The 45,652-nt window shown below is 69.4% G+C and carries 35 protein-coding genes and 1 pseudogene (1 of these 36 running past the window's edge); 17 read left to right on the forward strand and 19 right to left on the reverse strand.

Annotated elements, in window-relative coordinates; translation table 11 throughout:
- Both ACGF3I_RS26975 and ACGF3I_RS26980 read right to left on the reverse strand, forming a co-directional pair.
- On the reverse strand, positions 1–1,077 hold the 5' portion of the coding sequence (locus tag ACGF3I_RS26975) for an MFS transporter (RefSeq protein ID WP_393136319.1). Its footprint begins 120 nt before the window's first position; only the first 1,077 of its 1,197 coding nucleotides appear in the window; its start codon is at positions 1,075–1,077; the stop codon falls past the left edge of the window.
- Positions 1,074–2,561, reverse strand: coding sequence for an FAD/NAD(P)-binding protein (locus ACGF3I_RS26980; protein ID WP_393136321.1), 1,488 nt, complete (start codon positions 2,559–2,561; stop codon positions 1,074–1,076). The genes ACGF3I_RS26975 and ACGF3I_RS26980 overlap by 4 nt, the downstream gene beginning before the upstream one ends.
- Before the next feature lie 561 nt (positions 2,562–3,122).
- Between ACGF3I_RS26980 and ACGF3I_RS26985 the strand changes: the two genes are divergently transcribed.
- Complete coding sequence (locus tag ACGF3I_RS26985) at positions 3,123–4,328, forward strand: cytochrome P450 (RefSeq protein WP_393136323.1); 1,206 nt, start codon at positions 3,123–3,125, stop codon at positions 4,326–4,328.
- 340 nt (positions 4,329–4,668) lie between these two features.
- Here the strand turns inward: ACGF3I_RS26985 and ACGF3I_RS26990 are convergent, their stop codons facing one another.
- Complete coding sequence (locus tag ACGF3I_RS26990) at positions 4,669–5,535, reverse strand: hypothetical protein (protein WP_393136325.1); 867 nt, start codon at positions 5,533–5,535, stop codon at positions 4,669–4,671.
- Positions 5,536–7,173: 1,638 nt separating this feature from the next.
- Here ACGF3I_RS26990 and ACGF3I_RS26995 point away from each other — a divergent pair.
- A complete protein-coding gene (locus ACGF3I_RS26995) occupies positions 7,174–7,956 on the forward strand; it encodes a phosphotransferase enzyme family protein (RefSeq protein WP_393136327.1) in 783 nt (260 codons plus the stop codon).
- A 609-nt stretch (positions 7,957–8,565) separates the two neighbouring features.
- On the opposite strand, the pseudogene ACGF3I_RS27000 reads toward ACGF3I_RS26995, so the two are convergent.
- Positions 8,566–9,184 (reverse strand): annotated as a pseudogene (locus ACGF3I_RS27000) (dihydrofolate reductase family protein).
- A gap of 315 nt (positions 9,185–9,499) precedes the next feature.
- Here ACGF3I_RS27000 and ACGF3I_RS27005 point away from each other — a divergent pair.
- A complete protein-coding gene (locus ACGF3I_RS27005) occupies positions 9,500–9,811 on the forward strand; it encodes a hypothetical protein (RefSeq protein WP_393136329.1) in 312 nt (103 codons plus the stop codon).
- 799 nt (positions 9,812–10,610) lie between these two features.
- Here ACGF3I_RS27005 and ACGF3I_RS27010 read toward each other — a convergent pair.
- Positions 10,611–11,120, reverse strand: coding sequence for a hypothetical protein (locus ACGF3I_RS27010; RefSeq protein WP_393136386.1), 510 nt, complete (start codon positions 11,118–11,120; stop codon positions 10,611–10,613).
- Between the two features lie 331 nt (positions 11,121–11,451).
- Here ACGF3I_RS27010 and ACGF3I_RS27015 point away from each other — a divergent pair, with 331 nt between their 5' ends.
- Positions 11,452–12,570: a hypothetical protein gene (locus tag ACGF3I_RS27015; RefSeq protein ID WP_393136331.1), complete on the forward strand. Its 1,119-nt coding sequence runs from the start codon at positions 11,452–11,454 to the stop codon at positions 12,568–12,570.
- A 212-nt stretch (positions 12,571–12,782) separates the two neighbouring features.
- Positions 12,783–13,250 (forward strand): HIT family protein, encoded by a 468-nt coding sequence (locus ACGF3I_RS27020; protein WP_393136333.1) that lies wholly within the window; start codon positions 12,783–12,785, stop codon positions 13,248–13,250.
- A 582-nt stretch (positions 13,251–13,832) separates the two neighbouring features.
- On the opposite strand, the gene ACGF3I_RS27025 is transcribed toward ACGF3I_RS27020, so the two are convergent.
- Positions 13,833–15,074 carry a beta-ketoacyl-[acyl-carrier-protein] synthase family protein gene (locus tag ACGF3I_RS27025; protein WP_393136335.1) on the reverse strand — a complete coding sequence of 414 codons (1,242 nt, stop codon included), beginning with the start codon at positions 15,072–15,074 and terminating at the stop codon, positions 13,833–13,835.
- 63 nt (positions 15,075–15,137) lie between these two features.
- Between ACGF3I_RS27025 and ACGF3I_RS27030 the strand changes: the two genes are divergently transcribed.
- Positions 15,138–15,776 (forward strand): TetR/AcrR family transcriptional regulator C-terminal domain-containing protein, encoded by a 639-nt coding sequence (locus ACGF3I_RS27030; RefSeq protein WP_393136337.1) that lies wholly within the window; start codon positions 15,138–15,140, stop codon positions 15,774–15,776.
- Positions 15,777–16,244: 468 nt separating this feature from the next.
- On the opposite strand, the gene ACGF3I_RS27035 is transcribed toward ACGF3I_RS27030, so the two are convergent.
- Entirely contained in the window at positions 16,245–17,294 is a 1,050-nt protein-coding gene (locus tag ACGF3I_RS27035) for an epoxide hydrolase family protein (protein ID WP_393136339.1), read from the reverse strand.
- Between the two features lie 19 nt (positions 17,295–17,313).
- Between ACGF3I_RS27035 and ACGF3I_RS27040 the strand changes: the two genes are divergently transcribed.
- Positions 17,314–17,874: a TetR/AcrR family transcriptional regulator gene (locus ACGF3I_RS27040; protein WP_393136341.1), complete on the forward strand. Its 561-nt coding sequence runs from the start codon at positions 17,314–17,316 to the stop codon at positions 17,872–17,874.
- A 499-nt stretch (positions 17,875–18,373) separates the two neighbouring features.
- Here ACGF3I_RS27040 and ACGF3I_RS27045 read toward each other — a convergent pair whose 3' ends face one another.
- The 3 genes from ACGF3I_RS27045 to ACGF3I_RS27055 form a co-directional block, all read right to left on the reverse strand.
- Positions 18,374–19,141 (reverse strand): trypsin-like serine peptidase, encoded by a 768-nt coding sequence (locus ACGF3I_RS27045; protein WP_393136343.1) that lies wholly within the window; start codon positions 19,139–19,141, stop codon positions 18,374–18,376.
- Between the two features lie 397 nt (positions 19,142–19,538).
- Positions 19,539–20,276 (reverse strand): restriction endonuclease, encoded by a 738-nt coding sequence (locus tag ACGF3I_RS27050; protein WP_393136388.1) that lies wholly within the window; start codon positions 20,274–20,276, stop codon positions 19,539–19,541.
- A 1,245-nt stretch (positions 20,277–21,521) separates the two neighbouring features.
- Positions 21,522–22,535: a DUF5937 family protein gene (locus tag ACGF3I_RS27055; protein ID WP_393136345.1), complete on the reverse strand. Its 1,014-nt coding sequence runs from the start codon at positions 22,533–22,535 to the stop codon at positions 21,522–21,524.
- Between the two features lie 193 nt (positions 22,536–22,728).
- Here ACGF3I_RS27055 and ACGF3I_RS27060 point away from each other — a divergent pair, with 193 nt between their 5' ends.
- Entirely contained in the window at positions 22,729–23,934 is a 1,206-nt protein-coding gene (locus ACGF3I_RS27060; RefSeq protein WP_393136347.1) for an MFS transporter, read from the forward strand.
- Between the two features lie 75 nt (positions 23,935–24,009).
- On the opposite strand, the gene ACGF3I_RS27065 is transcribed toward ACGF3I_RS27060, so the two are convergent.
- The 3 genes from ACGF3I_RS27065 to ACGF3I_RS27075 form a co-directional block, all read right to left on the reverse strand.
- Positions 24,010–24,657 (reverse strand): class I SAM-dependent methyltransferase, encoded by a 648-nt coding sequence (locus tag ACGF3I_RS27065; protein ID WP_393136349.1) that lies wholly within the window; start codon positions 24,655–24,657, stop codon positions 24,010–24,012.
- A gap of 38 nt (positions 24,658–24,695) precedes the next feature.
- A complete protein-coding gene (locus ACGF3I_RS27070; protein ID WP_393136351.1) occupies positions 24,696–25,850 on the reverse strand; it encodes a cytochrome P450 in 1,155 nt (384 codons plus the stop codon).
- A gap of 332 nt (positions 25,851–26,182) precedes the next feature.
- Positions 26,183–27,172, reverse strand: coding sequence for an aspartyl/asparaginyl beta-hydroxylase domain-containing protein (locus tag ACGF3I_RS27075; RefSeq protein ID WP_393136353.1), 990 nt, complete (start codon positions 27,170–27,172; stop codon positions 26,183–26,185).
- Between the two features lie 958 nt (positions 27,173–28,130).
- On the opposite strand from ACGF3I_RS27075, the gene ACGF3I_RS27080 reads away from it, so the two are divergent.
- The 4 genes from ACGF3I_RS27080 to ACGF3I_RS27095 all read left to right on the forward strand — a co-directional run bounded on the left by ACGF3I_RS27080 (position 28,131) and on the right by ACGF3I_RS27095 (position 32,588).
- On the forward strand, positions 28,131–29,174 hold the full coding sequence (locus tag ACGF3I_RS27080; protein WP_393136355.1) for an endonuclease/exonuclease/phosphatase family protein: 1,044 nt from the start codon (positions 28,131–28,133) through the stop codon (positions 29,172–29,174).
- A 99-nt stretch (positions 29,175–29,273) separates the two neighbouring features.
- Entirely contained in the window at positions 29,274–30,032 is a 759-nt protein-coding gene (gene cseB, locus ACGF3I_RS27085; RefSeq protein ID WP_393136357.1) for a two-component system response regulator CseB, read from the forward strand.
- A gap of 4 nt (positions 30,033–30,036) precedes the next feature.
- Complete coding sequence (locus ACGF3I_RS27090; protein WP_393136359.1) at positions 30,037–31,296, forward strand: sensor histidine kinase; 1,260 nt, start codon at positions 30,037–30,039, stop codon at positions 31,294–31,296.
- Between the two features lie 725 nt (positions 31,297–32,021).
- Entirely contained in the window at positions 32,022–32,588 is a 567-nt protein-coding gene (locus ACGF3I_RS27095; protein WP_393136361.1) for a VOC family protein, read from the forward strand.
- 200 nt (positions 32,589–32,788) lie between these two features.
- Here the strand turns inward: ACGF3I_RS27095 and ACGF3I_RS27100 are convergent, their stop codons facing one another.
- On the reverse strand, positions 32,789–33,967 hold the full coding sequence (locus tag ACGF3I_RS27100; protein ID WP_393136363.1) for a PP2C family protein-serine/threonine phosphatase: 1,179 nt from the start codon (positions 33,965–33,967) through the stop codon (positions 32,789–32,791).
- A gap of 420 nt (positions 33,968–34,387) precedes the next feature.
- On the opposite strand from ACGF3I_RS27100, the gene ACGF3I_RS27105 reads away from it, so the two are divergent.
- The 3 genes from ACGF3I_RS27105 to ACGF3I_RS27115 all read left to right on the forward strand — a co-directional run bounded on the left by ACGF3I_RS27105 (position 34,388) and on the right by ACGF3I_RS27115 (position 36,461).
- Positions 34,388–34,762 carry a hypothetical protein gene (locus ACGF3I_RS27105; RefSeq protein WP_393136365.1) on the forward strand — a complete coding sequence of 125 codons (375 nt, stop codon included), beginning with the start codon at positions 34,388–34,390 and terminating at the stop codon, positions 34,760–34,762.
- 289 nt (positions 34,763–35,051) lie between these two features.
- Positions 35,052–35,630, forward strand: a complete 579-nt coding sequence (locus ACGF3I_RS27110) for a dihydrofolate reductase family protein (RefSeq protein WP_393136367.1) — start codon at positions 35,052–35,054, stop codon at positions 35,628–35,630.
- Between the two features lie 264 nt (positions 35,631–35,894).
- Positions 35,895–36,461 carry a MarR family winged helix-turn-helix transcriptional regulator gene (locus tag ACGF3I_RS27115; RefSeq protein WP_393136369.1) on the forward strand — a complete coding sequence of 189 codons (567 nt, stop codon included), beginning with the start codon at positions 35,895–35,897 and terminating at the stop codon, positions 36,459–36,461.
- 64 nt (positions 36,462–36,525) lie between these two features.
- On the opposite strand, the gene ACGF3I_RS27120 is transcribed toward ACGF3I_RS27115, so the two are convergent.
- The 3 genes from ACGF3I_RS27120 to ACGF3I_RS27130 all read right to left on the reverse strand — a co-directional run bounded on the left by ACGF3I_RS27120 (position 36,526) and on the right by ACGF3I_RS27130 (position 39,947).
- Positions 36,526–37,725 (reverse strand): PP2C family protein-serine/threonine phosphatase, encoded by a 1,200-nt coding sequence (locus ACGF3I_RS27120; protein ID WP_393136371.1) that lies wholly within the window; start codon positions 37,723–37,725, stop codon positions 36,526–36,528.
- Positions 37,726–37,934: 209 nt separating this feature from the next.
- Complete coding sequence (locus tag ACGF3I_RS27125) at positions 37,935–38,789, reverse strand: STAS domain-containing protein (protein WP_393136373.1); 855 nt, start codon at positions 38,787–38,789, stop codon at positions 37,935–37,937.
- 609 nt (positions 38,790–39,398) lie between these two features.
- Positions 39,399–39,947, reverse strand: coding sequence for a MarR family winged helix-turn-helix transcriptional regulator (locus ACGF3I_RS27130; protein ID WP_393136375.1), 549 nt, complete (start codon positions 39,945–39,947; stop codon positions 39,399–39,401).
- 61 nt (positions 39,948–40,008) lie between these two features.
- Here ACGF3I_RS27130 and ACGF3I_RS27135 point away from each other — a divergent pair, with 61 nt between their 5' ends.
- Positions 40,009–41,184, forward strand: coding sequence for a PP2C family protein-serine/threonine phosphatase (locus ACGF3I_RS27135; protein WP_393136377.1), 1,176 nt, complete (start codon positions 40,009–40,011; stop codon positions 41,182–41,184).
- A gap of 107 nt (positions 41,185–41,291) precedes the next feature.
- Here ACGF3I_RS27135 and ACGF3I_RS27140 read toward each other — a convergent pair whose 3' ends face one another.
- Positions 41,292–42,302 (reverse strand): aldo/keto reductase, encoded by a 1,011-nt coding sequence (locus ACGF3I_RS27140; protein WP_393136379.1) that lies wholly within the window; start codon positions 42,300–42,302, stop codon positions 41,292–41,294.
- 209 nt (positions 42,303–42,511) lie between these two features.
- Positions 42,512–44,920: an ATP-binding protein gene (locus ACGF3I_RS27145; RefSeq protein WP_393136381.1), complete on the reverse strand. Its 2,409-nt coding sequence runs from the start codon at positions 44,918–44,920 to the stop codon at positions 42,512–42,514.
- 281 nt (positions 44,921–45,201) lie between these two features.
- On the opposite strand from ACGF3I_RS27145, the gene ACGF3I_RS27150 reads away from it, so the two are divergent.
- Complete coding sequence (locus tag ACGF3I_RS27150) at positions 45,202–45,555, forward strand: hypothetical protein (protein ID WP_393136383.1); 354 nt, start codon at positions 45,202–45,204, stop codon at positions 45,553–45,555.
- Positions 45,556–45,652 lie beyond the last annotated feature (97 nt).

Here is a 45,652-nt window from a genome sequence, read left to right on the forward strand (position 1 = left end):
GGTGGCCCAGCCGGCGAACGCGCCGGCGAGCATCTGGAGGAAGAAGAAGAGCCCGGAGGCATTGCCCCCGCGCCCCCGAAGGGCGCCGAGCTGGGCCGCGGGAACGGTCAGCCCCACACCCGCGAGGACGACCGCGGCCGGCCCTGCCACCGCCCAGATTGAGGTGGGCGCGAGGGCGGCGCCCGCCAGGAGGAGCACCCCGCCCGACAGGACGACGAGCGAGGCGCTCCGCAACAGCGCGGCGGTGCCCGCACGCTCGATGAGCCGGCGTGCCGTGAGGCTGCCCGCGACATAGCCGAAGGCCACCAGCGCGACGAGCGCGCCATAGGCGCCGGGAGACAGACCCAGGGCGGCGCCCTCGAGGACGGGGGCGGACCCGGCGAGGAAGGCGCAGTAGGCCATCCACGCCACACTGATCGCGGTCACGCAGAGCCGGAAAGAGGGCTCACGCAGCGCACGACGGTAGTCGGCGAGGGCTTCCCGAACGCTCAACTCGGCTACCTGGTAGGCCTGTTGGCTGTCCGGGACAGTACGCACGAACAGGAGCGCCGCGCCCGCGCCGAGCAGGGCGACCATGACGAGCGCCGCCCGCCATCCCCCGTACTGCGTCAGCCAGCCGCCGAACAGCGGGGCCGCGCAGGGGGTCAGCGCGGTGACCGACGCGAGGAGGGAGAACAGGGGGACGTGGCGGCGCTCCGGCAGGTCGCGGACCACGATCAGTCGGGTGAGCAGCGTCGCGGAGCAGCCGCCGAGCCCTTGGGGGAAGCGCAGGGCCGCGAGTGTGTCGATGGTCGGGGCGGCGGCGCACAGGAGTGACGCCGCGCCGAACAGGGCCAGGCCCCACACCATCACCCTTCGGGGCCCGAACCGCTCGGCGAGCAGCCCGCTGAGCGGCATCGCGAGCGCGAACCCCAGGAGGTAGGCGGTGATGGTCCCCTGTGCGGCTCCGGCGCCGCCGCCGAGATCGCGCGTGATGGCGGGGAGGGCCGGGACCAGGGCGGTCAGGCCGAGTTGGGGTACGGCCACGGTGGCCGACAGGGCGAGCGAGGTGGTGTCCGCCCGGGGCGCGGCCCTCATGCCAGGGCCCCTTCGGCGGTGCCGGGGACGGCGGCGAGCAGGGCGTCGGTGATGCGGTCCGCGTGCCGGGTGACCACTTCCAGGGAGCTCGTGTAGTAGAACTCGCCGGCGGTGATGTCGCCGAGGGCGTGCAGCCGCGGGTGGGCGGTGCTGTCCTGTGCGACGACGCGGTGGGTGTCCGGGTCGACGCGGATGCCGCCGTAGGGGTGCGGGGTCGCGGTGCCCTGCGCGATGAGACCGGAGATCAGCGGGCCTGCCGTGGCGCTGACGGCGGACGTGGTGCCGCGGACGGTGTTGACGACGGTGTCGAAGGTGTGGCGTTCGCCCCGCGCGAGGAGCGTGAACGAGCCGTCGCTCTCGACGCGGATGTCCTCGGTGCCGTCCCTGACGGTGAGTTGGCCGTCGTCGATGAGATCGAGCAGTGCGGCGCCGGTCATCGGCGGCATCGGGTTGCACTCGCTCTGGAAGACGTGGTGCCAGCCGCGCAGGTACCGGCCGCGCTCGCGGTCGGGCAGCAGCCGCCACAGCGTCTCGGCCCTGCGGATCGCGACGGTGGTGAGGACGCGTTGCCAAGGACCGCCGGTATCCGCCTCGCGGAACTGGTACAGCAGCCGGGAGCGTGCGTCGACCCCGGGCCGGACGCGCTCGGCCACCTCCTGCGCCGTGACACCCACCCGCGCCAGCTCTTCCAGAAGCAGCTCGCCGAGGGCTTCGAGGCGCAGCGCACCGTCACGCTCCATGGCCCCGGTGATGCGTCGCGGTGTCAGAGCGACCAGGTCGCTCTTGCCGTTGCTGACGCGCACGGCGGGCAGCAGCCCCCGCCGTGACGCCATGGTGATGGGACCGTCGTGACCGCGTTCGCGCAGCGCGAGCGCGGTGTCCACGGCGGACAGACCGGTGCCGGCGATCAACACCCGGTCCCCTGGCCTGATGTACTCGGCCATGTCGGTGAGCGGATAGGGGTCGCGGCGATAGCGGGGAGCCCCTTCGAGGTCGTACGTCCTGGCGGGCTCGCCCCCGCCCACGCACAGCACGACACGGTCGTACGCGGCCAACGCGCCGTCCGAGGTGCCGACCGCGATCCCGTCCTCGCCGGTCACCAGTCGATGCACCCGCTTGCGTTCGACGCGCACCCGTCCGCCGTGGCAGGCCCGTTCCAGGCAGTCGGCGAGGTACTCGCCGAACACCCAGCGGGGCAGGAAGGAGTCGGCTCCGCTCTGCGCGTGGCGGGTGCCGAGTCCGGCGGGGGTGGTGCCCAACCACCGCAGGAAATGGCCTGGTTCATGGGTCCGGACCGACATGACCGCGGTCCTGGCGTTGATGAGCGCACAGTCCTCGTCGGTCCGGTAGGCGCGGCCGGGTCCCGGCCGCGCGCCTGCTTCGTATACGACGACTTCCAGAGGTTCCGCCGCCGGGACGTGCCTGAGCAGACCGTCCATGAGGCTCACCGCTGCGGCTCCGCCGCCCACCAGCGCAATGCGCACGCCAAACACCCGTCCTCAGATCGCCGAAAGGGTCTCCGGGCGCGATGCGCCCGGCGAGAGCCGCCGTGTACGGCCGTGTCGTGCGTCCGGCTCGTGGATGTCCGGAGCCTCGTTCGGCGGCTACACCCTCAAAGACCCGGACGGCCTGCTTCCGGATACACCTCGGGGAAAATTGGCTTCACGCGCGCGGATGCCTCGTTGACGGTTCGGGCCTCCGGGGCGGGGCCGCCTGGGCCCCGGGGGCCAAGTCGGGCGCAAGCAAAGGGCGTTCACCCATGCCGCCCCCACCGGAGGCGGGCTCGGCATGCCGACGCTCGTGATCCGCCGCGCACCGGCACAGAAGGGGGCGGGCCCATGCCTCCCCTCCCGCAGTGCCGGGCCCGCGCGCCGGCGGCTGACACATTCACTGGCCCCCGTCGCGCGCCGTTGCGTGATGTAGCCGAGGGCTTGCGCTGGGAGAAGGCCACGAAACGAAAAACGAGGACTGCTCCCCACTTCATGCTACGGTCGCGACTGACGACTAACTGGGGAGTTGCCCCCACTTCAACTCGGGAGCCACCGATGCACACGCAGGGCCAAACCGTCCAACTCGCCGACCTCACCGACGACTTCACTGCCGACCCCTACTCCGCGTTCAGCACGCTGCGCTCCCGCGGCCCGGTCCACCACGTGCGGTTCCCCACCGGGGACGAGTCGTGGCTGGTGGTCGGGCACGAGGAAGTGCGTGCCGCGTTCGCCGACCCCAGGCTGCGCAATGACGTACGGCACTCTGCAGACTTCGACGGCGACGGGCTGTACTCCGTGGGCCGCAACATGCTTCAGGTCGACCCGCCCGACCACACGCGGCTGCGGACGCTCGTGGCCCGCGAGTTCACCGGCCGCCGCGTCCAGGCACTGCGGCCCCGCGTCGAGGAGGCGGCCGGCGCGCTTCTCGACGCCGTGGCGGCCGACGGCCGCGCCGACCTCGTGGCCGCGTACGCCTATCCGCTGCCGCTCACCATCATCTGTGAGCTGCTCGGCGTGCCTGATGCGGACCGGGATGCCTTCCGGGCGTGGTCCACGAAGGTCGTCGCCCTCGACGATGCGGAGCAGTCGGCCCGCGCGAGCCAGGAAATGGCCGCGTACCTCGCGGGGCTGGCGGAGGCGAAACGGGGGCTGCGGGACGCCGCGGACAGCGACCTGCTGCACGCCCTGGTCCGCGCCCACGACAGGGACGGCGGTGACCAGTTGACCCCGGAGGAACTGCTCGGCATGGCCTTTCTGTTGCTCGTCGCAGGGCACGAGACCACCGTCAACCTCATCGCCAACGCCGTCCACCTGCTGCTCGGCCATCCCACGCAACTCGCCGCCCTCCGCACCAGCCCCGAGCTGATGGAGGGCGCCGTGGAGGAGACGCTCCGCTTCGAATCGCCCGCACCAGCGGGCGCCTACCGCTACGCCGCTGAACCGGTCACGCTGGGCGGCGCCCGGATACCGGCGGGGGCACGCGTCGTGCTCTCCATCGCCGCCGCGAACCGCGACCCCGCGCGCTTCAACGCCCCCGACCGGTTCGACATCCGCCGTGATCCGACGCAGACCCGTGCCCACCTCGCCTTCGGGCATGGCCTGCACCACTGCCTGGGCGCCCCGCTGGCACGGCTGGAGGCGACCCTGGCCCTACGTATCCTGCTGGACCGCTTCCCCCACCTGGCGTTCGACGGTGCCAGCACACCACGGTGGCGCCCCAGCCTCATGCGGAGCTTGCAAGCACTGCCGGTGCGCTGGTAGGCAAGGCTTCCGGTTGCTCAGCGCGTCTCGGCGCCCCCGCCGACGCGTGACCGCCCCCCGTGCTTCCCTTTCGACCGGCTTTCCCCCGTACCGGAGAGCGCGTTCCTGTACGGGGGGGGTACACGGTCGAGCAACCGGGAGTCCTTTCCCCGGCGCGCTCATGGACGCCATCCACCCCTGACCTCCGCCCAGCCCGAGAACGTACTGCTTGAACTCGGCCCGCGCCGGCGGCGTTGAAAAAGCCGTACGGGAGATCGTCCTACTCACCGCCCCGATCGGCGCGGTTCGCAGGCCGGCCCGAGCGGGACTCGGGCAAATGCACCACGACCAACGCGGCTGCTCAGCGGCTGAGGTCGAGCACGTTCCACGCGGTAAACGGTTCGGCCTGGACGTAGATCCTGCTTCCTCGGCCGACGACCCGGCGGCCGCCGGGAAGGGTTCCGTCGGGCAGAGTGAGCAAACCGACGTCCGTCGGTTCGACTGATGTTTCGGTGAGCTCCCCGTGGGCGAGTCGGTCCTGCTCCTCGCCATACCCGCCGTAAAAGGCGACGCGCCCGCCGTGGACCGCCACCGCTTGGGCACCCCGGACATGGTTCGCCCACACCCTCACAGGCCGGGCGGGGCGCTTGAGGCGTATCTCGACGAGCGGGAAGTCCGTGTACGGGCACGCCCAGGCAGTAGTGCCCGACACGTTCAGCGCGTAGCAGTCGAAGAGGCCGGGGATGCCGGCGCCGTCCGATGTCCAGCAGATGTGGCCCATGGAGCTCCAGCAGCGAATTCCGACCGGGTTCTCGTCGAAGTGCCCGACCCATATGCGGCCGGCCTCGTCCGTGAGCAGGTGCTCGATGGCGTCCCCGACGGAGAAGGACAGCGTCTCGCGGCCGAGCGCGTCGAAGACCTGAACCTGGTCCCCGTCCTCGTACCGGCGGGCGCGAGAGGCTGCAACGACGAACCCGCCGTCGGGCAGGCGGTCCAGGTGCGGCCAGCGGGCCCGCAGGGCACTCAGCTCGGTGAGCTCGACGTAGCCGCCCGGATGAACGGAGACGACCAGCGCGTCAAAAGGCAGGACGTCGAGGCCGGGCTGCGGAGCGCGGTCGGCAAGCAGCCAGTGGGCGACGCCGAAGACGTCGACACTGCTCGTCAGGACGTGGCGTTCATGATGGATTCGGGGGAGGTCGGCGTAGGGGACGAGAGCGGTCTTCTGCACGGGCGGGCTCTCCTGAGCGATAGTCGGTCACCGCCAACGGGCACCACGGTGCAGTGCGGTGACGGGGGGCGCGAACAGTGGAGAACGGAGCGGGACGCGCCGAGAGGGCACGGCCCTTTCTGGTCGTCACGAGGTGATCCTGGTCGGCAACCGGCCTTGGGACAAGCCATTTCAGGCGTAGCTGAGCGCTCCGGATGGCTCGGTTCGCCGACGGGACCGCTCGCGCAAAAGAGCGTCACAGGAATCGGCCAGCGAATCGCGCCAAGGCGATGTCCATTCCGGTCCCGCGGCCAGGGTTTCAAGGACTGCAGCAACCCGAAGTAACCGCTGGGGGACGGCCGTTGACCGTCTCGCCGAGCGCCAGGGAGCGGGCGGGGATCCTCGGTGACGTACCGGCCGTGGAGCCCATCGTGTCCGGTCGAGTGGCCACAGTGGGATAACCGACCGCCCCGCTCGCATACAAGGTCACGCGCCGGGCGCTGCGGTGGCGGGTGTCGAGTGCCGGCCAGGATGTTCACGGCGGCCGACGGTCCGGCGAGCCATCGCTCCGAGATCGACGAGGCGTACTCGGGAGCTGGTGTGAAGGGGCCTGCATCGAGCTCAAGGGGGGATCAGGTCTGCCAGGAACTTTTCCCGTTCCGCGGCCGGAAAGTAGTCACGGAATCGCACAACCTGCTCGGTGAGCTGCACGCGTCTCTTCATCGCAGCAGGATTCTGTGGACACGGTGAGGTCTCCTGCCGGAGATATCGGGCGGGGCCCATTCGCCTGCAGGTAGCTCAGAGGGCGGTTTCTCCCGGAGGTCGGAGACGTGCCCAGGTCTGTCTGTTTCTGCGGCGCCCGGATTTCAAGGCGAAGTAGGCAGCCAGCGCCGCAGCCCCGAGAGGCAGCAACGGATACAGCACTGCCGTCCCCCACGATGTGAAGCTCGTGTCCACTACCTCAAGGGTTCCCCACGGCGTCCTGGCGGCGGACACTACCTCCCCTTGTCTGCCGTCATAACGCACCCTCACAGTGTCCGTGCTCCCGCCATCCACGAGCTCACCGGAGCACTCGACGTAGCTTCCCCCTCGCCCTCCGCCTTCACGCTGACACTGCGAAAGACGAACCCGGACCTCATCTCCGGCCAGTCCCAGCCGCACGAGCCCGCCGGCCCCGGCCCACACTGTCGTCCCCGCAAACAGCACGGCAACCATGCTCCAGGCCACAGTCGCCATGCCCCACCCCTTGGTTGTCATGGAGCCAGCATGGCGCACCACAATCAGGAGGATGTCCCAACAGCTGGGGACGTGAGCTCGACCGGGTCCGGGCAAGGCTGATCTCTACAAGAGCGTGCTGCGTCGAAGCGCATGGCAGGGCCGCGGCAGGGCACCCGTACATCGCTGGGTCGCAGGAGGGCCGGGGAACCTGGGGAGGTCGAACGGCCCTCACTGCTGTTCCGATGCGCCCGCCGCCCCCAGCTGCCGCCCTCGAAGGCGGACCCGAGGGAATCGAGCCGGGCGACGATGGGGCGGACGCGCTTGTCCTCCGGGTCCTGGGCGGCATGCGGCGCGATGGTGACCGTGATCGGGCAGCGGCCCGACTCCGGCGCCTCCCGTTAATCGAATGATCACGGCCGGCTGATCCGACACACTGCTTCGATGTGCCACGATGAGGAAGAGCCTTTGTCCGGAGGCAACGTCAGTGACGGTGTCGTTCGCGTCGGGGACACAGTTCGCCGTCCGGCCGGACCATGGACTCCCGCTGTGCACGCCCTGCTGGCCCATCTGCACGAGGCAGGATTCGACGCTGCGCCTCGCCCTCTCGGCATGGACGACCAGGGGCGCGAGGTCCTGACCTTCATGCCGGGAGATGTGGTCTGGCCCGACCGATTCTCGCTGATGGAACCCGTTCGACAACTGGCCCACGTCGCACGCCTGATCCGGGACTTCCACGACGCCGTGCAGGATTTCACGCCGCCGCCGGAGGCCCAGTGGCAGACGCTGATCCCCGCTGAAGGCATCGACATCATCGCCCACAATGACCTGGCCCCCTGGAACCTGGTGGTCGCGGATGAGGCGCGCTGGGCCTTCATCGACTGGGACACCGCAGGCCCCGGCTCGCGCCTGTGGGATGTCGCGTATGCCATTCACGGGTTCATCCCGCTGTCGCCGGATCCAGACTGGCAGAGCCCGGACGCGGCGAACCGGCTGCGAATCTTCGCCGATGCCTACGGCCTCAGCGAGTCAGAGCGTCGACAATTGGTCCCTATGCTGGGGCGCCGTACGCGCTCCATGCACGACTTCCTGCGCGACCAGGCAGCCCAAGGAGCCCAGCCCTGGTCAAGGTTGCAGACTGAAGGTCACGTAGACGCCTGGCAAAACGACGCCGAATACATCGAGCAGCGCGAAGACCACTGGATGCAGTCCCTGCTCGCGAGCTGAGAATGTTTGCCTGGCTCCTGACGCTGAACGCCCTCTCGAACTGGATCGCTCAGTCGGGCTCGCAGCAACCTTCTCCGATCAGGTACCCCGGCCGAGGTGCACCGAGCAAGACGAGAGTCCGGTTGGAACCATTGCGGCGTCGGAGGCTGCCGGTGCCGGCGGGAGCGCGGCGGGGAAGGGGCCATACCCGGCACGCCGTAGCGCTCATCGCGGTAGGGCGAAGTCGAAGAGCATCGTGTCCTCTGCTGTTGCAGCCGCTGGGAGACAGCCGGCGGCGCACAGCTCAAGCCGTCAACTGTCCGCGAACGGACTGCGCTGACTGTACAGCGAACTACCCCTGAAACGCCGGGAGTTGGTGGGTTCAGGCTGACAACAGCAGGGCGCCCTCATCAGCGCGATCAGCTTCGGCCTCCGGCGCAGCTCCGCGCAGCTGACGCGACAGTCCTGGTTATTGATCACTGCGCACTCGATCCCCCCATCGCCCCGCAGGGCACCCGCGTTGCCCCTGTTGCACCAGCGCGCAGCCGCCAGCCCGCTCCCCCGGGCTCGTTTCCCCGTACGGAACTCCCCCGTACGAAACTCCCCGAGAGGGGGAACCACGCCCTCAGTTCAAGACAGCACGCGATAGGTCACGTGCGTGACCGAGTTCGCTGCTCGCGACTCCACTTGCTCAAGATTCAGTGACGGCACGCCGTCGAACAAGCGCGTGCCGGCACCGAGCGTGAACGGCACGATGTGGAGCCGCAACTCGTCGATCAAGCCGGCGGCGAGGTACTGGTTGACGGTGGTCGCACCCCCATGGATCGACACATTGCGCTCCCCGGCTGCCCCGCGTGCCTGCCGCAGCGCGGATTCGATGCCGTCGGTGACGAAGTGGAACGTGGTGCCGCCGTCCACCGGTTGCGGGTCGCGCGGGTGGTGGGTGAGCACGAAGACCGGTGCGTGATAGGGCGGATTGTTGCCCCACCATCCCTTCCAAGGCCGATCCCATGCGCCGCGCACGGGGCCGAACATGTTGCGCCCCATGATGAAGGCGCCGACCGCCGTCAGCCGGTCGAGTCAGCCTGCCGCTGCTGCGGTGTTTCGAACATCCAGCCGTGCAGTCTGCTGCCCCAGCCATCGCCGGCGTCGTCGCCAAACGGACGCTGCTCGTCTGATTGAGCCCTGCCGAGTACCCGTCAACGGAAATCGAGAGGTCACAGGTCACTTTGCCCACATGTTCGGTCACTGTGCCGTCCTCCTGGTCGCGACCTCTTGTCGCCTTCGTGGTGAGCCGTCCTCATGCACTGCTGGGGTAGACCGTTCCGGGCTCGCAAACTCATCGCTCAGTCGTACTCCTCCCCCTGTTATTGATGATCCGGGGGGCCACCGGGCCAGGCAAAGCCTGGTGGAGGGGCTGCGCGTGATCGGCGCCAACGACATCGACGTCTTCCTTCGCCCTGGACCTTGGCAGGGGCGAACATCACGACGACCGCGCCGACCTCGGCCAGGAAGACCCTCGGCAAGCGGCTGCGCAACAGCGAACCCAAGCTCCGCGAGGTGTGTGTTCACCAAGCTGATCACGACCCACTGCATCGTGCTCGTCGTCGTCGACCAGCCCGCCTCGATCGGCGCCCTGCCTCTGGCCGTAAGGCCACGTGGGCTGCGAGGTCGCCCCTGCTCGCCCAGCGCGAGGACGTCGTCCCGATCCCCAATCCCCGGCACCCGCAACGCCACGCGTCTGCAGGAGAACGTCGGCGCCACCAACGTGGAACTCACCGAGGCCGACCTCGCCCGCATCCGGGAGGTCCTCCTCCAGGGCTCCGCCGGCAGCCGCTACCCGGCCTCGGTGATAGCCGGCTTCCGCACCGACTGACGATCCGTAGTGCGTCCAGGTTCGGCGTCCCGGACAAGCGGTGGCGGCGCGTCCTCGCCGGCTGGCCCCAGGGCCGGGAGGTCACTCCGAGGCGCGGGCCAGCCACAGCGCGCCCATCGCCGACCTGGTCCCCGTCATCCGCCGCCAACCGCGGCATCGCCGACAGGCCGGGCACCCAGCACCCGCGCACCCTTAACCCCTGGCGCCCTCCGGTCGGGGATGACACCGGCGCCGTCCGCTCCTGGGTGCAGGGCTCCGGCTCCCCTCTGCCACCAGCTCCGGCCGGCAGGAGATGGTGGCCGTACCGACCTCGGAACGTCCAAGCTTGAGGGCCGCCGCTCCCGCAGCTGGTCGGAAGGTCCCGACAACAGGTGCTTTCCGAGCGCCCGAGGCCCCTGCGGCCGAACCAGCGGGAGGAAGAGGCGGCTTTCACCATCACGCATACCCGTTACGCCAACAGACGCAGACGCAGACGCAGGGGAGTTTGAAGCTCGCGCGGCCGAACATCTGTCACCTGACCATCACTTGGTCTGCGCACGCCTCGGCGACCTTTACATCCCCAAGGACCTCACGACGGTCCAACTCCCCCCCAAGAAACAGTCGATTTGGACAAGATGGTCGTCTGATTCGCGCTCGCTGGGGACAGGCAAGCAGCTGTAACTGACGGCCGGGACGGATTGATCGCAGCTCAACAGGCTGGTCGGCGACCCTCCCTGCCGGGCCCACACTCCTGCACATTGACACTTTGGGCAGGACAGCCCTATTGCCGGTCGCCGAGGCCCGTCGGAAGTCGACGTGATCAGCCCAGCCGATGCCTCACGAAGTCCGGGTGCGTATCCCCCACTTCGATGGTGTTTTCGTCGAGGCCGTTGCAGATACGGAAGCGACACGCATCGAAAGTGAACTCCACAGCAATGGTGCCATCGGCCAGGTCCAGTCCCGACGGGCGCCATTCGAGCAGGCATACTTCGCGCAGTTCCCGGCCGACGAACGGCTCAAGCCGCTCATCGACGCTGGACCACGCAGGCGTGAACTCCGCCCACTCCCAATCGGTGATGACGGCAGTGGTGTCGATGGTGTTCCAGCCGATCGACAGCTCATCCAACTTCCAGTGGCAGAGATCGACTTGTACACCGTCGAAGTCCAACACAACCGGACAATCAGCGAACCATTCCCCATCCTCAACAAAGCGCACAAGCGCGAACCCGGTCAGGCGCCGCCCGCCCAGTTTCGCCAACCGTGTTCGGTGTTTCTCGCGGACGGCTTCGAGCCCGACGAGGAAGGTAGGCTCGAAGCCGGAGATTCCCATAGTCACAACACCGGATTCTCCAGAACTTTCAGAGGCGCAGCCACTCGTTAACACCACGGCTACAGACGCGCGCTCGACAATACGGTTCCACAGAACGTTCCGGTCGACATGTGACCTACGACGACGCCGCAGCTCCAGGGAAGCGCGAGGCCCGCGAGAACGCCATCCCGGCCGCGGTCGATGCCGGCGCCAAGGGTGTGGGCGGACGCTTGTCCGCATCTCTCTGGTGCCCCCTGACAACGGCAGGCGCCGTTCCTCACCGCATGAGAAAACACGTTGGCCGACTGTCCGAAAGCTGGGAGGATGCGCCTGATTGCCAGGCGGAGGACAGTTGTTCGTTTTCGTATGTGCGGGCTGCGGAGCCGAGTTGACCACCTCGTTGTCTCAGGTCCCCCTGCCAGTCCACGTTCGTCAGAAGTACGGGAACGGGGCACAACTTCCGGTGCTCATGGAGGCTGGGACGTTCGCAGTGGACCCGGAACCCTGGGGAGGGCCGTGGCAGACGTGGGACGAGATCGACCAGGGTGAGGCGGAGGCGCGCGGCATCTACGCGCCGGTCCATGCTCTGTCCGACAACACACCTGGGGACAGTGTCATCGCGCCCGGCGATATCCGTGGCACCCGGCTGATTCCTGAGCAACGCGGCGGTGCGTGCTGCGGTCTCGACGGAGCCGACGGACCCAACATGGCCTGCGAGACATGCGCTCTCCCCGTGGCGACCAGGGTCGACGACTGTTCCCTCTGGCAGACAGTGCGGCTTCACCCGGGCGCCGTGCACCGCGTTCCCGTTGACGGTTTCCGCGCGGCGCCCCTCTCCTGGTCGGAGTTGGCAGAAGAGGAGAAGATGACGCCCCCGATCGAGCCGATCGTCACCTGGGGAGGGCGGATGGGATTGAACCACTACTGGTCGTGGAGCCCGCAGTGGGAGGCGGCAGCCGGCCAGGCGCTCGCTCACCTGCTGGTTGCCTCCCAAGGGCAACCAGTGAAAGTCCCGAGCGGTCTGCCCGCGGACGTCTTCCAACGCCCGCTCGACGCCCTGCTGCCTGCAGGCACCCCGAAGCGGCGCGCCGTCCTAGCAGGACCGGGACAGCCTTCCCCCGACGCGGGCGTCGACATCCTCCTCGTCCCTGTCCATCCCCAGACAGGTACGGCCTGGACCACCCCCATCGGCCCCACCGGCCCCACCGGCTCGGCCTACCTGGTACCCCTGCCCTTGGGGGTGTGGCTGTGGCTGGTCTCGCCCCAGCCCTACTTGCCGGTTCCCGCCTCGGGCCGCACACCCCACGAGGTCCTGCGCGACGATCCGCTTCCTCCGCTCCCCCACCGCCCGTTCCGAGCGGACCGGGGAACGTTCCTGCATACTTTGGCCCGGCTGCCGGCCGTGCGCGACCCGTGGCTGCGCACGATCGTGGAAAACCTCACGCAGAGCACTTTGACCGACCTCTTCTAGCCTCCAGCCGCCATCACTGCCGGCCTGCGCCTGCCCTGGAACCTGGGGGTGGTCGAGGGCCAAGTCAACCGGATCGGGATGCTGAAGCGCCAGGTGTTCGGACACGCCGGCTCTCAACTCCTGCGGCAGAGAAGGCTCTTGCCGTGGCCGGCTAGCCAGCCAGCGAAGGCCAACAGCCGTCTCGCAGCGCGGCAGTTCTACGATCTCAGTTCATGACGACTCCCGACTGCTACACATGCAGCAAGGAAGCGCAGTTCGACGACCTTCCACCACGAGAGCGAGTGGTACACGACCAGCACTGGCGGGTGGCCCACGCCTTCAACACGGCAGTACCGGGCTGGCTGGTGCTACTGCCCCGGCGCCACGTCACAGCGGTTCACGATCTCACCGACGCCGAGGCATCTGCCTTGGGGGTATGGCAGGTCAGGCTCTCCCGAGCTCTGCGCAGCATCACTGGTTGCCCCAAGACGTACGTCGTCCAGTTCGCCGAAGCCGAGGGCTTCGCGCACGTACACTTCCACATCGTTCCGCGCATGACGGATCTGCAGGCAGAGCATCGTGGGCCGGGCATCTTCGACCTGCTTCGGCGACCAGAGCGGGAGTGGGTAACCGCTGACCAGGCAGACCACATGGCCCACTCTCTACGAGCGCAACTCCACGGGCATCCGGGCACTCAGTAACCAGACCACGGAATCTGTGGGCCAGAACCTGACCTCGGCCTCGGGCTTTACGTCTGCCACGCAGCTGTCCTCCGTCACGTCAGGAGGGCACGATCGCTAAAAAGGGCCGGGACCCAGCGGGGTCTACTCAGGACTCCGATCGCGAGTCACGCATACGGCTGCCGCCCGACCGCCTCCTACTCCCACCAGTTCGGCCTCGTGGCCTCGGGTGCCCCGGCGACACCTGTTGAAGCGGCTGAGCGAGTATTTCACGTCCTGGTCAGCAAGTGCAGCGCCGCAGCCGGCCGCAACTTGAGGGTGGAGGGCGCCGCGAAGGTGTACATGAGCGCGCCGATAACCACCGCGTCACCCCTTCCCCAACTTCGCTATCAGGGACGGGCGTTGAGCGAAGGCCCGGGCCTGCACCCCGGTGTGCTCCGCCAGGTCTACCGATCCGGCGCTGTGGGCGTGTGCGGTGATGTGCGGGACCGGCTCGGCGCCTGGGGCCCGGCACTCGCGAGAGTTTTGCCAGCTTGGTCAATCAGCAGCGGCCATCCACCGAAATCGGTGCATTCATGCAGCTCACGGAGCCGTCGGGGCTGTTCAGGAGGCGCGGTGCCGTGGGTTGGTGACGATGAGGGAGACGTTCTGCCCACCGAAGCCGAAGGAATTGCTCAGCACCGCCTCTTGAGGAACGTATCGTCGCTCCGCGACGACATCGAGGGCGATGTCGAGATCGACTCCGGCTGCGGTGAGGTTGCGGGTCGGCGGGATGACACCGTGCTTCACGCTGAGGACGGCAATGAGCGCTTCGATTGCGCCGGCAGCGCCGAAGAGGTGGCCGAGCGCCGCCTTGGGTGCTGTCACGGTGGCGCGGTCGAACGTCTCCCCGATCGCGCGTGCCTCGGCGGCGTCGCCGACCGGAGTCCCGGTGGCGTGGGCGTTGATGTGGCTGATCTGTTCGGGAGCCAAGCCCGCTTGCGCGAGGGCTTTCCGCATGGCCTCGATCTGACCCGAGCCGTCCGGAGCGGGCGCCGTGATGTGGTGAGCGTCGGCGGCGATGCCGGCGCCCGCGAGCACCGCGTGGACGCGCGCGCCCCTGGCGCCGGCGTGTTCGGCGCTTTCGAGCACCATGACAGCGGCGCCTTCGCTGAGGACGAATCCGCTGCGGTCAGTGGCGAACGGTCGGGAGGCTGCGGCGGGTTCGCCCGCGTACCGCGACAGGGCTTGCGCCTGGACGAAGCCGGCGACGGTGATCGGCGTGATCGCGGCCTCGGTCCCGCCCACGATGACCACGTCCGCCTCGCCGGAACGGATGAGCCTGGCACCCAGGGCAATCGCCTCGGCTCCTGAAGAGCACGCCGAGACGGGTGTGTAGGCGCCGGCCCGTGCACCGTATTCGATGCTGATCAGCGCTGCCGCCGCATTGGGCATGAGCATCGGGACCGTGCGCGGCGAGACGCGCCGTGTCCCGGCCGCCTCCAGGGCGTCGTCTTCCCGCAGCAACGTCTGGACGCCGCCGATGCCCGTGCCGATCGCCGATGCGAGCCGGTCCGGGGCCACTTCAGGAGTGCCGGCATCGGCCCAGGCCTCGGCCGCCGCGACGAGCGCCGCCTGCTGCGAGCGGTCGAGCCTCCTGGCCTGTACCGGCGGCAACAGCCCGGCAGGGTCGATCGGCATGGTGCCCGCGAGGGTGTCGAGAAGGCCGGTGTTCTCGTGACCCGGCAGGACGCTGCGGCGGATACCGGACTCGCCGGCAAGCAGGGCGTCCCAGGTGGACTCCACGTTCCCACCGAGCGGGGTGATCGCGCCGAGTCCGGTCACGACGACTTCAGTCGGGTGCATGCCCAGCCTTTCTTGTATGCGATACAAACAGACGAGCCTTGTTGTATCACATACAATCCGGGCGTGGAAAAGAAGCGATCCGAAGCACGATCAACGTCGGCTCGAACGCGGGACCGCGGCCGCGCGACGAGACGCCGGCTGATTGAGGCGACTACACAGCTCGGCAGAGAACGGCCCGGCGCCGACCTGAGCGTCGCGGAGATCGCGCACGCGGCAGGCGTCTTCCCCAACCAGGTCACCTACTACTTCGGCTCCAAGGACTCACTCCTCGTACACGCCGCCTTTCTCGGCCTGCTGCACGACGCCCGGCGGATCGAGCGCATCGGCCGCCAAGCCCCCGACGCGACGACCTTCAGGCGCAATATCGCCCGCGCCGTACTGGCCATGCCCTCACTCCCACCCGTCGCCCGAGCACTCGCCGCCGGGATCTCCAAGCCCGAACTCGCCCCCGTGGTCGACCGACACCTCCAGTTGCTGTTCCGGCAGTCCGAACGCTTCGTGAGCCAGCTCCTGGACAGTCGCGGCTGGAGTACCCGACGACCACTCAGCACGGAGACCAGGACGTTCTGGAGCACCGCGCTCGGCGCAGTGCTGCTGGTCCGCGCCGGAGCACACGGCAGCGTCGCCGACCTCGACCTCGCCGGAGCACTGACCATTCATGACGAACCCGAGGGCGGCCGGCCCAGGCCAGCGGGCCTGTGACGACGACGCGCGCCCCGCTGCGATGGGCGTGGCTCTGGCTCACGACACGGCCGTCACGATGCGCTGATGGACCGGGTGACGAGAAGGCAAGGGGCTCCGAGCCCCGGCCAGGAAGGGCGGGGCTCCGGGCCCCGGCCAGGAAGGGCGGGCGCGGCGCTCGGGCGGGCTACAGCGGATGCTGGTGTGGACGACTACGAGGAAAACCGGTCGCTGCTGAGGCCCACCGCCCCGACAGCGGCCGTAGAACTCCCTGTCAGTGCCGTCTGCCAGATCAGCAGGTGGCCAGAGCTGAGCAACACGGGCCGCACACCACGGCAAGAAGGGCCCGGATCGCATGTCGCAGTCCGGTCCCAACTCGCGTCGGCCCATTCTCCGGGCGTACGGCTCTCGGCAAACCGCGTATGTGCCGCAGCGTTGTGCGCCGATCGCAGTTCAGCAGTTGCGGCAGCGCCGTTGCCGAAACACGGCCTAGCTGCCCAACTCGACCGCGCGGCGCAGGTCGCGGACGTAGGCTTCCGGCTGTTCCCACGCCGCGAAGTGGCCCCCGGCCGGGTGCTCCACGTACTCGCGCACGTTCAGGAACGCTTCCGCATAGCTTCGCGGCTCCGGCTTGATGTCGTCCGCACACACCGACAGCACCGTCGGCGTCTCGATCCGTTCCGGGAGGGTGACCGGTTCGGTGTACGTCGTGAACGAGGTGCCGATCGTGCCTGTGACCCAGTACGCCGTGATCCAGGTCAGCAGCTCGTCGGGGGTGAACGCCGTTGCGCTCGACCAGGACTCCAGCTTCTCGCCGAGCCATGCGGCAAGGCCTGCCGGTGAGTCCCCGAGAGCCACGGCGAGGGTGTTCGGCCGCGTGGACTGCTCGGCAATGTAACCGCCCTCGCTGCGGAACCACTGCGCCGCCCGGCTCAGATACGCCACGGCGTCGGGGGCAAGCGTCGCCGGGTCTGCCGTCAGCGCCCGCTGCGGGGCGACGTTCGTGAGGTGCAGGGCCGCCACCCGGTCCGGATGAAGGCCCGCGAGGATTTCCGCGACCGTACCCCCCACGTCGCCGCCCGACAACGTGTAGCGCGCGTAACCGAGTTCGGCGAGACCGGACGCGACGACCTCCGCGATTCGGCCGGCCGACATCCCGGACTCCATCAGCGGGGCCGCGAAAGGGAAGCCCGGCAGCGCCGGGACCACGACGTGCACGTCGGTGAGCAGCGGCAGGACCCGTTCGAATCGCAGCACCGAATCCGGCCAGCCGTGCAGCAGCACGACGACCGGGGCTCCGGGATCCGCGGACCTCTGGTGGATCACGCGCAGGCCGCTGCCCACCGTGGCCCAGGGAAGCGCGCGGATGCGGCGCTCGTGCACGTCCCAGTCGTAGTCGCCGGCCCAGTGCGCGAGCAGCGCATCGAGCCGGGCGCCTGTGATCCCGCGTGTGCCGTCGGCGCTCCAGGGGGTCGCGACCCGCCGAGTGCGCCGCAGTCGTTCCCGTAGTTCGGCCATCATGTGTACGACCATACACATGCTGTGTATGGTCGTACACATGAGTTCGCGCAACGCCACCGCCACCCGTCAGCGGATCCTCGACCAGGCCCGGCGCCAGTTCGCCCGCCACGGCTACACGGCGATCACCGTCAAGGGCGTGGCCGACGCGGCCGGCGTGTCACCCAACCTCATCACGCGCTACTTCGGCGGCAAGGAAGGCTTGTTCGTCGCGGCGACCCAGGTGGAGATCCCGGTCGAGGACTCTTTCGGCGGCGACCGGTCCGAACTGGGTGCGCGGCTCGCGGCGAGCATCGTCCGGCGCTGGTCCGGCGACCGGGAGGAGGATCCGCTGCTGGTACTGCAACGCGCCTCGGGCGAACGCCCGGAGGCGGCGGAAGCCCTCGCCGCCTTCCTCGACACGAACTCGCTGGAGCCACTGCACCGCTACCTGCGCGACGGCGGGCTCGAAGACGCGGAGGCCCGCCGCCGCGCCGCCGCGATCGACGCCTTCGTGCTCGGCGTCTCGACCCGCTACCGCGTACTGCGCTCCGACCTCGGCAACCCCGCTCAACTCGAAGCCTGGCTCAGCACAGTGATCCAGCACCTCGCCGACGGCTGACCCGGCCACCACCCCGAACAACACAGGGACCGGCCACCCCCGGCACCGCTCGGCGCCCTCGTCCAGCCCCACCAGGCCGACACCGGTAGCCCGGGGCACACCGGAGACAAGCAGCGCACGCCGTCCTAGGATCTCTGCGCCGCGCCCTCAACATTCCGAAACCTGAAGGCGACATGGGCACGCAACACCCAACGCACCCGAGTCCTCCACTGCACAGCTTGCCCAACTCGGCACTTTTCAGGCGCAATTGCTCAGCGTTGCCGTCGCTGGCACCCGGAGAGTTGAGCGTCGACGATGGCAGGGGCCAGAACTGGCAGAGCCGGGTGACTGGTGCCGGTTCACCGTGGCGGGCGTCCGAACGTGTCAGGAAGACCTCCGTCCAGCGGCGGTCCCTCGCCGATCAACCCATCGACTGCGGAGTTGAGCCGCCGGGAAAGACCAGTGAGGGGGCCTGCGCGGTGACCGCGAGACTGCGCAACGAACAGGCCCCCAGGATGGGTCAGCCGTGCTCGGACTTCCGGTAGAGGCTCTGAGCAAAGGTGCCGAGCGCCGTTCCGTAGCTGGTGGTTGCATCGCCGCTGACGTTCACCGCGACGACGGTTCCCGCCGCCGGATCACCCAGGAGATATGGACCCCCACTCGACCCCACCCCCATGTGACACGGTATGCGCATGAGCGCCGTGCCGATCCCCCGCTCGGTGGCGCCCGTGCAATGCAGGACGCGGTCCGTGTACGGGTAGCCAAAGAAGTGGCCGACCGCACCCGGCTGCGCGGTGAACGAGATGGGCTGGACGCCGGCCGCGTCCGCAATGGTCCGCCCGTCGGCGCCGGGATTCATCTCCAGCATTGCAACGTCCCGCCCATCGGTCTCCCAGTCCTCGGCCATCCATACCCGGCGCACCGTGAAGCCACCGTGAGGTCCCGAGCCTCCCTGGTATCCCGGCACGAAGTACAAGTCGCGGTCCCAAGCGGCATTGGGCGCCGTGGAACCCTCGACCGAGGTCCTGACACAGTGCCCGGCGGTGATCACTGTGCGGGCACCGACAACGGTGGCCGTGCAGGCACCGGAGCCACCGTCCACACCCGACGATGCGAAGAGCCGTCCCACCGTCCGGGCTATCGATCCGCCGCCGGTCCACGCCGGCTGGACCAGATGATCTGTCGCGTCCGCGCCCGCCACCTCGGCAATGCCTCCGCCCGTCCAGTAGGCATCGACCGAGCGGCGGTCCGCTTCGGTGACAGCGGCGTCGTGGACCACGGTGGTCACCCGCGCGGGAGCCACCGGACCTGCTCCGCCGTTCCCAGCCATTTTGGCTGACCCGCAACCCGCGACCCCCGACACGGCCACCGCAGCAATGACTGCGGACCTCCACCCGCGCGTGATCCCCATGTCGCTTCCCCCTTGATTCCACTGCCGCCCCCTGGGCCTGTCCGGGCGCGGTGTCCATCCTGGACGCGCCAGGAACCGACTCGCGTGACGGGCCCGATCAACGCCGCGGAGCCTACGACAGCAGACGGCATCGGGCTCCACTGGGGCAGCTGTCGGCCGCTGGTCGCGCGGTCTGCAACGGCTGGGGCGATGGCGGGCCGGCCCGGCTTGCCTGCCGCCCGGCTCTTGGGGAAGGCCCCCTGCCAACGCGGGGCCTTCCAGGTAAACGGCTCGATCAGGACATGGCGGAGGGACGCCGCGGTGGCGGGAGCACGTGCAGCAGCTGCCATATGGGCCGTCCGCCTGCTGCCCACTCGCCCAGGACGCGGCGGTCCACGAGATGAATGTGCTGGGAACGGGCCAGTGGAGCGCACTTGGAGGAGAACCTGCCATTGGTCACCAGGACCACGACGTCCGCGCCGTGCAGCTGTCGGGCCGTGCCGTTGAGAACATGCAGGTCCGGGGTCCCCACAGCACTGCCTCGGTCCCCGTCGCGGAGATGCTTGCACTGGATCACCCAGCGCCGGCCCGCCGGGTCGGTGGCTTTCACGTCGGCGCCGTTGTCCCCGGCCCCGCCGACTTGACGGGCGTCGGCGCAGCCGTCCCGGCGCATCAGGTCCCGCACCGCGTGCTCGAACTCCCGGTGGTGCAGCGCGTCCAGCTGGGACATGGCATAGCGCAGGCCCTGGGTCCTTGCCTGCTCCCAGTGCGCGCGCCGGCCGCGCTGGTACAGCCAGGCCCCGCATGCGACCACGGCCGTGACCAGTCCGGTGAGGACGACCCACCAGTGCGCAGCCAGCCACCGCACCACCGCCAGGACGAGCCCCAGGACCGCCGCCGTGACGAGAGCGAACACGAGCAGCTGCGCGTCCTGATGCTGCTGGCGGCGAGAGCGCCTGCGTGCCGGGGCACGGCGACGGCCAGGTCGCCGCACCGGGGGCTGCCGCCGCGTGGCCGGGCGGCGGCTCACCAGGCCCTGCCCGTGTCCCACGGGACCGGATAGGTCACGGGCCTCTGCGTCCTCTGGGTTTCCTGCCGCAGCGTGTCCCAGGCGGGCCACCTGATCGGATACACCGCGCTGCCCTCTGTCCCGCGCGGCGCGCCAGCCGCGGGCGAGACACCGATCGCCGGCGTCGGCGTGGCTGAGCCGGCGTGCATGCCGAAACTGATGATCAGGACTACGACCACCAGCAGCAGAACCCCGCCGCCCGACGTCCCCGCAAGGTCCGGTAATCGGCGTACGTGCCCTCGAACCTCCGTACCATCCGCTTTCATGTATGGCCTTACCCATGTTGTTCTCATGGGCCCCTCCCCTTCATGGCCGGAGCGCTCCCCGCGCAACCACCTATGAAAGCAGAGCTCACTGACAGCACGTCAGACAGAGATCACAGATAGTGATCTTGTGTGGGTCGCGATCATCAGGCGATCACGGCCGTAGGGGCTCGGTGAGTGCCTGCTGTCGGTGGCGTAAGGCATCCTCCCGCGCCCCACCGCGACCGGGGCGCTTTGTTGCGGGCAGGACGGCCCCGCCGGTCATTCGGTCCACGACCGGGAAATCAGCAGGGTGTCCTGCAACTCCGCCCCCGAGAGCGGCTGCTGGTGACCACGTCAGGCACGCGCGTTCCGAACCGCGGCCTGCTCGTGCCCGAGGATCTGCGCGAGCACGTCCGCGGCATCGCAGCCCGTACACGCCATCGCTCCAGGACGTACGGGCGTGCGAAGGGCCGCTCCGTGTCCACCCTCGCGGCCGTGGCAGGACGCGAAACAGCACCGTGCCGAGTGCACCATCACAGCGCCCGGACACCTTGAGCGAAGGGCCGCGGCAGGACTGAGCGCGAGCCTGCTCGACACGGCTGACGCATCGTCGGGCACGTATGCCGGTTCGGGGACGAGGCCGATCATCCGCTGACCCACGGAATCGATCCTGCCCGGGAGGACACACCGGTACGGATCGAGCATGGTGATCGATAGAGACTTCCGCGATTCCGGCACGGACATTCCCGGAATACTCGACGAGGCCGCCCGCCAGGGCATGCCCGTGTTCGCGCCGGTGGTCGCTGTGAGGTACGGCCGGCTCACGTCATGTTCGCCCTGGAGGTCGAGCACGTCCTGCGGCGCTCGACTCGCGGCGGACCGAGGCACCCGCCGTACCGGGCGATCGAGGAGTTGCCCAGCAAAGCGAGGGACACCTCAGCACGATGGTGTGTCAGCTGCTGTCCTACGACGACTTCGGTTCCCTGGGCGGGGTTCCGGTCAGTGCCGCGCCCAATGCGGTAGGTGCGTAGTACACCGTCCGGCCCACACGGTAACGAGTAATCAGGTGTGCGTCATGGAGCGCGGTGAGGTGCCCGGAGACGGTGGCGGGGCTCAGGCTGAGGTTCCGGGCCAAGGTGCTGGTCGAAGCGGGTTTGTGCAGGCTGATCAGCACCCTGGCGCGGGTGCGTCCGATGAGGCGCTGGAGGCTCAGTGGAGCTGAGGGGCGGGGTGAGGACTGCCAAAGGTCACCGACTCCGCGCGCCGGGTAGATCAGGGTGGGCTGCCAGGGCGCTTCGACCACCACGGTGAGCGCCGGCCAGACGAAAGCGCTCGGCAGGAGCAGGAGTCCTTGCCCTCCCAGCGGGTGTCGGGTCTGGCGAGGATCCGCGATGTGGAGTGCGCCGCGTTCGTGCCAGGTGAGAGTGGGGTGCAAATCGGTGAGCATGCGGTGGAGCCCGCCCTCGGCCAGTTGACGGGACCTGACGGCGATGTCGGCATCGAGCAGGTCCCGGAGTTGGGGCCACTTCGGGGCGATGAGCCAGTTCCAGCAGGTACGGATCAGGGTGACGAGCCGAGCGAGGGTGCGGGCGGGGTCCGCCAGGAGGAGGTCGGCCACTTCGGGGAGCGGAGGCGTCTTTCGTTCGGGCCCGTGGAGACAGCGGTGGAGTTCTTCCGTCACATGGGTGAGGGGGGTGTCCGCGACCCGGGCCAGTTCGTCCTCGATCTCTGCGAGCGGACCGGTCGGCGGCGGGGTCAAGAAATCCGGCGTGTACCCGGAACGTGGGAGGAGGGCCAGGAGGGGGGAGAGTTGTTTCTCGTCGAGTTCGGGGCGGAGCCTCCTCAGCCAGGGCAGATGATAGGCCTGGCGGCGGGGGTCGGTCAGGGTGCGTACGGCGGCGACGGTCTCCCACAGTGGGGACAGCGCGAAGCGGCATCTCAGCAGGTCCGCTGTCTCCACGAGTAACTGCACCGCCATGACCGCACCTTGTCTCTCACGGCCGCAACGGACCGGTGGATTCGACTATTTGCGAATCCATTGAATCGCGGTCGCTACGGTCTGGATGCTGCCTTCCATGTCTCAGCACAGCTCCCGCGTCCCTGGGCAGAGCGATGCCGCCGCCCCTTCCGCTTCCAGCGCCGCGCCCGCGACATACCGTTCGGTCCTGGCCGTGCGCGAGTTCCGCGTGATCTTTCTCTCGCAGGTCATCGCGACTCTGGGCAATGTCATCGCACAGATCACCCTGTCGATCATGGTGTACCAGCAGACTCAGTCCCCACTGCTGTCCTCGCTCACGTTCGCGCTGGGCTTCGCTCCCTACGTCTTCGGGGCGACGCTGCTGTCGGCCGTGGCTGACCGGCATCCCGCTCGGAACGTCATGGTGGCCTGCCAGGCGACCAGTTGCGTGGTGGTCGCCGTCATGGCGTTGCCCGGCACTCCCCTTCCCGTCCTGCTCGGCCTGCTGCTGGTACTGGGCACCGTCGCCCCGGTGTTCCAGGGGGCCCGCGCGGCGAGCCTGCCGGACCTGCTTTCCGGCTCGGGGTACGCGCTCGGCCGGTCCTTGCTACGGCTCGTCTCACAGAGCACCCAGATCATCGGCTTCGCGATCGGCGGACTGCTGCTCCTCGTGATGACCGCCTCGCAAGCCCTGCTCGCGGCGGCGGCGGGATTCTGTCTGGCGGTCCTGCTCCTGCGGTTCGGTACCCGTCGTCGGCCGGCCCGCGAGCCGGAGGGCGGCGCGCACGGTTCGGTGGCTCGTGCGTCCTTGTCGGGCGTACGGCAGGTGCTGGCGGTACCCGGGCTCCGTCCGCTGCTGCTGCTGACCTGGTTGCCACCGGCCTTCGCCGTCGCCCCTGAGGCTCTGGCCTCTCCATACGCGGACGGGCTCGGCGGCGGCTCGGCTGCCGTGGGGCTGCTGCTGTGCGCCGCACCGGCGGGCTCGGTGGTTGGTGAGTTGCTGGCCGGCACCTTGTGCACCGCACGAACTCGGGTCCGGATGGTGCTGCCGACCGCCGTGCTGATGTTCCTCCCGCTGCTCGGGTTCGCGTTCCACCCCGGCCTGTGGGCATCAGTGGCTCTGCTCACGGTGTGCGGATTCGGCTTCACCTATGCCATGGGACTGGATCAGCGGGTCCTCGACGTAACCCCCGAGGCACTGCGCGGACGGGCGCTGACCATCACGCTGGCGGGTCTGATGATCGGGCAAGGTCTGGGGTTTGCCGCCGCCGGCGCGGTCGCGGAGTTCCTGCCGCCCCACGTCGTCATCGCGATGGTGGGTCTCCTCGGCCTGCTGACCCTGGCGTGGTGCGGGGTGTCGATGCGCCCTCGCAAGGACGGGCGGGCAACCCGGCTGTCCGCGGCGGATCAGGCAGCGTAGGCAGCACCGCAAGCTCGGCGGACAGACATGTCCCGGCCGAGCCCGCTACCGGCGTCGGAGCGATCAGCGGGACAGTCAGCGTGGCAGCGGCTGGAGGACGGCCCATTCCTGATCTGGATCGAGCCATCGCACAAGAGCGAAACCGGACTCCGCGACCACGTCCTCGAACTCTCTGTTGGAGTAGACGACATCGGTCCACGCATGCGTCCATGTGGTGTCGCCTTGGCGGCATTCTTGCGCCGCGTGCAGTACTCCGGCTTCGAGGCGAGCCTCGGTTATGGTCACCACCATTCGGTCGGACCGCACGGTGTGGCCCGCCTTCAGGGCGGCGGCCCAGGCCGGCGATGTGCGCTGAACGAGAACGACCCCCCCGTCGGTGACGTGACGGTGGCACGTGTTCAGGAAGGCATCCCGCTGGCCGGGCACGATCGTGTTCACCAGATAGCTGGCCAGCACCACGGCGGGAAAGCGCTCGGTCAGCGCCAGGACTTCGATGTCCGCATGGACCGGTGTCCCGGTGCGAACGTGGGCCAGCATCTCCGCACTCTGATCCACAGCGACCACGTGATGACCGAGCGCGGTCAGCTCGTGCGTGATCCTGCCCGCACCGCATCCGAGTTCGAGAATGGGCACGGCGGGAGGCACTGCCCCGTTGATGAGCTCCGGTTCGCGGCCTGCCGGAAAGGCCCGGTAGAGGCCGACGGGACTCCCGTCCTGAGCCACGGGGCCTCCGTCGGATGCGGTGCCGTGTCCAAGGGGACTCATACCGGCATTCCGCTCACCGGGAGCTCCTTGAGTCCGCGCAAGGTGGCATGTCGCCAATGAACGGGCTCACCCGCCAGTCGCAGGTCGGGAGTGTGCCGACACAGCGCGGTCAACGCCACGGAACAGGTGAGTCTGGCCAGCGACGCACCAGCACAGGCGTGCGCGCCCCACCCGAACCCCAGGTTGTGGTTCGGTGTCCGCTTGAGATCCAGTTCGTCAGGGTTAGGGAATTGACGTGGATCCCGGTTGGCTGCGGCGACCAGCACGATGACATCGCTCCCGCGACGGAGCAGTCGACCGCCGAGTTCGTAGTCCGAGGCACACACACGGGCAACTGCCTGCACGGGACCGGAATGGCGCAGCAGTTCCTTGACCGCTGTCTCGCTCACGCCCGTGGTGAGGAGTTCCTGCCACGTGTCCGGAGCCCGCAACAGGGAGAGAACGGAGGCTGAGACGAATCTGCTGGTGGGGGCGTAACCGGCGTGCAGCGTGGCACGCAGCGTGTTCAGGACCATGTCACGCGAGATCGCCGAGGCGGATTCCGCGCGGAGGAGACTTCCGAGCAGTCCGCCCTGCGGCTTCTGGTCGAGCCAGTCAGATATCACCGCGCTGAGGTTGTCACGGGCCAGCGTTCCCGGAGCGGCGGCCTCCGGGGTGAGACCCGAGTCCATGGCCGCGACGATGGCCTCCGACCAGGCGACTATGTTCTTCTCGTCGGCGTCCGGCATGCCGAAGAGGTCGGCCACGGCTGCGAAGGCCAGTGGTGCGGTGAAGTCCGTGACCAGTTCGAAACTGGTCTGCCCCGCCAGCCCGCTCAGCAGTTGATCGGCCCGGGCTTCCAGTCTGGCGCGCAGCGCGGTGAAGTCCTGGCGACGATAGGCGTCCATGAGGACGCGGTGAACACTGCCGTGCTCTGGCGGATCCAGAGTCTGAATACTGAGCAGGTTGTCCGGGACGTCGATGCCGGCCGCACGTAAGTCGGAGGAGAATATTTCGGTACGTTGCAGTGCGAGCAGACAGTCCTCGTATCCGCTGATGACCCAGGCGTTGAGCGGTTCGTACCAGTGGACCGGATCCACGGAGCGCAGGTGGTGGTACATGGGGGCCGGATCACGGAGGGTGGCGTCGTCCAGCGGCCGGAAGAGTTCCATCGCTTGCCTTTCTGCCGTGCATGACGGGACAGCGAGGTGAGGCCTCGCGCGAGGGCCCCAGTCGTACGGGGGCAGCGGGTGCCCCGCATTGTGGCGGGGCACCCGCTGTCTGCTGGTGGATCAGTGGAGGTAGCGCATGATGCCTCCCCATGTGTCGGGGTTCCTGTGGGTCCGGCGGGACGATCAGTGCAGGTAGCGCATGGTGAACCTCCTCGAGTCAGGCCGCACGCGGGCGACATTGGCCATGCAGGCGTGGGCCGCCCGGTGCAGAACGGCGACGATCCACGCGATCAGGGGGGCGCACCGACGAGACAGGCTGAGCGACCTGCGCGTCAGGTCTGCGGGAGCACAGCAGTCCGTGCGACCTGTTGGCGTCGACGTCCACGGCGTGTGTGGAAGACGGCACGCGGGGAGACGCCGAAGAAGTCCAGATGAAGCCCGCGTTCCTCGATCCATCCCTGGAAACGGAACTCCCCGCTCCCGACATGGACCAAGGCAATTCTGGGGCCGCCGCTGATCTCGAGTACGAGATTCCCCTCGTGCTCGACTACTCGCGCGGGCAGATCCGGTTCTGCCGATTCGCCGAGCTGTTCGTCGAGCCGCAGAACACACGGAGGTACCCCGACCTCGCAGTGGAAATCGGCGAGCTCGAACGCTTGCAGAGGAACTTCAGGACGGTTGAACGCGACCTCGCTCAGCGGGACACGACTCTGGAAATGCTCCGGGAACAGGGCGAGCAGTTCAGGGCTGATCGAGCAGTCGACAACAAGGTGGATCCGCGTGCGGTCACCGGTGTTGCTTACACTGTGCGGTCGGCTGAAGTCCCCGTACCACAACGTGCCTGGCTGCCAGCGGTGCTCCACCTTGTCGATGAACAAGATCGCATCCGGATTCGTACGGATCGGCACGTGCACGCGGATGAATCCGTACGGCAGCCCGGTCGGGGTGTCGCGGTGCTCAGGCACTGTGACGCCTGGCGCCAGCGACATCAAGCGGGCGCTGCGCAGTTCGGCGGGTATCGATGCGAGAACCTCGGCCAGGTACGGTGCGCGCCTGAGCCACGGGGTATCCGCGAAGCCCTCGGTCCCAGGACCACCCGGGTCGGTTCGATCGGGATTCCCACCGGGGCTGCGCAGGGCGAGACAACGCCAGTCGATCTCCGTGGAGGCGGTCAACTCGCCCCCGTCCACCACGGTTCGCTGAGCGCCCCACGGACGTTCGCTGAGCTGATCCACGTCGCGCTGCAGCTTGTCGGGATCGAAGCTCAACCGCAGCCTCGCGGCTTCGGGTAAGTCTGCGATCGAGTCGAGTGACACGCTCATGTGTTCCCCTCCCGGTTGTTCGCCGGACCCCAGTAAGCATTAACGGGCGGATATGCCATGCGCAAGTGGGCCCGCCCCCTTGATCTTTGTCCGGGGCCTTGATAACTGGGCGGCCGATCCAGATCAGGACTGGTGTCGACCCGACCCCGATTCGAGGGGTACCGCCAGATCGGGGCCGATCGAGCAACTCCTGCCCTAGAGCAACAATTTGCGCGGCTCTACGAGACAGGCGTCATGGCACCCGCCGACCGCTGGCGAAGTGCCCTAACGGCAGGTGGGCGCCATAGCGACACGCACGGCCATTCCCACCGATGGTCCTTTGCCCGAGCAAAATCAATCAACGATTGCCGAACCCCGCCGAACCCCGACCGGTTCTCAGAACCCGTTCCCACTCAGGGGCGGGGCGGACCTCCTTCTGAGACTTGCATTCGTGCGAAAAGCCCATCTTTGACGGGCTGTCAGCAATACTCCCCAACCGCCCGGTAGGAGGCGGGCGGCGTCGAACAGACCCTGGTCCGAAGTGAGAAGGCCGGCCCGTCTCTCCGTACCGCTCGCGCGGCGGCGCGGTTGCCTCGGCGCACCCCACCCGCCGCTTCGCCATGGTGCACCGACCGCGGAAGTCGCTGCGCGTGCCCACCCCGTCCGACCGCTGCCCGGGCCGGCCATGGCCCCCCGGCGCCCCACCCCCGGCTCCCATCGATCCGGACCTGCCGAGCGCGGACATCTGCACCACCTACGTCCGTTGCTCGATCTTCGGGTAGGAGGCCGACTTCCAGGTCTACGTGCTCAGTAGGCCCAACATCCCCGAGGGGCGGCGCGGCGGCAGCCGAAGCACACCTGTTACACACCCGCAGGGCGCTCGAAGTCTGCCGCTGACCGGCCGGAAGCGGCGCTCCTGAAGGCTGAGGACGTACCCGGAGCCCGGTGTACGAGTCCCCGGCTTTGGGAGGCAGTTCAGGTGTCCACAGGGACGAAGCAGGCGGTCGGATCCGCACCGCACGAACCGAGCACGACGTCGCCGGGCCCCCGGCGACAGGCCGTACGACGACTCTCGGCAGGGCTGCGCCGCACCGTGCACCGGTACTCCTGGCAGCGGGGCCGGTGGCTCGCCGGGTTCACCCTGGTTGGTGCCCTCGTCATGGCCTTCAGCGAGGCCGTCCCGAACACGCCCGGCCATCTGGGCAGTCTGCTCCAGACGGTGCTGCCCTGGACGGGCCTGCTCGTGCCGCTGTTGCTGGGTCTGGCACTCGCGCGGCGCTCCGCGCTCGCGGTGGCCGCCGTCCTGGCGCCGGCCGTGGTGTGGTGCTGCCTGTTCGCCGGGACCCTCGTCGACAAGGGCGAGCGCGGAGGGGACCTCACCGTCCTGAGCCACAACGTGAACGAGGAGAACGGCGACCCCGGCCGGACCGCGCGCGCCCTCGCCTCCTCGGGCGCCGGCCTGGTCGCCCTCGAAGAGCTGCCCCGGCGGGCCACCGCGAGGTCCACGTACGAGCAGGAGCTGGCGGCGGCCTACCCCTATTCGGCGGTGCGCGGCGGGGTCGGGGTGTGGAGCAAGTATCCGATCAGGGCCGTGGAGCCGCTTGAGATCATGCCGTGGACACGCGCCCTGCGCGCCACGGTCGACACGCCCCGGGGCCCGGTCGCCGTCTATGTGGCACATCTCGCCTCGGTACGGGTGCTGCCGACCGGCTTCGCCACGACGAGCCGCAACGACTCAGCCGCCAGGCTCGCCGAACTCGTACGGGCCGAACCGCTCCCCCGGGTCGTCGTGCTCGGCGACTTCAACGGGTCGACGGCCGACTCCTCGCTCAACGCCCTGACCGGGCAGCTCAGTTCGGCGCAGGAGAAGGCGGGCGCCGGGTTCGGACTGACCTGGCCCGCCGGGTTCCCGCTGGTCCGTCTCGACCAGATCATGGTGAAAGGGATCAAGCCGGTCTCGTCCTGGACGCTGCCCGCGACCGGCAGTGACCACCTGCCGGTCGCGGCCTCTCTCAAGCTGTGACGTCCGACCCGGCGCCCGCTCGGCGCGGGGCCCGCGGCCGGCCCGTGGCTACGATGCGATCAACAATCGGCATGCTTGCTGCTCAGGAAAGGTGACCTCTTGTCCGGACCCCTCGTCCCGGACCCGGTGAGGGTCCTGGTCGTCGAGGACGACGCGGTCATCCGCCGTGCCGTCCAGCTGGCCCTCGAACGCTACGGATACGAGGTGTGTGTCGCGGGTGACGGCCTCGACGGCCTGGAGGCGTTCCGGGCCGGGCGGCACGATCTGCTGATCCTGGACGTGATGCTGCCTGGGCTCGACGGTATCGGCCTGTGCCGGCGCATCCGCGAGGAGAGCCTCGTACCGATCCTGATGATGTCCGCCCGCAGCGACGCCCTCGATGTGGTGGCCGGACTCGAAGCGGGGGCCGACGACTATGTGGTCAAGCCCGTCGACATCAGCGTCCTGGTCGCCCGCATCAGGACCCTGCTGCGGCGCGCCTCCTTCGACGCGACAGGCGACGCGGCCGGCGACACGACCGGTGACGCGAACGGCGCCGCGAACGGCCAGGGCGGCACCGCGCACCCGCCCGGCCTGCTCGTGTTCGGCGATCTGACCATCGACACCCTGGGTCTGGACGTACGCAGATCGGGTGAGCCGGTGCCGCTCACGCCCACCGAGCTGCGGCTGCTGCTCGCCTTCGCCGGGCACCCGGGGGTCGTGCTCGACCGGCGCACGCTGCTGCGCGAGGTGTGGGACTACGGCTGGGAGGGCGACACCCGAGTGGTCGACCTGTGCGTAGTGCGGCTGCGGAAGAAGATCGGCGCCGAGCGCGTCGAGACCGTCCGCGGCTTCGGCTACAAACTCGTACGGGCCTGACCCCGTGGCCAAGGACATCCTCGACCCCCGGGCGCTGCGCTGGAAGATCGCCGCGCTGGCCGCGGCGGCCTGCTGCGCGGTCGCCGTCGTGATCGGCCTCCTCGTCCACGACGCGACCGCGCAGCACGGCCACAGGGCGGGCGAGGACCGCTCGGTGACCCAACTGCGCGCCGCAGAGCAGGAATTCGCGCGCACCGGTCAGCGCCCCGCGGCGGCCGATCTCGGCCCGGCGGACGAACTGCCCGAGCCGCTGCGGGCGAAGCTCGGGGACGTGCGGCCGTCCGACGGTTACGCCCTCTGGTACGACCAGCGGCCACCGAACTGGTACTGGATGTGGGCCGCGGTGCGCGTCGGCGACCAGGTCCTCACGGTGCGTACGGACATGAGTGCCGAGGTGCGCAGTCTCCAGCTCCTCGACCGCAGCATCGTCAAGGCCGTACTGGCGGCCCTCGCCGTCGTCGTCCCGCTGGCCGCGCTGGCCACGGAGCCGATCAACCGTCGGCTGCGCCATGGGTCCCGTACCGCCCGGCGCATCGCCGACGGGGACCTCGACGCCCGTATCGGCCGTCCCGGCAGGGCCAGGGACGAGATCACGGAGATGTCTGCGGCCGTGGACGACATGGCCGGCGCCCTGCAACGGCGGCTGGAGTCGGAGAAGCGGTTCACCGCCGACGTCGCCCATGAACTGCGCACGCCCCTGATGGGCCTGGTGACGGCGGCGGGACTGCTGCCGGGGGACGACGAGGCCGCGAGCCTGGTGCGGACCCAGGTGCACACCCTGCGCGGCCTGATCGAGGACCTCCTGGAGATCTCCCGGCTGGACGCCGGCGCCGAGCGGGCCCACCGCGACACCGTGCCGCTGGGCGAGCTGGTCGCGGATGTGGTCCGTCGGAGCGGCAGCGGCACAACGGTCCGGCTCGACGCGCCGGGTGTGGTGCGCACCGACCCGCGCCGGGTGGAGCGCGTCGTCACCAACCTCGTCACCAACGCGCACCGACACGGGGCCGCTCCGGTCGAGGTCGTCGTGGCTGGGACGCGGGTGACCGTGCGCGACCACGGACCGGGCTTCCCGGCCGACCTGCTCGCGCACGGCCCCCAGCGCTTCCGTACGGAGAGCACCGAACGCGGTCACGGTCACGGCCTCGGACTGACCATCGCCCTGGGCCAGGCCGAGGTGCTCGGGGCGCGCCTGACCTTCACGAACGCGCCGGGCGGGGGCGCGGTGGCCTCGCTTGAACTGAGCCCGGATGCGCAGGATTCTTGAACTGGCAACGGATGCACAGGAGTTAGAGGCCTAAACAGCTGTATTGGAGGCGAGGATCGCGGCGCGCGCGGCATCGGCCGCACCCTGGGCGGTCTTGGCAGCCTTACGGGCTGCCTGGCCCGTTTCAATGACGTCTTCCTGAGCGGCCTGCGCCTCGGCGGCGGCCTTCTCAGCGGCCTGCTTGGCCCTGGTGGACGCTTCTACCGCACGAGCGGCGGCCTCTTCTTCGGCCTCCTTGGTCTTGGGGTCGGCCAGCCTCGAGGGGAAGATCGACTACATCTTCCTCAGCTCGTCCTGGTTCCAGACGGTCCGCGGAGACGCCGCCGCCTGCACTCCTGGCATGTCCGACCATCACCTCCTGCGCGGGGCAGCAGCCCGGGAACACTGACAGCCGATCCGGCAGTGGCCTGAGGCGAGGCCCACGGGTGGCTCGCGATCGCCAGGTCGGATACCTCCTGTTCGTCGCCCGAGCCACCCAAGCTCCCGGAACGCAACACTCCGCCCGCGCCTCTGCAGGCCGGAGCGGATCGGGCATGAGCGCACGGGCGGCCGGGAGTTGTCCGGCCGAGCATCCAGATCCTTGGAGTCGGGGCCGCACCGGCAAACTTGGCGCGAAATGGTTCAACGTTCAATTGTTTTTGGCGGCATGCTGGTCAGTACATCGCTCGCCGCTCCCATGCGGCGTCCGGCCCAACACCCCATTCACGTACGGGAGATGACTCGGCATGACGCAGACGCAGACGCAGCTCCGGCCTCAGGCGCAGGACCAGTCCCTGCCCCTCCGCCTCCACCACCACGCCTGGATCACCGACGACCAGGAAGCCAACCGACGTTTCTACGAGGACGTGATCGGCCTGCCTCTGGTGGCCACCTGGACCGAGCGCGAGGTGATGGCAGGCGTCGAACGCGCCTACAGCCACGCCCTCTACGGCCTGGCCGACGGCAGCGCGCTCGCGTTCTTCCAGTTCGCCGACCCGAAGGACCAGGAGGAGTTCCGGACCAGCATCAACTCAACTCCCTTGCGCCACATAGCCTTCAAGGTCGAGGCCGATGCACAGGAAGCCATCCGCGAGCGCGTCGTCGCCGCCGGCTCCGCAGACGCGAACCCCCATGTGCTCGACCACGGGTTCTGCGTCTCGCTCTACGTCACGGATCCCAACGGGCTGATCCTTGAGTTCGCCGTCGACCACCCCGACGTGGAGAAGATCGACGCCGAGCAGCGCACCACCGCCCACGCCGATCTCGCCCGCTGGCTCGCCGGTGACCACACGAGCAACAACCGTTGGCGCTGACACACGTCCTGGGGAGGTCTGGGGACGTTCCGGCACGGGCACGGGCGACCCGAGATGATGCGGAGCGGAAGCGGAAGCGGCCGTTTCCGCCGCTCACCAGCCGGCGCCGGGACCGATGGCGCGGTGAACATCCGGTGCTCAGGCGCCGTCCCGCGAGGGCCGCCTCCGGTTCATACGTCGCCGGTTCATACGTCCCCGGTTCATACGTCGCGGCCCGCAGCAGGCCCGTACCAGTCCAGACACAGGACGGTGGCATCGTCCTGTACGTGATCGTCGCAGGCATCGCGGACCGCGGAGACCATGGCCTGCACGACCTCGCGGGGATGCTCGGTGGCGGTGTCGCACAGGAGTCCCCGCAGGTCGACGCCTGCCGCCTTCCGGTCCTGCATACCGTCGGTGAAGAGCAGGAGGCGGTCGCCGGGGCGCAGGTCGAGATCTTGAACCTCGTAGGCGTCCTGCACAGGAACGCCGAAGGGAAGGTTGACGTGCAGCTTGACTTCCTCGACGTTGCCATCGCGCAGTCGTAGCGGCCAGAGGTGCCCCGCGTTGACGAGTTGGGCCCTGTTCCCGTCCAGGGCGATGCGCAGCAGTTGGCCGGTGGCGAAGGTGCGCCGGCCGTGGTCGAGGATCGCCTGGTGTGTCTGACGCGCCTGTTCAGCCAGGTCGGCGCCGGCGCGGCGGGCGCCGCGGGAGGCATTGACCAGGAGGGTCGCGATCAGGGATGCATCGACGTCGTGGCCCATGGCGTCCGTGATGGACAGGTGCAGCGTGTCCTCGTCGAGGCTGTAGTCGTAGGTGTCGCCCGCGATGTCGGAGGCGGGTACCAGGGCGCCTGCGAGGGCGAACTCGGCGGACTCGCAGGACGGCGCCGACGGCAGGAGCTGCCGCTGGATTTCCGCGGCCAGACTGACGGATGCGGTGCGGTTGCCCCAGTGGTACAGGTCGGTGAACCGGCGGTCGGTGACGATGATGTACGCGAGCGCGTGTGCGGCCTCTTCGACCTGTTCCAGCACGTCCTCGGAGACGTGCGCGAGGCGGAGTTCCAGTACGCCGATCGCGTCACCCCGGTTGGTTACCGGGGCGAACACCCGCTGATCACCGGTGTCGGTCGCAACGGTCACCAGCTTCTGGGTGCGCAGGACGTCGTTGTAGACGCTGCCGTCCAGAGGAATCAGCTCAGCAGCCCTCTCCTGGAGGCGGTTCCTCTCGTCCTTGACCCGCAAAAGGCGTCGGCCGACCACGTCGACGAACAGGAACGACACGTAGCGCGCGCCGAACCGCTCGCGCAGATTGTGCGCCACGACGTCCAGCGAGCGTACTGGCGGTGCGGCCTCCGCCGCTGCCAGCACCTCGGCCAGCCCGATTCGATCGCCTTCCACAGCGGCCTCCCTACGTTCCGGAACGTCCTCCTTCCCCCTCTCGCCCTTGATCATCACCAGATATGCGGAGGGCCACACCGGTGCCGGAGGAGGCGCACGGTCCGGGACGGTGGCCGCAGCCGGGATCTGCGCGGCCGGTCCCGCCCTGGCTGTCCCGGCTCGTGCCATGGCGATCGGGAAGCTGCAACTGCCCTCCGTACGGGTGTTCCCGAGGGGACAATGATGCGGGGTGTCGTGGCTACAGGGGGTGGCGCATGATCGACAGGGTGCTTGAGATCTTCACGCAGATGGGCGAGGGTGCGGCGGTTGCCGCCGGCACCGGCGTGGGGCAGGCGGTCACCGACGTGGTGCGGGAGCGGCTCGCCACCACGGACCGCGGGCGCACCGGGACTGCTCGTCGCGGCAGCTGCCGACTTTCAGATGGAGGATCCGGAAGCGAAGGTTTCCTTCCTCGCCGCAGCCTGCACCGATGCCGAAAAAGCACATGCCTTCTTCAACGGCGTGAAGTCATCACATGACCGCGACGGCCGGGCGGAGACGGACGGCCTGACCGTTCCGATGCCGGAGATCGGCGATGAGCAGTGGGCCGTGACGGGACCTGCCGCCCAGGACCGACCCGGCGGAGGATTCATCACCCTGCGCGTCGGCACCGTCGTCGTGTCGATCACGGGCACCGACACCGTCCGGCAGCCGTTCGCGCCGTCTCGCTTGGAAAAGTTGGCGCGGATGATGGCCGAGCGCGCTCAGCAGGCACAGAACGGCGAAACGCCGTCAGCTCACGCACGTGAGGCCTGAACACGCAGCGGCAGCGGCAGTGCGCACGGCCACAGTCCCGGACGCGGCGATCAGCCGCGCGGCGTGGCAGGCCCGACGGTCCTGGCTGGAGCGGGTGCTGGCGACGGACTGAGGTTCCCGGCTCGGAATTCGCCCCAGGTCGAAGCGCCGCCGGGCCGACCGACCCTGTCGCGATCACGCCTCGGTCCGTTGTCCGCACCTCAGTTGCTCCGCATACTGGGGGCCCAGCCGATCTTGTGTACGGCCTGCACCAGGGCGGTCGTGCGCCACAGCAGAGACGAGCATTCTTGTGCGACCGCTCACTTATTACATCGCGGCGACCCTCGACGGCTTCATAGCCGGCCCCCAGGGCGAGTTCGACTTCTTCGGCTTCGAGGGCGACATCGTGCAGGAGATCCTGACCGAATATCCCGAGACCATTCCCGTGCACGGCCGCGGGCCCCTGGGCCTGGACGGAGTGCCGAACAAGCGCTTCGACACGGTCCTGATGGGCCGCGCCTCGTACGAGCCGGGTCTCTCCCTCGGCATCAGCAGTCCGTACCCGCACCTGGAGCAGTACGTGTTCTCCCGCTCCCTCGCCTCCCAGGACCCGCGGGTCAACATCGTTTCCGGGGACGCGGCCGCATTCGTGCGCGGCCTCAAACAGCAGGAGGGGCAGGGGATTTGGCTGTGCGGTGGCGGCAAGCTGGCGGCCCAGCTTCTGCCGGAGATCGACGAGCTGATCATCAAACGCAACCCCGTCGTCCTGGGCGCCGGCATCCCGCTGTTCGACGGCCCCTTCGCCCCTACATCGTTCACACTCACCGAATCCCGCACGTTCGACACCGGCGTGGCCGTGCAGACCTACACCCGCAGCGCCGTCGCGTGAGCCTTCGGAACGGCACCGTTCCATGTGCCGGATTGGTGCCCGCTCGCGCCCGGGCTGACGGCGCGGCGCGGAAGCGCTCCAGTCGCGGTGGCGCCAGGCACGCTTGACGGCACGTTCGCAGCCGGCCGCACGGCAGCCCACGTGAACAGGCATAGTTCCGCCAGCAAGGGCATATTAGGGGGTGACCGTTCGGGGAGCGCCTGATGGCGAAAGGGATGAGCTCCGGAAGGAGACGTGCACCTGCTCAGTGGGAGAGACGGCCACATGGACCGTGCGGAATCCTCGGATGACGATTCCCTGCATGCCGTTGCCCAGCAGGTGTCCGAAGCCGCGGAAGCACTGATCATCGCCTGGAACGGGGCGGCGAAATCGGTCGTCCCGCGCCTGTCCGGCCTCCAGCTGGAGGCCCTGTCGGCCGCCCGCCGGCACCCGGGCATCAATCTCACCGGCCTGGCGGACCGTATCGGTGCCACTCCCCCCGCCGCCAGTCGGCTGTGCGACCGACTGGAGGCAGCCGGGCTCCTGGCCCGCCGGCGTACCTCGACCAACCGTCGCGAGATCGAGCTGTCCCTGACTTCGCACGGCCGGGACGTGCTGGAAGCCGTGTCCGAGCTTCGTCTGGCGGCCATCGGCAAGGTTCTCCACAGGGTGCCCGCGGCTCAGCGGGGCTCGCTTCTCGCGGGGCTGCGAGCCTTCACCGAAGCCGCGGAGACGGCCGAGGGTGTAGCAGCCGCCGAAGGCACAGGGACCGGCGAGGGTGCGGCAATCAACGAGAACACGGAGACTGCCGAGGGCACGGGGGCCGCCGACGGCTCGGTCTCCGGGCCCTGAAGCCCGCTGTGCACGCGGACCCGCACCCGTATACGCGCGCCCGTAAGCCCGGCCTGCCGGACGTTCAGCTCGCCGACGCCCGCCTTCCTCGCCAGTCCAGGCAGACGACCGCCGCGTCGCTGGGCAGTTCTTCGCCCCCGTGGTACTGCATCAGCCCGTCCACCACGGCACGCGCCGTTTCGTAGGCCGAGCCACCACGAGCGGCGGCGATGGTCTCTCGGAGCGCTTGTTCGCCGAAGGGATGGCTGCCGTCGTTCTGGGCGGCGTGGACGCCACTGCTGACGATGATGAGACGGTCGCCGGGATCGAGTGCGAACTGTTCCGTGTGGTACTGGGTCTCCTCGAACATCCCGAGCGGCAGCTGGGCGTCGAGGTGAACGCGTTCCACGACATGCCCGCGCAGGCGGAACAGCTGGGGGGACCCGGCGTCGACGACCTGGGTACGACCCGTCGCCAGCTCGATGCGGAGCAGGAGGGTGGGCGCCGACAGCTTGCCCCCGTACTCGCCGTAGACCGCCTGGTCGGCGAGGCAGGCCTGGTCCTCCAGGGAGATGCCGGCGCGGCGGGCGTTGCGCAGGGCGTTGACCGTGAGGTTGGTGAGGAGGGCCGCCTGAATGCCCTGCCCCTGGCCGTCGGTGACCGTGAGGGTGAGCGCGTCGTCGGTGATGGTCCAGTCGAAGTTGTCACCGCCGACCGCATAGGCCGGTTCCAGGTGGGCGCCCAGGGTGAATTCGTCGTGGGCGAAGCCGCGTCCGGGCAGGAGCTGCCACTGCATTTCGGCGGCGAGTGTGAGGCGTCTGCGGCGGCGGGCCTGGAGGTAGAGGTCGGTGTCGCGCTCGGCGACGAGCAGTTCGTGTCCCAGGGCCGTGGCGAAGGCGGCGAGTTCCAGCACGCGCGGCGCGTCCTGGGTGGCCGACTCGGGGAGATGGACGGAGAGGACGCCGAGTCGGTCGCCCCGAACCGTGATCGGCACGTGCACCAGCACCATGCCCGGCTCGTCGGTGACTTCCACGACGGGTGCTCCGGCGGTGAAGGCACGGCCGGCGGCGCTGCCGCCGTCGACGGCGGTCGCCTCACCCGTATGAGGCAGATCCGTCACGGGCTGGAGAACGGTGAGGCCGTAGTCGGCGAGGAGGAGCGTCACGTCCCGGGCCCCTACACACTCGGCCAGCACGGACCGTGTCGCGGACAGGAGGGCCGTCGGGGGCGCCTGTCTGAGGGCGCCCTCCGCGAGGCCGAGCCAACCTGCCGCTTGCCTGTTCATGGCCCTCTTCCCTCACACGAACGAACGCGCCCGGCCGCCGACGGGCGGAACAACACGGCTTGTTCATCGACCGCACCCATCTTCCTCACATCTCGGCGGAAGTCCACCGGCGGGTGCCGTGATGAAAAATATTGCCGCCCGGCAATGGTATCCGGCAGACAAGGATGGCAGCTCGACTCGCAGAGGTGGGCTCGGCCCGGCGCCGCACCCTATTGCGCCGCGTCCGAGGTCAACCTGATCGCCTCGGACAGCGCGTCCGCCAGGCCGGCACGCGTGAGGACCTTCGACAGGTCGATGCCCAGCTGCGCGATGGTCTGCGCGATCGGCGGACGGACGCCGCTGATGACGCACTCCGCACCCATCAGGCGCACGGCGTTGGCAGTCAGTACCAGGTGGTGGGCCACCTCCGTGTCCACCGTCGGTACGCCCGTGATGTCGATGATCGCGACCTGCGCCTCGTGTTCCTGGATCGCCTGCAACAGGTTCTCCATCACGACCTGAGCACGTGCCGTGTCGAGGGCGCCGATCAGCGGGACGGCCAGAACGTGCCGCCACACCCGCACCACCGGCGTCGACAGCTCGACGAGCTGCCGGTTCTGCGTACGGATGACGTCCTCCCGACCCTGGACATACGTGTCGAACGACAACACCCCGGCCGCGTCCAGCAGCCGGTTGACCAGCAGGACGGCCGCGAACAACTCGTCCACGTCGTCCGTCGCACTCTGCACCGCCGCCAGCACGGCCTCCTTGAGGGCCAGGACGGCCAGCGCCGTCGCGGTCGGCGTGGCCCCGCCCCGCGCCCGGCGCAGCGAGAGATCAACGATCGCTCGGCGCAGCTCCCCGTGCGCGTCCACCACCCGGGACACCGGCAGGGCGGTGTCCAGCCCCGCGGCGAGGGCGGCGATCAGCGGGGCGGCCTCCTCGCGCAAGGCGCGCTCGGCCATGCCGATCCCCGGCTCGTCGTGTGCCAGCTGCAGCTCGACCCACCGGTCGGCCACCTTGTCGGCGTGCGCCCGCAACACCTCCCCCACGCGCTGACGCACCACGGCCTCGCTGCTCCCCACCCGGATCCCCTTCATCGGCCCTGCGCGTCCCGCGGATGCCCGCAGCGTTCCACCGATATATGCGTCGTCGGCAAACTATTGTCGGGTGACAAATATACGCACGCGCCAAGCGAACGGGAAAGGCGGCCGGCCAACACCTCGGCGACAGGCCCGACTTGAGAGGGGGCAGGGCCGACCTTCCGTGGGCCAGCGCACGCCCCCTTCGCGCACCCCCCTCCTCACGCCTGGCGTGATCGTCAGGCGGTGGCACAGCGCCTGCTGGGGCCGGGGGGAGCATCTGCCGGGCGGGGGGGCAGCACCTGTCGGGCGAGGACAGCGCCTGGAGTCAACGCCGAGAGCCGGAGTCCACCTCAAGAGCGACAGCAGGAAGCGGACGGAGGTTCGACGCTTCTGGAGTGCGTGAACGCCCGGCCCCTAGCAGGCGGCTCGCCGCGCGGCGTACGGGCCGAAGCGGGGTCGTCCACACTTTCCGTCGGGCAACACTTGCCATTTGACAACAGTGGCGACGAGCCGCAATCTAGGTCCGGCCCGCGGACGTACGTGCGCCGCGAGCCCTTGGTGGAGGACCGACGACTGTGAACCTGGTGGCGCACCACCCTCAAGCCGGCGTCAGGCCGTGCCCGCCGACTCGTCGCGTACGGAACCAGGGGCGCCCTTCTCGCGCAGCACCGCCGAACGGAAGCAGGCCAGCCCCTGCGCGAAAGCGGACTGTTCGGCGGGCGTCATGCGGGCGACCACTTCGGCCAACGACGCTTCCCTTCGCGTCCTGAGCTCCCCGAGGTAGCGCACGCCTTTGCTGGACAGGCGCAGCTCGACCTCTCGCCGGCTGGCCGAGCTGGGGGTCCGCTCGATGAAGTCGAGAGCGTGGAGGCGGTCGCACATGCGGCTCACCGAGGAAGGGGCCGAACCCAGCTCCTCGCCCAGGGCGCGGAGGTTGATGCCGTCGTTATCGGCGAGAATGTACAGAACCCGCAGCTGAGAGGTCGAGACCGGAGCCGTCGGCGCCAGGTCCCGGCTCTGGCCCCACAGCACCTCGAGCACTTCGATGACCTCGCGGGCCGCGAACGCGGCTGCCCCCTGGTGGTCGACGGGGTCCTCGTCGAAGTTTCCGCCCTCAACAGGCACGGTCTTCAGCCGTCTTGGCAGTCGCTGAGCCACGAAAAGACCCTCCTGCTCCTCTGCATCATCTGCATCTTCTCGAATAGGCGGTATCCGAACGGTGGACAGATTCACGGCGACGGAACGCGCGCTGCGCCGGGCGGCACCGCACGCTCTGCTGCAAGCGGTGCAGGACGCTCTTGCCACGCACTACGGAGCCGTCTCCGTCGACCTGCTCATGGCCGACTACGCGATGACCATACTGCAACCGGTCAGCGAGCTTCCCTACACCGCCGAGCCGATCCCTGTCCACACCAGCTCACCGGGGCGAGCGTTCGGTGCCCAGCAACCCTACGTCGTGCCGGACGACCGCACGGGCCGGCTGACCGCCCACCTGCCCATCAGCGTGCGCGGGGACCGCGTCGGCGTCCTCGCCGTGACGCTGCCGCAGGAGGGGTACGACGCCGAGGCGGAGCAGGAGCTCACGGACGTCGCCGAGGTCCTCGGGCACGAGATCGTCGTGGGCGAGCGCGACACCGACGTCTACCTCCAGGCGCGGCGCGCCAACCGCCTGACCCTGGCCGCCGAGATGCAGTGGCAACTGTTGCCCGGCCGTTCCTGCTCACGCCCGGAGTATGAGATCGGAGCCCAACTGGAGCCCGCCTACGCGATCTACGGCGACAACTTCGACTGGTCCTCCTCGGCCAACCACCTCACCCTGGTCATCACCAACGGCATGGGCGAAGGCATCGAAGCCGCACTCCTGACCAACCTGGCGGTCAACGCCCTGCGCAACGCCCGCCGCGCCGGGCTGTCCCTGTCCGACCAGGCATGCCTCGCCGACCAGGCGATCTACGGCCACTACCACGGCCATGCCTACCTCTCCACCCTGCTGCTCCGCTTCGACCTCGACACGGGACAGACGCAGATCGTCGACGCCGGCTCCCCCCGCATGTGGCGCCTGCGGCAGGGCAAGGCGGAGCAGATCCACGTCGAGGCGCAGATGCCGCTCGGCATGTTCGAGGACACGCCGTACTCGACCGAGCCGTTCCACGTGGAGCCCGGCGACCGCCTCGTCTTCGTCAGCGACGGCGTCTACAACGTCGCCTCCCCGGGCGGCGAGCGCTACAGCGAGAAGGCCCTGGTGCGAGCCCTCACCAACACCCGCCTCCTTCCCGCCTCCCAGGTCCCCCGCGCCGTCCTCCAGGAACTCGCCGGCCACCGCGGCCCCATCGACGCGGACGACGACGCCATGGTCGTCTGCCTCGACTGGAATGGACGCCCGAACACGGACTGACGGGGCTTACGCCACGGGGTGCCCGTGAAGGGCGGGTTGCACACCCGGCCGCGCTGTGAGCGACGAGCCCCCTGCGACTTGGGTTCCGGCCCGGGCAGCGGCCCGGGCTACCGGGAGTTGGCCGTAGGGCGCGCCTTGTAGAAGGACTCCTCCAGATACGCGGCCCCGTGCGGCTGGTACGGCTCCTCCAGGTAGGCCGCCTCGTCATCGTCGAGTGCGACGTCCACCGCGGCGAGCGCGTCCGTCAGTTGGGACGGCTTGGTGACTCCGACGATGGGCGAGGTCACGACCGGGTTGCGCATGACCCAGGCCAGGGCGACCTGGGCCGCGGACAGGCCGCGCCTGCCCGCGATCTCGTGGACGCGCTCGGCCACCGCCTGGTCCTCGTCGCGGTAGAGGATCCTGCCGCCCTCGTCGGTCTCGGCACGCGCCGTGGTGGTGTCCCGCACCCGTGTCAGCCTGCCCCGCGCCAGCGGGCTCCACGAGATCACGCCGATGCCCTGGTCGGCGCAGAGCGGAAGCATCTCCCGCTCTGCTTCGCGGTGGATGAGGTTGTAGTGGTCCTGCATCGACACGAATCTGGTCCAGCCGTGCAGGTCCGCCAGGAAGAGGGCCTTGGCGAACTGCCAGGCGTACATGGACGAGGCTCCGATGTAACGGACCTTCCCGGACTTGACGGCGTCGTGCAGCGCTTCGAGGGTTTCCTCGATCGGAGTGCCGTAGTCCCAGCGGTGGATCTGGTACAGGTCGATGTAGTCGGTCCCCAGTCGCTTCAGGGAGGCGTCGAGTTCGGCGAAGATCGCCTTGCGGGACAGCCCGGCGCCGTTCGGGCCGGGGCGCATCCGCATCCAGACCTTGGTGGCGAGGACGACCTCCTCGCGCCGCGTGAAGTCCTTGACCGCCTGGCCGACGATCTCCTCGCTGCTGCCGGCGCTGTACCCATTGGCCGTGTCGAGGAAGTTGACGCCGCTTTCCAGTGCCTGCTTGATGATGTCCCGGCTGGCGTCCACGCCCAGGGACCAGCGCTCGCCGCCCCGATCCGGCTCGCCGAAGCTCATACAGCCGAGGGTGATGGCGGAGACTTCCAGTCCGGTCGCACCGAGTTTGATGTATCTCATGCGCCGAACCTAGGAGTTGGAGTGCGCCCCAACGCAAATACGTCTCGGTCCGCAATACGGAGTAGGCCGGGGACCTGGTCCGGGGCGTATGCGCGCTGTCAGCTCTCTACCGGTTCGGGTTCCGGCCGGCCCTGATCCGGCCCTGATCCGGCTCTCCGTCCGGCCGGCCTCGGCTCCGGGGCCCCGACCCCGACCCCGAACCCCCGGATCTACCCCTCACCCTCACCCTCACCCTCACCCTCACCCTCACCCTCACCCTCACCCAGAGCGTTGACCCGGGCGGCGAGTTCCGCGGTCTCGGGGGCGGTGAGCTCGCCGTGGATCGCGAGAGCGTGCTCGGCGTGGGCGCGCGCGGCGCGGGGGTCGTCCTTGCTGAGGGCGTGGGCGAGGCCCTGGTGGGCGCGGACTATCTGCGGGCTGTTGTCGATCGCACGGGCGATGTGCAGCGCCCGCTCGTGGCGGCGACGGGAGGCAGCCTCGTGGTCGCCGATGGCCCGGTACGTGGCGCCGAGGTCGTTGAGGATCTCGCTCTCGGCGCGCCGGTCGCCCGTCCTGCGGCTCAGTGCCAGGGCTCGCGCATGGTGGCGGACAGCCTCGCCGAACTGTCCCAGCTCCCGGTGTCCGGTGCCGATGTTCGTGAGGGTCAATGCCTCGCCCCACGGGTCACCGATGCCCCGGTAGCGGTCGAGGGCGCGTTGGTGGTGGTCGAGGGCCTCGGCGGTGCGCCCGAGTCGGGCATATACGGAGCCCAGGCTCGTCAGGCTCAGGGCCTCACCCCAGGGAGCGTCGAGGTCGGCATGGAGAGCCAGGGCCTGCTCGTGGAGGTCGATCGCCGCCTCGTGCTGCCCCAACGCACCTTGTGCGATACCGAAGTTGGTGAGCAGGACGGCTTCGCCCCACGCATCGTCGATCTCGCGGCACAGAGCCAGAGCCTCCATGCCCCGACCGAAGGCGTCCTCGTGGCGCCCGGCGTACCAGCAGGCGATGGCGAGGCTGGTGAGGATCTCGGCGTGGGCCAGACGGTTGTCCAGGTTCTCGACGGCGGCCAGGGCCAGTTCGTGGGTGGCGACCCAGTCCAGGGTGCGGCCGCGGATGTCGAAGAAGTGCTGGAGGACGTGGGCGTACCGCCAGACGTGCTCGTTGCGGCCCCGGGCGGCGGCGCTGGTGGTCAGCGCGACGAGGTTCGCGTGCTCGGCCTCGTACCAGGCCAACGCCGTTGCTCGGTCGCTCACGTCCGGGACGTCGACGGATGGCCGGTCGATCTCGAAGGCGAGCAGTCTTTGGCCCGGGGCCACCACGCGGCGGGCGTCGAGCGCGGTGCGGAGGTAGTGGTCGAGGAGCCGCAGCTCCGCCTCGTCCTGCCGCGCGGGTGGCTCGCTCTCGCGCAGGATCTCCTGGGTGTGCCGGCGCAGGAGGTCGTGCAACTGGTAGCGGTGGGGGACGTATTGTTCCAGCAGGTGTACGTCGACGAGTTCCTCAAGGCCCTGCCGCGCCGTCGCCTCGTCCGTGCCCGCCAGCGCGGCGGCCGCGTACGCGTCGAAGTCGCCGCCAGGGTGCAGCCCGAGGAGCCGGAACAGCCGTTGCAGGTCGGGGCTCAGGCGCGCGTAGGAAAGGGCGAAGGCCGTGCTGACCGCGTTCCCGTCGCCGCTGTCGCCGCTCGCGTGGGAGCCCGCGCGGAGTTCGGAGACGAGATCTTCCGCCGTCCAAGCGGGCCGGTGCGCGAGCCGGGCCGCGGCCATCCGGATGGCCAACGGGAGGTGTCCGCACAGCTCGGCGATCTCGGCGACCGCCTCGGACGCGTCGCCGACCCGGCTGCGCCCCGCGATCCGGACCACGAGCGCCCGCGCGTCCGCCTCCGTCAGCACACCGAGCGACAGCGGGACGGCGCCCTCCAGGGCCAGGAGGCGGCGCCGCGAGGTCACCAGCACCGCGCATGAGGCGGAGCCGGGCATCAACTGTCGTACCTGCTCGGCGTCGGCGGCGTTGTCCAGGACCACCAGCGCCCGCCGGCCCGACAGCGTCGTACGCCACAGCGCCGACCGCTCCTGAAGGGAGTGTGGAATCCGGGCGCCGTCGACACCGGCCATGCGCAGCAGTGCCTCCAGCGCCGACGCGGGTGCCGTGGGCGCGTGCCCGGGGGTGAAGCCGTGGAGGTCGCAGTAGAACTGGCCGTCCGGGAACCTGTCGGCCATGAGATGGGCGGCGTGCACCGCGAGCGTGGTCTTGCCGACGCCCGCCATGCCGTCGATCGCCGACACCACGACGGCGTTCGTGCCGCCGCCGAGGAGGTCCGCGAGCCGCCTCACTTCTGCGGTACGTCCCGTGAAGTCCGGTGTGTCGTACGGCAGATACTGCCGGGGCCCCAGGGGGCCGGTGCCCAACGCCCCCTCGAACTCTTCGGCGGAGGCCGTGGCGAGGAGGTGCTGCTGGTCGTCCGCCCCCAGTTCGAGCGCCTTCGCGACCTCCCGCACCGAGGCGACACGGGGCACCCGACCCTGCCCGCGTTCCAGCGCGCGGATCGTCCGGGCCGACAATCCGGCCCGGTCCGCCAACTCCTCCTGGGTCAGGCCCGCTCGCCGCCTGTAGCTGCGCAGCACCGTGTCGAACCGCTCCGGCATGTCCTCCTCCTCCTCATCCCAGAGGCCTGGACCGCGCGACCCCGCGCCACCCGGCCCTCCCTCCCCTGGGGACTCTGGCCGATCCGGCACAACGTCCGCTGAACGTCCGCTGGACGTCCTGTCGGTGACAGGGGCCGGACGGCAGCATCGAATGCGTCCCACCGGGCAGGACGCGCACCCTCAACCCCCAGTTCCCCATGGGCTGTTGATCCTGTGCCCGGCCATGGCGCGGACGGGACGACACCACCACTGCACCTCTCACTGCCGAACGGGAGACCAGCATGATCAAAGGCCGGATCGCAAGGACCGTGGCGACGACGGCGCTCGTCGTAGCAGGAGCGCTGTCCATCGCGCCGAACGCACTGGCGGACAGCGGCGCATCGGCGAACACCGCCCAGCCGACCAGCAACTCGGCACAGGCATCGTGCTGGGGTCAGCGGGTGTTCGGCAGCGCGGGTCACCACGGGAACAAGACCTGGTGCAACTCGGGCCGCTACCGCGAAGTGATCACGTGCGAGACCCTCGGCGGCTACAAGTACATCCACTACGGCCCCTGGGTGTGGGCCAGCGCGGAGAGCACCGCCTGGTGCAACCTCGGGGACGAGATCATCGGGGACTACACGCAGGTGGGTTGAGCGACCGGACCGGGGGGGGGGGGGGGGGGGGGGGGGGGGGGGGGGGGGGGGGGGGGGGGGGGGGGGGGGGGGGGGCGCGGGCGGGGGGCGGCGGGCG

The sequence above is a fragment of the Streptomyces sp. NPDC048111 genome, from assembly GCF_043202815.1.
Lineage (GTDB): Bacteria > Actinomycetota > Actinomycetes > Streptomycetales > Streptomycetaceae > Streptomyces.

Coding starts and splice junctions, on each gene's coding strand:
- ACGF3I_RS26985 (WP_393136323.1), top strand. CDS start 3,123: ATGCACACGCAGGGCCAAACCGTCCAACTCGCCGACCTCACCGACGAC.
- ACGF3I_RS26995 (WP_393136327.1), top strand. CDS start 7,174: ATGTGCCACGATGAGGAAGAGCCTTTGTCCGGAGGCAACGTCAGTGAC.
- ACGF3I_RS27010 (WP_393136386.1), bottom strand. CDS start 11,120: ATGGGAATCTCCGGCTTCGAGCCTACCTTCCTCGTCGGGCTCGAAGCC.
- ACGF3I_RS27020 (WP_393136333.1), top strand. CDS start 12,783: ATGACGACTCCCGACTGCTACACATGCAGCAAGGAAGCGCAGTTCGAC.
- ACGF3I_RS27025 (WP_393136335.1), bottom strand. CDS start 15,074: ATGCACCCGACTGAAGTCGTCGTGACCGGACTCGGCGCGATCACCCCG.
- ACGF3I_RS27035 (WP_393136339.1), bottom strand. CDS start 17,294: ATGTGTATGGTCGTACACATGATGGCCGAACTACGGGAACGACTGCGG.
- ACGF3I_RS27040 (WP_393136341.1), top strand. CDS start 17,314: ATGAGTTCGCGCAACGCCACCGCCACCCGTCAGCGGATCCTCGACCAG.
- ACGF3I_RS27055 (WP_393136345.1), bottom strand. CDS start 22,535: ATGGCGGTGCAGTTACTCGTGGAGACAGCGGACCTGCTGAGATGCCGC.
- ACGF3I_RS27070 (WP_393136351.1), bottom strand. CDS start 25,850: ATGGAACTCTTCCGGCCGCTGGACGACGCCACCCTCCGTGATCCGGCC.
- ACGF3I_RS27075 (WP_393136353.1), bottom strand. CDS start 27,172: ATGAGCGTGTCACTCGACTCGATCGCAGACTTACCCGAAGCCGCGAGG.
- ACGF3I_RS27095 (WP_393136361.1), top strand. CDS start 32,022: ATGACGCAGACGCAGACGCAGCTCCGGCCTCAGGCGCAGGACCAGTCC.
- ACGF3I_RS27105 (WP_393136365.1), top strand. CDS start 34,388: ATGGAGGATCCGGAAGCGAAGGTTTCCTTCCTCGCCGCAGCCTGCACC.
- ACGF3I_RS27115 (WP_393136369.1), top strand. CDS start 35,895: ATGGACCGTGCGGAATCCTCGGATGACGATTCCCTGCATGCCGTTGCC.
- ACGF3I_RS27120 (WP_393136371.1), bottom strand. CDS start 37,725: ATGAACAGGCAAGCGGCAGGTTGGCTCGGCCTCGCGGAGGGCGCCCTC.
- ACGF3I_RS27140 (WP_393136379.1), bottom strand. CDS start 42,302: ATGAGATACATCAAACTCGGTGCGACCGGACTGGAAGTCTCCGCCATC.
- ACGF3I_RS27145 (WP_393136381.1), bottom strand. CDS start 44,920: ATGCCGGAGCGGTTCGACACGGTGCTGCGCAGCTACAGGCGGCGAGCG.
- ACGF3I_RS27150 (WP_393136383.1), top strand. CDS start 45,202: ATGATCAAAGGCCGGATCGCAAGGACCGTGGCGACGACGGCGCTCGTC.